At 68.5% G+C, this 52,819-nt stretch carries 61 protein-coding genes, 2 tRNA genes and 1 other RNA gene (2 of these 64 cut by a window edge); 29 read left to right on the forward strand and 35 right to left on the reverse strand.

The genetic code is table 11. The annotated features are described in order from the left end of the window. Together ACQUS8_RS07570 and ACQUS8_RS07575 are read right to left on the reverse strand one after the other, a co-directional pair. Positions 1-798, reverse strand: partial view of an ArsA family ATPase gene (locus ACQUS8_RS07570; RefSeq protein WP_435099097.1) — the 5' portion only. It extends 177 nt beyond the left edge of the window; 798 of the gene's 975 nt are visible here — the first part of the coding sequence; its start codon is at positions 796-798; the stop codon falls past the left edge of the window. Then, positions 798-1,091, reverse strand: a complete 294-nt coding sequence (locus ACQUS8_RS07575) for a hypothetical protein (RefSeq protein WP_435099098.1) — start codon at positions 1,089-1,091, stop codon at positions 798-800. Before ACQUS8_RS07575 ends, ACQUS8_RS07570 begins: the two co-directional genes overlap by 1 nt. A gap of 149 nt (positions 1,092-1,240) precedes the next feature. Between ACQUS8_RS07575 and upp the strand changes: the two genes are divergently transcribed. The 4 genes from upp to ACQUS8_RS07595 all read left to right on the forward strand — a co-directional run bounded on the left by upp (position 1,241) and on the right by ACQUS8_RS07595 (position 6,454). Beyond that, complete coding sequence (gene upp, locus ACQUS8_RS07580) at positions 1,241-1,918, forward strand: uracil phosphoribosyltransferase (RefSeq protein WP_435099100.1); 678 nt, start codon at positions 1,241-1,243, stop codon at positions 1,916-1,918. Positions 1,919-2,243: 325 nt separating this feature from the next. After that, positions 2,244-3,191 (forward strand): TAXI family TRAP transporter solute-binding subunit, encoded by a 948-nt coding sequence (locus ACQUS8_RS07585; RefSeq protein ID WP_435099102.1) that lies wholly within the window; start codon positions 2,244-2,246, stop codon positions 3,189-3,191. Positions 3,192-3,241: 50 nt separating this feature from the next. Further along, entirely contained in the window at positions 3,242-3,760 is a 519-nt protein-coding gene (locus tag ACQUS8_RS07590) for a DUF1850 domain-containing protein (protein WP_435099104.1), read from the forward strand. A 3-nt stretch (positions 3,761-3,763) separates the two neighbouring features. Further along, positions 3,764-6,454, forward strand: coding sequence for a TRAP transporter permease (locus ACQUS8_RS07595; protein WP_435099106.1), 2,691 nt, complete (start codon positions 3,764-3,766; stop codon positions 6,452-6,454). Between the two features lie 18 nt (positions 6,455-6,472). Here the strand turns inward: ACQUS8_RS07595 and ACQUS8_RS07600 are convergent, their stop codons facing one another. Both ACQUS8_RS07600 and ACQUS8_RS07605 read right to left on the reverse strand, forming a co-directional pair. Beyond that, complete coding sequence (locus tag ACQUS8_RS07600; RefSeq protein ID WP_435099108.1) at positions 6,473-7,147, reverse strand: IMPACT family protein; 675 nt, start codon at positions 7,145-7,147, stop codon at positions 6,473-6,475. Beyond that, positions 7,148-7,651 (reverse strand): amino acid-binding protein, encoded by a 504-nt coding sequence (locus ACQUS8_RS07605; RefSeq protein WP_435099110.1) that lies wholly within the window; start codon positions 7,649-7,651, stop codon positions 7,148-7,150. 107 nt (positions 7,652-7,758) lie between these two features. On the opposite strand from ACQUS8_RS07605, the gene ACQUS8_RS07610 reads away from it, so the two are divergent. After that, the gene (locus ACQUS8_RS07610) at positions 7,759-8,919 is read left to right on the forward strand and encodes a nicotinate phosphoribosyltransferase (RefSeq protein ID WP_435099112.1); all 1,161 of its coding nucleotides are present in this window, start codon (positions 7,759-7,761) and stop codon (positions 8,917-8,919) included. A 1-nt stretch (position 8,920) separates the two neighbouring features. Here the strand turns inward: ACQUS8_RS07610 and ACQUS8_RS07615 are convergent, their stop codons facing one another. After that, entirely contained in the window at positions 8,921-9,547 is a 627-nt protein-coding gene (locus ACQUS8_RS07615) for a TIGR00296 family protein (RefSeq protein ID WP_435099114.1), read from the reverse strand. A gap of 223 nt (positions 9,548-9,770) precedes the next feature. On the opposite strand from ACQUS8_RS07615, the gene rnpB reads away from it, so the two are divergent. Continuing rightward, positions 9,771-10,105: RNase P RNA component (rnpB, locus tag ACQUS8_RS07620), an RNA gene on the forward strand. A gap of 94 nt (positions 10,106-10,199) precedes the next feature. Here rnpB and ACQUS8_RS07625 read toward each other — a convergent pair. From ACQUS8_RS07625 to ACQUS8_RS07655, 7 genes are all read right to left on the reverse strand, one after another. Beyond that, a complete protein-coding gene (locus ACQUS8_RS07625; protein ID WP_435099116.1) occupies positions 10,200-10,415 on the reverse strand; it encodes a hypothetical protein in 216 nt (71 codons plus the stop codon). Continuing rightward, positions 10,412-11,506, reverse strand: coding sequence for an aminopeptidase (locus ACQUS8_RS07630; RefSeq protein ID WP_435099118.1), 1,095 nt, complete (start codon positions 11,504-11,506; stop codon positions 10,412-10,414). Before ACQUS8_RS07630 ends, ACQUS8_RS07625 begins: the two co-directional genes overlap by 4 nt. Positions 11,507-11,559: 53 nt before the next feature. Next, the gene (locus ACQUS8_RS07635; RefSeq protein ID WP_435099120.1) at positions 11,560-11,985 is read right to left on the reverse strand and encodes a CBS domain-containing protein; all 426 of its coding nucleotides are present in this window, start codon (positions 11,983-11,985) and stop codon (positions 11,560-11,562) included. 105 nt (positions 11,986-12,090) lie between these two features. Further along, positions 12,091-12,462, reverse strand: a complete 372-nt coding sequence (locus tag ACQUS8_RS07640; protein ID WP_435099122.1) for a YccF domain-containing protein — start codon at positions 12,460-12,462, stop codon at positions 12,091-12,093. Positions 12,463-12,688: 226 nt separating this feature from the next. After that, positions 12,689-12,886, reverse strand: coding sequence for a XapX domain-containing protein (locus ACQUS8_RS07645; RefSeq protein WP_435099124.1), 198 nt, complete (start codon positions 12,884-12,886; stop codon positions 12,689-12,691). A 166-nt stretch (positions 12,887-13,052) separates the two neighbouring features. Continuing rightward, a tRNA-Arg gene (locus ACQUS8_RS07650) sits at positions 13,053-13,127 on the reverse strand. 60 nt (positions 13,128-13,187) lie between these two features. Next, the gene (locus ACQUS8_RS07655) at positions 13,188-13,337 is read right to left on the reverse strand and encodes a hypothetical protein (protein ID WP_435099126.1); all 150 of its coding nucleotides are present in this window, start codon (positions 13,335-13,337) and stop codon (positions 13,188-13,190) included. Between the two features lie 159 nt (positions 13,338-13,496). On the opposite strand from ACQUS8_RS07655, the gene ACQUS8_RS07660 reads away from it, so the two are divergent. Further along, a complete protein-coding gene (locus ACQUS8_RS07660) occupies positions 13,497-14,417 on the forward strand; it encodes a DUF7139 domain-containing protein (protein WP_435099128.1) in 921 nt (306 codons plus the stop codon). 2 nt (positions 14,418-14,419) lie between these two features. Here ACQUS8_RS07660 and ACQUS8_RS07665 read toward each other — a convergent pair whose 3' ends face one another. Next, positions 14,420-14,992 (reverse strand): phosphoribosyltransferase family protein, encoded by a 573-nt coding sequence (locus ACQUS8_RS07665; protein WP_435099130.1) that lies wholly within the window; start codon positions 14,990-14,992, stop codon positions 14,420-14,422. A gap of 122 nt (positions 14,993-15,114) precedes the next feature. Here ACQUS8_RS07665 and ACQUS8_RS07670 point away from each other — a divergent pair, with 122 nt between their 5' ends. After that, a complete protein-coding gene (locus tag ACQUS8_RS07670) occupies positions 15,115-16,137 on the forward strand; it encodes a hypothetical protein (RefSeq protein WP_435099134.1) in 1,023 nt (340 codons plus the stop codon). Here ACQUS8_RS07670 and ACQUS8_RS07675 read toward each other — a convergent pair whose 3' ends face one another. The 4 genes from ACQUS8_RS07675 to ACQUS8_RS07690 all read right to left on the reverse strand — a co-directional run bounded on the left by ACQUS8_RS07675 (position 16,138) and on the right by ACQUS8_RS07690 (position 19,318). After that, entirely contained in the window at positions 16,138-16,335 is a 198-nt protein-coding gene (locus ACQUS8_RS07675) for a hypothetical protein (RefSeq protein ID WP_435099136.1), read from the reverse strand. An 8-nt stretch (positions 16,336-16,343) separates the two neighbouring features. Next, a complete protein-coding gene (locus ACQUS8_RS07680; protein ID WP_435099138.1) occupies positions 16,344-16,898 on the reverse strand; it encodes a hypothetical protein in 555 nt (184 codons plus the stop codon). A 109-nt stretch (positions 16,899-17,007) separates the two neighbouring features. Next, positions 17,008-18,087 carry an aminopeptidase gene (locus tag ACQUS8_RS07685; RefSeq protein WP_435099140.1) on the reverse strand — a complete coding sequence of 360 codons (1,080 nt, stop codon included), beginning with the start codon at positions 18,085-18,087 and terminating at the stop codon, positions 17,008-17,010. Between the two features lie 127 nt (positions 18,088-18,214). Beyond that, positions 18,215-19,318: an aminopeptidase gene (locus ACQUS8_RS07690; protein WP_435099142.1), complete on the reverse strand. Its 1,104-nt coding sequence runs from the start codon at positions 19,316-19,318 to the stop codon at positions 18,215-18,217. Positions 19,319-19,402: 84 nt separating this feature from the next. Here ACQUS8_RS07690 and ACQUS8_RS07695 point away from each other — a divergent pair, with 84 nt between their 5' ends. Then, positions 19,403-20,446: a threonine aldolase family protein gene (locus tag ACQUS8_RS07695; protein ID WP_435099144.1), complete on the forward strand. Its 1,044-nt coding sequence runs from the start codon at positions 19,403-19,405 to the stop codon at positions 20,444-20,446. Here ACQUS8_RS07695 and ACQUS8_RS07700 read toward each other — a convergent pair. Both ACQUS8_RS07700 and ACQUS8_RS07705 read right to left on the reverse strand, forming a co-directional pair. Continuing rightward, positions 20,443-20,571, reverse strand: coding sequence for a hypothetical protein (locus ACQUS8_RS07700; RefSeq protein WP_435099146.1), 129 nt, complete (start codon positions 20,569-20,571; stop codon positions 20,443-20,445). The genes ACQUS8_RS07695 and ACQUS8_RS07700 overlap by 4 nt on opposite strands. Before the next feature lie 154 nt (positions 20,572-20,725). Continuing rightward, positions 20,726-21,244: a metallophosphoesterase gene (locus ACQUS8_RS07705; protein ID WP_435099148.1), complete on the reverse strand. Its 519-nt coding sequence runs from the start codon at positions 21,242-21,244 to the stop codon at positions 20,726-20,728. A gap of 74 nt (positions 21,245-21,318) precedes the next feature. Here ACQUS8_RS07705 and ACQUS8_RS07710 point away from each other — a divergent pair, with 74 nt between their 5' ends. Together ACQUS8_RS07710 and ACQUS8_RS07715 are read left to right on the forward strand one after the other, a co-directional pair. Continuing rightward, positions 21,319-22,284, forward strand: coding sequence for a cation diffusion facilitator family transporter (locus ACQUS8_RS07710; RefSeq protein ID WP_435099150.1), 966 nt, complete (start codon positions 21,319-21,321; stop codon positions 22,282-22,284). Positions 22,285-22,339: 55 nt separating this feature from the next. After that, positions 22,340-24,823, forward strand: a complete 2,484-nt coding sequence (locus ACQUS8_RS07715) for a DEAD/DEAH box helicase (protein WP_435099152.1) — start codon at positions 22,340-22,342, stop codon at positions 24,821-24,823. On the opposite strand, the gene ACQUS8_RS07720 is transcribed toward ACQUS8_RS07715, so the two are convergent. Both ACQUS8_RS07720 and ACQUS8_RS07725 read right to left on the reverse strand, forming a co-directional pair. Further along, the gene (locus ACQUS8_RS07720) at positions 24,824-25,216 is read right to left on the reverse strand and encodes a universal stress protein (protein ID WP_435099154.1); all 393 of its coding nucleotides are present in this window, start codon (positions 25,214-25,216) and stop codon (positions 24,824-24,826) included. Between the two features lie 39 nt (positions 25,217-25,255). Next, a complete protein-coding gene (locus tag ACQUS8_RS07725) occupies positions 25,256-25,993 on the reverse strand; it encodes an Sjogren's syndrome/scleroderma autoantigen 1 family protein (protein WP_435099156.1) in 738 nt (245 codons plus the stop codon). A 108-nt stretch (positions 25,994-26,101) separates the two neighbouring features. On the opposite strand from ACQUS8_RS07725, the gene mdh reads away from it, so the two are divergent. After that, positions 26,102-27,016, forward strand: coding sequence for a malate dehydrogenase (gene mdh / locus ACQUS8_RS07730; protein ID WP_435099158.1), 915 nt, complete (start codon positions 26,102-26,104; stop codon positions 27,014-27,016). A 42-nt stretch (positions 27,017-27,058) separates the two neighbouring features. On the opposite strand, the gene ACQUS8_RS07735 is transcribed toward mdh, so the two are convergent. Both ACQUS8_RS07735 and ACQUS8_RS07740 read right to left on the reverse strand, forming a co-directional pair. Further along, positions 27,059-27,196 carry a hypothetical protein gene (locus ACQUS8_RS07735; RefSeq protein ID WP_435099160.1) on the reverse strand — a complete coding sequence of 46 codons (138 nt, stop codon included), beginning with the start codon at positions 27,194-27,196 and terminating at the stop codon, positions 27,059-27,061. A 68-nt stretch (positions 27,197-27,264) separates the two neighbouring features. Beyond that, positions 27,265-27,510 (reverse strand): ferredoxin, encoded by a 246-nt coding sequence (locus ACQUS8_RS07740; RefSeq protein ID WP_435099162.1) that lies wholly within the window; start codon positions 27,508-27,510, stop codon positions 27,265-27,267. A gap of 84 nt (positions 27,511-27,594) precedes the next feature. Here ACQUS8_RS07740 and ACQUS8_RS07745 point away from each other — a divergent pair, with 84 nt between their 5' ends. The 3 genes from ACQUS8_RS07745 (at position 27,595) to ACQUS8_RS07755 (ending at position 30,815) form a co-directional block, all read left to right on the forward strand. Further along, on the forward strand, positions 27,595-29,850 hold the full coding sequence (locus tag ACQUS8_RS07745) for an ATP-dependent DNA helicase (protein ID WP_435099164.1): 2,256 nt from the start codon (positions 27,595-27,597) through the stop codon (positions 29,848-29,850). Beyond that, positions 29,847-30,359 (forward strand): KEOPS complex subunit Cgi121, encoded by a 513-nt coding sequence (cgi121, locus tag ACQUS8_RS07750; protein WP_435099166.1) that lies wholly within the window; start codon positions 29,847-29,849, stop codon positions 30,357-30,359. The genes ACQUS8_RS07745 and cgi121 overlap by 4 nt, the downstream gene beginning before the upstream one ends. Positions 30,360-30,467: 108 nt before the next feature. After that, positions 30,468-30,815, forward strand: a complete 348-nt coding sequence (locus tag ACQUS8_RS07755; protein WP_435099168.1) for a DUF5789 family protein — start codon at positions 30,468-30,470, stop codon at positions 30,813-30,815. 45 nt (positions 30,816-30,860) lie between these two features. Here ACQUS8_RS07755 and ACQUS8_RS07760 read toward each other — a convergent pair whose 3' ends face one another. After that, positions 30,861-31,910, reverse strand: coding sequence for a YhjD/YihY/BrkB family envelope integrity protein (locus ACQUS8_RS07760; protein ID WP_435099170.1), 1,050 nt, complete (start codon positions 31,908-31,910; stop codon positions 30,861-30,863). Positions 31,911-31,995: 85 nt separating this feature from the next. Here ACQUS8_RS07760 and ACQUS8_RS07765 point away from each other — a divergent pair, with 85 nt between their 5' ends. Together ACQUS8_RS07765 and ACQUS8_RS07770 are read left to right on the forward strand one after the other, a co-directional pair. Continuing rightward, on the forward strand, positions 31,996-32,640 hold the full coding sequence (locus ACQUS8_RS07765) for a class I SAM-dependent methyltransferase (RefSeq protein ID WP_435099172.1): 645 nt from the start codon (positions 31,996-31,998) through the stop codon (positions 32,638-32,640). A gap of 36 nt (positions 32,641-32,676) precedes the next feature. Next, positions 32,677-32,952 carry an amphi-Trp domain-containing protein gene (locus ACQUS8_RS07770; RefSeq protein WP_435099174.1) on the forward strand — a complete coding sequence of 92 codons (276 nt, stop codon included), beginning with the start codon at positions 32,677-32,679 and terminating at the stop codon, positions 32,950-32,952. 226 nt (positions 32,953-33,178) lie between these two features. On the opposite strand, the gene ACQUS8_RS07775 is transcribed toward ACQUS8_RS07770, so the two are convergent. After that, positions 33,179-33,251 (reverse strand) — tRNA-Gln (locus tag ACQUS8_RS07775). A 171-nt stretch (positions 33,252-33,422) separates the two neighbouring features. On the opposite strand from ACQUS8_RS07775, the gene ACQUS8_RS07780 reads away from it, so the two are divergent. The 3 genes from ACQUS8_RS07780 (at position 33,423) to ACQUS8_RS07790 (ending at position 35,194) form a co-directional block, all read left to right on the forward strand. Then, positions 33,423-34,004 carry an IMP cyclohydrolase gene (locus ACQUS8_RS07780; protein ID WP_435099176.1) on the forward strand — a complete coding sequence of 194 codons (582 nt, stop codon included), beginning with the start codon at positions 33,423-33,425 and terminating at the stop codon, positions 34,002-34,004. An 86-nt stretch (positions 34,005-34,090) separates the two neighbouring features. Then, positions 34,091-34,750, forward strand: coding sequence for a metallophosphoesterase family protein (locus ACQUS8_RS07785; RefSeq protein ID WP_435099178.1), 660 nt, complete (start codon positions 34,091-34,093; stop codon positions 34,748-34,750). 219 nt (positions 34,751-34,969) lie between these two features. Further along, positions 34,970-35,194 (forward strand): hypothetical protein, encoded by a 225-nt coding sequence (locus tag ACQUS8_RS07790; RefSeq protein ID WP_435099180.1) that lies wholly within the window; start codon positions 34,970-34,972, stop codon positions 35,192-35,194. A 6-nt stretch (positions 35,195-35,200) separates the two neighbouring features. Here the strand turns inward: ACQUS8_RS07790 and ACQUS8_RS07795 are convergent, their stop codons facing one another. After that, positions 35,201-35,836, reverse strand: coding sequence for a rubrerythrin family protein (locus ACQUS8_RS07795; protein WP_435099182.1), 636 nt, complete (start codon positions 35,834-35,836; stop codon positions 35,201-35,203). A gap of 178 nt (positions 35,837-36,014) precedes the next feature. Then, positions 36,015-36,881 (reverse strand): sulfurtransferase, encoded by an 867-nt coding sequence (locus ACQUS8_RS07800; protein ID WP_435099184.1) that lies wholly within the window; start codon positions 36,879-36,881, stop codon positions 36,015-36,017. A gap of 253 nt (positions 36,882-37,134) precedes the next feature. Here ACQUS8_RS07800 and ACQUS8_RS07805 point away from each other — a divergent pair, with 253 nt between their 5' ends. Continuing rightward, on the forward strand, positions 37,135-37,914 hold the full coding sequence (locus ACQUS8_RS07805; protein ID WP_435099186.1) for a sulfurtransferase: 780 nt from the start codon (positions 37,135-37,137) through the stop codon (positions 37,912-37,914). On the opposite strand, the gene ACQUS8_RS07810 is transcribed toward ACQUS8_RS07805, so the two are convergent. Then, entirely contained in the window at positions 37,911-38,903 is a 993-nt protein-coding gene (locus ACQUS8_RS07810; protein ID WP_435099188.1) for an AI-2E family transporter, read from the reverse strand. The two genes, ACQUS8_RS07805 and ACQUS8_RS07810, sit on opposite strands and share 4 nt — an antisense overlap. Positions 38,904-39,011: 108 nt before the next feature. Here ACQUS8_RS07810 and ACQUS8_RS07815 point away from each other — a divergent pair, with 108 nt between their 5' ends. From ACQUS8_RS07815 to ACQUS8_RS07830, 4 genes are read left to right on the forward strand one after another with little or no spacing between them, the layout of a single operon-like run. Continuing rightward, positions 39,012-40,127 (forward strand): thiamine ABC transporter substrate-binding protein, encoded by a 1,116-nt coding sequence (locus ACQUS8_RS07815; protein ID WP_435099190.1) that lies wholly within the window; start codon positions 39,012-39,014, stop codon positions 40,125-40,127. Next, positions 40,100-41,902, forward strand: coding sequence for an ABC transporter permease (locus ACQUS8_RS07820; RefSeq protein ID WP_435099192.1), 1,803 nt, complete (start codon positions 40,100-40,102; stop codon positions 41,900-41,902). Before ACQUS8_RS07815 ends, ACQUS8_RS07820 begins: the two co-directional genes overlap by 28 nt. Then, positions 41,890-42,930, forward strand: coding sequence for an ABC transporter ATP-binding protein (locus ACQUS8_RS07825; protein WP_435099194.1), 1,041 nt, complete (start codon positions 41,890-41,892; stop codon positions 42,928-42,930). Before ACQUS8_RS07820 ends, ACQUS8_RS07825 begins: the two co-directional genes overlap by 13 nt. Positions 42,931-42,972: 42 nt before the next feature. Next, a complete protein-coding gene (locus ACQUS8_RS07830) occupies positions 42,973-43,800 on the forward strand; it encodes an SDR family NAD(P)-dependent oxidoreductase (protein WP_435099196.1) in 828 nt (275 codons plus the stop codon). On the opposite strand, the gene ACQUS8_RS07835 is transcribed toward ACQUS8_RS07830, so the two are convergent. Then, positions 43,801-44,481 carry a class I SAM-dependent methyltransferase gene (locus tag ACQUS8_RS07835; protein WP_435099198.1) on the reverse strand — a complete coding sequence of 227 codons (681 nt, stop codon included), beginning with the start codon at positions 44,479-44,481 and terminating at the stop codon, positions 43,801-43,803. It lies immediately after the preceding gene. A 127-nt stretch (positions 44,482-44,608) separates the two neighbouring features. On the opposite strand from ACQUS8_RS07835, the gene ACQUS8_RS07840 reads away from it, so the two are divergent. From ACQUS8_RS07840 to ACQUS8_RS07850, 3 genes are all read left to right on the forward strand, one after another. Beyond that, positions 44,609-45,898: a cytosine deaminase gene (locus ACQUS8_RS07840; protein WP_435099200.1), complete on the forward strand. Its 1,290-nt coding sequence runs from the start codon at positions 44,609-44,611 to the stop codon at positions 45,896-45,898. Between the two features lie 68 nt (positions 45,899-45,966). After that, the gene (locus tag ACQUS8_RS07845) at positions 45,967-46,404 is read left to right on the forward strand and encodes a DUF2391 family protein (RefSeq protein WP_435099202.1); all 438 of its coding nucleotides are present in this window, start codon (positions 45,967-45,969) and stop codon (positions 46,402-46,404) included. 88 nt (positions 46,405-46,492) lie between these two features. Then, entirely contained in the window at positions 46,493-47,071 is a 579-nt protein-coding gene (locus tag ACQUS8_RS07850) for a DUF7090 family protein (protein ID WP_435099204.1), read from the forward strand. Positions 47,072-47,074: 3 nt separating this feature from the next. Here the strand turns inward: ACQUS8_RS07850 and ACQUS8_RS07855 are convergent, their stop codons facing one another. The 6 genes from ACQUS8_RS07855 to ACQUS8_RS07880 all read right to left on the reverse strand — a co-directional run bounded on the left by ACQUS8_RS07855 (position 47,075) and on the right by ACQUS8_RS07880 (position 51,205). After that, complete coding sequence (locus ACQUS8_RS07855; RefSeq protein ID WP_435099206.1) at positions 47,075-47,845, reverse strand: DUF7089 family protein; 771 nt, start codon at positions 47,843-47,845, stop codon at positions 47,075-47,077. Further along, positions 47,845-47,931 (reverse strand): hypothetical protein, encoded by an 87-nt coding sequence (locus tag ACQUS8_RS07860; protein ID WP_435099262.1) that lies wholly within the window; start codon positions 47,929-47,931, stop codon positions 47,845-47,847. The genes ACQUS8_RS07855 and ACQUS8_RS07860 overlap by 1 nt, the downstream gene beginning before the upstream one ends. Before the next feature lie 51 nt (positions 47,932-47,982). Then, positions 47,983-48,972 (reverse strand): bile acid:sodium symporter family protein, encoded by a 990-nt coding sequence (locus ACQUS8_RS07865; RefSeq protein ID WP_435099208.1) that lies wholly within the window; start codon positions 48,970-48,972, stop codon positions 47,983-47,985. Between the two features lie 168 nt (positions 48,973-49,140). Continuing rightward, positions 49,141-50,169, reverse strand: a complete 1,029-nt coding sequence (locus tag ACQUS8_RS07870; protein ID WP_435099210.1) for an OapC/ArvC family zinc-ribbon domain-containing protein — start codon at positions 50,167-50,169, stop codon at positions 49,141-49,143. Next, on the reverse strand, positions 50,169-50,552 hold the full coding sequence (locus ACQUS8_RS07875) for a DUF2073 domain-containing protein (RefSeq protein ID WP_435099212.1): 384 nt from the start codon (positions 50,550-50,552) through the stop codon (positions 50,169-50,171). Before ACQUS8_RS07875 ends, ACQUS8_RS07870 begins: the two co-directional genes overlap by 1 nt. A gap of 5 nt (positions 50,553-50,557) precedes the next feature. Further along, entirely contained in the window at positions 50,558-51,205 is a 648-nt protein-coding gene (locus ACQUS8_RS07880; protein WP_435099214.1) for an Era-like GTP-binding protein, read from the reverse strand. Positions 51,206-52,256: 1,051 nt separating this feature from the next. On the opposite strand from ACQUS8_RS07880, the gene ACQUS8_RS07885 reads away from it, so the two are divergent. Continuing rightward, positions 52,257-52,819, forward strand: partial view of a Cdc6/Cdc18 family protein gene (locus ACQUS8_RS07885; RefSeq protein WP_435099216.1) — the 5' portion only. 913 nt of this gene lie beyond the right edge of the window; only the first 563 of its 1,476 coding nucleotides appear in the window; its start codon is at positions 52,257-52,259; its stop codon lies beyond the right edge, outside the window.

Raw genomic sequence — 52,819 nt, forward strand, 5'->3', positions numbered from 1 at the left:
GCGCGCGCCCCGGCCGTCCTCCTCGGGGTCGGGTTCCGGCGTCACCTTGTTCACGACGACGCCCCGAACGGCGAGGTCGTTCTCCGCGAGGCGCTCGAGCGTCCGGCGCGTCTCCGCGACGGAGAGCTCGTCCGGGTTCAGGACGAGGTAGAACTCGGCGTCCTCGCGCAGCGTCTCGCCCGCGAACTCGAACTTCTCCTTGCGCTCGCGCAGTCGCGCCACGATGGGGTCGTTCTCAGCGGACTTCCGTGGTTCCTCGCCACCGATGGCGGCCTTCTCATAGAGATCGAGGCTCTTCTCGCGTTTCTCGATGAGGCGGTCGACCCAGTCGCCGAGGAACTCGGGGAGCGAGAGCAGCCGGAGGGTGTTCCCGGTCGGCGCAGTGTCGACGACGACCCGGTCGTAGTCCGGGGCTTCCTCACGCATCACCCGAATCAGGCGGTCGAAGAGCGCGGCTTCGTGGGCGCCCGGGGTGTTGTGCGCCATCTCGATCTGGGCGTCGATCTCGTTGACGACGACCTGGCTCACCTGCTCGGCCATCTCGCGGCGGATGCTCATCAGGTGCTCCTCGACTTCGGCCTCGGGGTCGATCTCCATCGCGTCGAGGTTCGCGTAGCCCTCGACGGACTGCGGCGTGTCGTCGAATGACTGCTCGAAGAGGTCGGAGGTGCTGTGCGCGGGGTCGGTAGAGACGAGCAGGGTCTCCTGTCCGGCGTCCGCACACCGGAGGCCGAACGCCGCCGACACCGTCGTCTTCCCGACGCCGCCCTTCCCGCCGAAGAACGTGAAGCGCGCCATCAGAAGTGGAAGTGACCCTTCCAGTCGAGGACGCTCTGCCGGTCCCACATCCGGCGCTCCCACGACTCGAAGTCGTCTGCGAGGTACGGGAGGAGTTCGGCGGTGTAGTAGGAGACGGGACTCGGGATGCCGAAGGCGTCCGCGAAGCACGCGAAGAAGAACGCGTCCTCCTGGTCCATCGCCTCGTCCTCGATCTGCTCGAACGCCGGATGCTCGATCATCCCGTGATAGAGGCCGTGGAGCACCTCCTCGGCCTGCTCGCGGAGCCGCGCGAACTGCTCGTGTATCGTCATGTATGTCCCGTGGTACCGTACAGGTTTATGCTCGCCGGGACGGCAACCGGGCCGTCGTGTCGGGCGCGTTATCCGTGTCACGAGGGGCCGTACCCCGAAGCAGCGCCGTACCGATACGTTAACCCCGTCCGCGGCCCGCACTTACCCCTATGCCCATCGAGGACCGAGACGACGCGTACGTCATCACGCACGCGCTCGCGAAGGACACCCTCTCGAAGCTCCGAGACAAGCACACCGAACAGGTCGCCTTCCGGAAGGGTCTCGTCAAGCTCGGCCGCATCGCCGGCTACGAGGTCATCGACGGCGCGATGGACACCGAGTACGTCTCCATCGAGACGCCGCTCACCGAGACGACGGGCGAGCGCGTGAAGGGGCTCGACGACGTCGTCATCATCAACGTCCTGCGCGCCGCGACGCCGTTCGTGGAGGGCCTGCTGAAGGCGTTCCCGCGCGCAAAGCAGGGCGTCATCTCCGCGGGCCGCGACGAGGAAGCCGGGATGAACGAGGAGGGCGAGTTCCCCATCACCGTCGACTACGTCAAACTCCCCGACATCCGCGAGGACGACACCGTCATCGTCGCGGACCCGATGCTCGCCACCGGCTCGACGATGTGTACGGTCCTCGATGCCGTCCTCGACGACCAACCCGATCCGGAGAACCTCTTCGTCCTCTCCGCCGTCTCCGCGCCGGACGGCCTGCTGCGCGTCAGCGAGGAGTTCCCAGAGGCCGACCTGCTCACCGTCTCCATCGACGACCACCTCGACGAGAACGGCTACATCATCCCCGGTCTCGGCGACGCCGGCGACCGCGCGTTCCGCACGAACTAACGACGCCGACACACTAGCACCGTCCACCGGCACTCCGTGCAGGTAACCGGCCGCCAACGCCGTCTCCCGTTCTTCTCTTCGGAACTGTCGTCCGACGAGTCCGAACTCGTCGCAACCCCTGTTCTTCACCTCGAAACCGCACGACAGCGTGGCGTCGCGGACGCAAATCTCGTGTCGAAACCGACCTTCCGGCGATTGCCGCCTATTCCGTTAGTTGACACCGCGAATGGCGCATATCGGCCGAATTCGTTCGATACCAGCGCCGAAACCCTCGTTTCGGGTGGAACCAGCGAGTTTATACGACCGTCAAGTTCTATCTTACCCCATGGCATCATTCGACCGCCGAGATTTCCTGAAAGCGACAGGTGTTGCAGGTGTCGCCGCGTTGGCTGGTTGTTCCGGAAGCGGTAACGGGCAGACCCGACTCTCGTGGCACGCCGGCGGCACCGGCGGCACGTACTACCCGCTCTCCAACGAGCTCAAGAAGATCATCGAGGACAATACCGACTACAAGATTCAGGTGCAGTCCACCGGTGCGAGCGTCGAGAACGTCGGGAGCCTGAAGTCCGGCGACGCCGACTTCGCGCTCATCCAGAACGACGTCGCCTACTTCGCGAAGAACGGCACCGGCATCGAGGCGTTCAAGGGTAGTCCCGTGGAGAACCTCCGCGGCGTCGCCACCCTCTACCCGGAGACGATTCACCTCGTCACCCTCGAGGAGACGGGCATCGAGTCCCTCCAGGACCTGAAGGGCAAGCGCGTCAACACCGGTGACCTCGGCTCTGGCACGCAGGTCGACGCCCTCAAGATCCTCAACGCCGTCGGCATCACGACCGACGACTTCACCGAGCAGAACACGAGCTTCAGTCAGGCGTCGGAACAGCTGAAGAACGGCGACGTCGACGCGACGTTCACCGTCGGCGGCTGGCCCGTCGGCGCCATCAGCGACCTCGCGACAACCGAGAACATCCGCATCGTCCCCATCGAGGGCGAGGAACGACAGAAGATCAAGGAGGCCGCCTCCTTCTTCGCGGACGACGAGATTCCTGCCGGTACCTACGACGGCGTCGACCAGGCCGTCCCGACCGTCTCCGTGCAGGCGATGATCGCGACGAACGCCGAGGCGTCCGCCGACGTCGTCGAGAACGTCACGGCCGCCGTCTTCGACCACACGAGCGACCTCACCATCAAGAAGCAGTTCATCTCGAAGGAGAGCGCGCAGGACGGCATGTCCATCGAACTCCACGAAGGCGCCTCCGCGTACTTCGGCTGAACCGCGCCGGCTGACCCGCCACCGGCACTCGACCGCCCTCTCAGACACTCGTGTTCGACGCGCTTCCCGACCGACTCCGAGGCCGCACTGTCCGACGAACAGCCACCGCACTCGTCGCCACTCTGCTCGTCGTCACCGCGGCGTCGGTCGTGCCGGTCGGCCAGCAACTCGTCGTCGCCGACCAGCGGACCGGCGAGACGGTCATCGCAACGCCCGTCCACGAGAACTCGACCGTCGCCCTGAACTACACGCACAGCGTCCAGAAGACCCCCGTACTCGACCAGTACACGGTCCGCGACGGCGGTTTCGTCTACACCCGTATGGAGTTTCAGTCGTACGGCTGGGGGCTCCCCTCTCGCTCTGAGGTCCACGAGGTGAACGGGACGCTCGTCCTCGACGATCCCGACTGGCGCGGTGCGGAAATCCACGTCAAACCCGGCCGCGTCGCCGACCACGAACTCGTCGTCGACGGCCACACCTTCGACCTCGTGAACCGATCGAACGCCCGCGCGGTCACCCTCCGCGTGACCGACCGCTCCCTCCTCGACGCAACGCTCGACGCTATCTGACCCATGAGTGATACACCGACCGCCGACTCGGAGGCGCTCCCCGAGGAGGCAGACGAACTGGTCCAGGAACTCGAACGAAAACGCTCCCTCCGGGGAGTGGCCGCCATCGCCGTCGCCGTCATCGGCATCGCGTTCTCGGCGTTCCAGCTCTGGATCGCCGCTCGCGGCTTCTCCTCGACGATTACGCTTCCGATACCCGTCGTCGGCCCCGTCACGTTCGGCTCATTCCAGTCGCTGCAGGTGAACGCAATCCACGTGACGTTCGCACTCCTGCTCGCGTTCCTCATCTTCCCGCCGACAAAGGGGAACGGCTTCGTCGCCCGGCGACTCTCGGCCGCGCGTGAGCGTATCCACGAGCACAGTGAGGGCGCCGTCGCGCGCGTCACCGACGCCGTCGCCGGCGCGCTCGCGTGGTTCGCGCTCGACGACGAGAGCGAGCGCGTCACGCCCGCCGACCTGCTCTGTATGCTGTTCGCGCTGATGGCGGGTGGCTACGTCGTCACCGACTTCAAGGAGATCCAGCGCCTCCGCGTCTTCGGCCTGCAGGCGGGCCGCCCCATCCACGAGGTGTTCCCTTTCCTCTCGATGCCTGTCGAGGCACTCGGCGCGCTCGGCGTCCCGCTCGACACCACCTCCTACGCCCTCATCGTCGGCGCGCTCGGCGCGCTCCTCGCCCTCGAGGCGACGCGGCGCGCGCTCGGCTTCTACCTGATGATGCTCGTCGCGACGTTCATCATCTACGCCCGCCTCGGCTACCTCATCCCGGGCGGCGCGCCCCTCATCGGCGTCTTCGCGACGAACGAAATCCAGTGGGCGACCATCATCCAGAACCTCTGGTTCAACACCGAGAACGGCGTCTTCGGCATCCCCGTCTCCGTCAGCGTACAGTTCATCTACATCTTCGTGCTGTTCGGGGCGTTCCTCGAGATGTCCGGCGCCGGCCAGTGGTTCATCGATCTCGCCTACTCGCTCACCGGCTCTCGAAAGGGCGGCCCCGCGAAGGCGAGCATCCTCGCGAGCGGCTTCATGGGTATGATCAGCGGGTCGTCCATCGCGAACACCGTCACCACGGGCGCGTTCACGATTCCGCTGATGAAGCGCTCGGGCTACCGCGCCGAGTTCGCGGGCGCCGTCGAGGCGTCGGCGTCCTCCGGCGGCCAGATTCTCCCACCCGTCATGGGCGCCGCGGCGTTCCTCATTGTCTCCTACACGGGGACGCCGTACCCCGACGTCGTCGTCGCCGCCGCCATCCCCGCCATCGTCTTCTTCTTCGGCGTCTGGGTGATGGTCCACCTCGAGGCCTCCCGTACGAACATCGACAGCATCGACAGCGAGGACGTCGTCGACGTCCGCTCGCACCTCAAGACCGGGTGGTTCTACCTGCTGCCGCTCGGTCTCCTACTCTACTACCTGCTTGTCGTCCGCTACACCGTCGCGCGCTCCGCGTGGTTCACCATCGTCGCGCTCGCGGCGCTCATCGCGTTCACCGCCGCCTACAACGAGCGCACGCGACTCCCGCTCGTCGGCGGCATCGTCGCGCTCACCCTCGCGGACCTCGCGGCGTACGTCACGGCCGGCGTCGACCTCATCGCACTCGTCACGGGCGCGAGCGGCACCGCGCTGAGCGTCGCGGCCGCCGTCCCCTACCTCGCCGCGGACCTCGGGTGGATTCTGACGGCCGTGAGCGTCGTCGTCCTCCTGCTCCGCCCGCGTGGCGACAGCCCGCTGCTTGCCTACGACGACCAAGTGGAGGAGTCCGCGGAGACGGTGGCCGAAACCGTCGGGCGCCCCAGTCTGACCGGCAATCGCGCCTTCGAGTATCTCACGTTCGTCGGGTCGTCGATGGAGGCCGGCGCGCGCACCGCCACCACCGTCGTCGTCGCCGTCGCCGCCGCCGGCATCATTCCCGGTGTCGTCGCCTCCACCGGCCTCGGGCCGAACCTCACGAGCCTCATTCTCGACATCAGCGGCGGGTCGCTCGTCCTCCTCCTCGTCATCACCGCCATCGCCTCCATCATCCTCGGGATGGGGATGCCGACGACGGTCACCTACATCATCCTCGTCAGCCTCCTCGGGCCCGCCATCCAGAACATCGGCGGCATCCCGATTCTCGCCGCGCACCTCTTCATCCTCTACTTCGGCGTCATCGCGGACATCACGCCGCCGGTCGCCGTCGCCGCCTACGCGGCCTCCGGCATCGCGAAGTCCGACCAGTTCCAGACCGGCGTCGAGGCGTTCAGCCTCTCGCTGAACAAGGCCATCGTGCCGTTCGCGTTCATCTTCACGCCCGGCATTCTCCTCCTCCGCGGGACCGGCGGCCCCGAGTCGGTCCACACGCTCGGGATGGCCGACATCGCCGACCTCGGCTTCTTCGTCCCCGAGGTGCTGGTTCCCATCGTCGGCGTCTTCCTCGGCGTCTACGCGCTCGGGCCGACCGTCATCGGCTACCTCTACGCGCCGCTCTCGCGGCTCGAGCGCGCCGGGTTCGCCCTCTCCGGGTTGCTCCTCATCGCGCCCGGCCTCCTCGGGGTCGTGCGCGACACGCTCGGCATCGCGCCGCTGACCTTCGACCTCACGTTCCGCGCGCTCGGCCTCGCTCTCTTCGCCGCGCTCGTACTCAAGAACCGCCGCGTCCGTGACGGCGACGGCGGCGAGCGCGACGCGACGACGCCCGGCGCGCCAACCGACGCCTAACGCCCGTCCTCTCCGCTTTCAGGAGAGTTTGACGCGGCCGCTCGTCGCGTCACGGAGTCGCTCCCGGAGCGCGTCGGCGTCCTCGCGGTCACAGGTCACCGCGAAGGAGACGCGTTCCTCGTACTCGGCGTCGAACGTGCAGTCCGCGGACTCCAGAATGCCCCGGACGGTCCCCGAGTCGTCGTAGTCCACCGTCGCCGTGAGGCGCTCCTGGGGTTTCTGCGTCGTGAGCCCCGCGTCGTCGACGGCTTCCTTCACCGCCCGGGAGTACGCCCGCGCGAGGCCGCCGACGCCGAGTTCGACGCCGCCGAAGTAGCGCGTGACGACCACGACGGCGTTCTGGACGTCGCGCTGCTGGAGGACGTTCAGCGCCGGCTTGCCCGACGAGCCCGTCGGCTCGCCGTCGTCGCTCTGGTACTCGCGGAGCATGTAGCCACCGCCAGGTCCACCTCGCTCACGGCGGCGGCCGCTCGCCTCTTCGCGGTCCCCCCGGGGACCCCGGTGCTCGACGCGGACGCGGTAGCACGGGACGTTGTGCGTCGCGTCCGCGTAGGCGTCCTGTATCTCGTCGACGAACGCCTCGGCGGCCTCGACGGTAGCCGCGGGGCGAGCGCGGCCGATGAACTCGGACCCCCGAATCTCGAAGCGGGTCTCGCCCGGCCCCGCGAGCGTCTCGTAGGCGTCGTCGCTCATCTAGGAGAGTTCGACGGAGCGGACGAAGGGCAGTTCCATCAGCGCCGTCACGACCTCGCCGGGGAGGTCGTCGGCGACGACGAGGTAGAGGCGCGGTTCGTCCGTGAACTCGGGGTCCTCGCTGATGGTCTGCCGGATGCTGATGTCGTGCTCGGCGAGCAGGCCCGTGACCCTCGCGACGAGCCCGGGGTCGTCGGCGTCGTGGACCGCCACCGTCACTACCGTCAAGTCGAGGACGGGCGCGAGGTCCATCAGGCTCGGAATCTGGCTGATGTTCTGGAAGATGCGCCTGAGCTCCTCGTCTTCGAGGATGGCGTCCGTCGTCGAGTCGACGACGCGCCGGTCGACGCCGACTTCCTGAGCGAGCTGGGTGTTCGCGATCTCGATGTCCCCGGAGACCACCCGTCCCTCGTCGTTCACGGAGAACCCGCGTTCGAGGAGAAGCCGGATGACGGCCTGCTGGCCGGGGCTCCCCTCGAACTTCCGCATGATGTCCTCGAACATTCGCTGTCCCCGGCTACGTCACGCGGCGTAAAACGCTGTGGGGTCCGGGCGACGCCGCCTCCCGGATGGCGGCAGGCTTTTTCGCGCCGCCGCCAGTAGCGAGAAGCATGACACGAGACGCGACGGACGCCCCCTTCGACATCGTGCCCGTCGAGGCCATCGCCGAGGGCCGGGCGACGGACGCCTACTTCGACCGCACCGTCACCACCCTCGAACACGCCGGGAAGAATCCGCGCGTCGTCGCCGAAGTCACCGCCGACCAGTTCCCGACCGGCGAGTTCGAACTGCTCGCAGGCGTGAAGGACGCCGCCCACCTCCTCGAGGGCCTCCCCATCGACGTCGACGCGATGCGCGAGGGTCGGCTCTTCGACGGCGGCCCCGTCATGCGCATCGAGGGGAACTACCTCGACTTCGCGCGCTACGAGACGAGCCTCCTCGGCTTCCTCTCGCACGCGAGCGGCTGTGCAACCGGCGCGCTCGAAGCGCGTCGCGCCGCACCGAACAGCGAGGTGCTGAGTTTCGGCGCGCGCCACGTCCACCCGAGCATCGCGGCGATGGTCGAACGCGGCGCGCTCGTTGCCGGCCTCGACGGTATCAGCCACGTCGCGGCCGGGGACGTCCTCGGCGTCGAGGCGAGCGGGACGATGCCGCACGCGCTCATCATCGCGTTCGGCCGCGGCAACCAGGAGGAGGCGTGGCGGGCGTTCGACGAGAGCGTCGGCGCGGACGTCCCGCGGGTCGCGCTCGTCGACACCTACTCCGACGAGAAGGACGAGGCGCTACGCGCCGCGGACACGCTCGGCAACGCGCTCGACAGCATCCGCCTCGACACGACCGGGTCGCGCCGCGGGAACTTCCGGCATATCGTCGAGGAGGTGCGCTGGGAGCTCGACCTGCGAGGGTTCGAGGACGTCGGCATCTTCGTCAGCGGCGGCCTCGGCCCCGAAGAACTGCGGGAGCTCCGGGACGTCGTTGAGGGGTTTGGCGTCGGCGGCTACGTCTCGAACGCGGACCCGGTGGACTTCGCGCTCGACATCGTGGAGCGCGACGGCGAACCCTGCGCGAAACGCGGGAAGCTCTCCGGGAAGAAACAGGTGTATCGGACGGCGGACGGCGGCCACCACGTCGGCCTCGCGGACCGGACGGGGCCGGCGGACGGCGAGGAGCTGCTCGTGCCGCTGCTCCGCGACGGCGAACTGGTGCGGGAGTTCGACATCGACGACGCGGCGGCGCGGGCCGCAGAAGACGCGGACGCCGTCGGGTTCTAGGTCAGTTCAGGGATTCGATTTCGCCGTGGGGTTCGGTCTCCTCGAAGACCTGGCCCTCGAAGAGCGTCACCATGACGTCGTCGTCCTCCCACGCGCCGTTGGGGAGGCCGGCCTTCCGGCAGGTGCGGTCGAGGTACTCGAAGACGGACCAGTCGTTCTCGATGGGGAGCGTCGGATACATCCAGCCGTGCTTCCCGTGGCCGTCGACGGCGACGCCGTGCGTGCCGAGCTCGATGTCGGAGACGGGGTCGTCGGTGAGAACGAGGTTGGAGACGGTGCAGACGGAGACCCGGATAGTGTCGAGTTCCGCGGGCTCCACTTCGGAGCCACAGGAGGACTCGCTCGCCGCGTTGATGGCCGCCTCGACGATGGCGTGGCCTAGCTGTTTCGACCCGTTCCCAAGCTCGCGGACCGTCTCGTGTGCGCCGGCACAGCCGCGCAGTCGACCCCGCCCTCGTGTCGACTGCAGACGGACGAAGGCGCCCGTCCGGTTGTAGAACGCGTCACGCATGCTCCCCGGCTGCTCGCGCTGTCCGTTACGGACGAACGCCTCCACCGAGTCACGTGCGAGTTCGACGGCCCGAGCGCCGTCGTCGTCGGAAAGGTGTATCGACTGGGCCTCGGACATTACGCATACATATAGGGCCACTTCAAACTTCAATCCTTCCCTTGGTTCACAGATTCGTGATAGATGTCGAAAGTCGGCTCCGCGCGTGAATCGGTCGTTTTCGGGCGATTCGCCGTCTCGTCGCCGATTCCGGGGAGCCACAAGGTACTTACCCGATGTGTGGTAGTTGTTGTCACACTAATCACCGAACGTCTTAACCACGTCAGGGCGCTAGTGTACGGTGAGTAGCGGGAGCCCGGCCCCCGTGCGCGGCCCATCAGGCACGTGCATGAGGAAAGTCCCCCCACCAGTCGGGCAGGCGACCGGGCACAAGCCCGGGGCGGGAGACCGTCGGCCCTGGAACAGAGACGACACGTCTCCGTCGGACCGATGCGGTGTGCGAACCCGCGGCGACACGAAGTCGCGGGGAGTGAACCCACCGAGGAATGACGACGGAGGAGCGATGGAACGGCCACCCTCGCCGGTGCAAGTCCGCGCACAGGAAGGTAGCCCGACAGCCCGCGCGGACGCTCAGCCGAATGCCGGAACAGAACAGAAGGGGGCTTACTCCCCGCAGCTCCACTACGTACCGCGGAGCCGTGCCGCCGCGTTCGACGTCTCGTGTACCGACACCGACCAGCGATAGCGCTGTCTCCCGCGACGAGTAACGGTGCTACGCGCGCCCGTCGACCGTGTGGGCGTAGAGTTCGCCCGCGACGCCGACGACGAGGAGGAGCGGAATGACCCACAGCAGCACGAGCGCGACGAAGCTCGCCGCGAGCAGGAGCGGGTGCGACCCGCCCGACCCCGTCTGGATGAACGTCGCCGCGACGAACCACAGCACGAGCGCGCGGTAGAGTCCGGTCCGGTCGGGGAACCGGAGCGTCATTCCTCGAACCAGAACGTCCCGTTCTCCTGAATCGTCTCGCCGTCGACCTCGATGCGCGAGTCCTCGCTCATGTCCACGATCATGTCGACGTGGACCGCCGAGTCGTTCGCCTCGTCCTCGTGGCCCTCGGGGAAGTTCGAGGTGTAGGCGCGGCCGAGCGCGAGGTGGACGGTGTCGCCCATCTTCTCGTCGAAGAGGATGTTATCCGTCACGCGGTCGATACCGCGGTTCATCCCGATGCCGAGTTCGCCGAGACGACGCGCGCCGGCGTCGGTTTCGAGGACTTCCGTGATAGCGTCCTCGCCCTGCGCGGCGGCGTGGTCGACGACCTCGCCGTCCTCGAACTTCAGGTGGGCGTCGCGGACGCGCCGGCCGTTGATGGTCATTGGGACGTCGAAGACCACCTCGCCCTCGGTGGCGTACGGCGCGGTGAACACCTCGCCCGAGGGGAGGTTGTGCGAGTCGTAGTCGACGCTCGCCGCCGAGTTCACCGCGAGGCGGCCATCGACGCGCATCGTCAGGTCGGTGTCCGCCCCCGAGACGATGCGGACCTCGCTCGCGTCGTCGAGGACGTCCTTCACCTTCGCCTGCTTCTGGGCGAGTGCCTCCCAGTCGCGCAACACGGCGTCGTAGACGAAGTCCCGATAGGCCTCGTAGCTCATCCCGGCCTGCTGGGCGAGCGAGCGCGTCGGGTGGTCGGTGCTCACCCACTTCGTCTCCATGCGCGCCTCGCGGACGCCCTCGTTCGCGCGGTTGTACGCCTGTCGAGTCTCGCCCGGGACGTCCGCCGTCTCCGTCGTGTTCCGGCCGCCGCCGAGCGAGAGCACCGCGTCCGCGTTCGCGTAGAGCGCGCGCTTGAACTCGGGGTCCGCGTCGAAGTCACCGTCGTGGCCGAGCAGATAGGCGCGCGTCACCTCGCTAGAGGAATAGGTCGTCACGACGTTCGCACCGCGCTCGCCGAGTTCCTCCGCGACGGCCACCGCCAACTCGTGGGCGTCCGGACCGACGTCCACGACGACGTCGTCGCCCTCCTCAATGCGCGCGCTCCAGTCAACGAGTGTCCGTGCGTGCTCGCGAATGCGGTCGTCCATACGCTCGGGTCGCGCGGCGCGACGAAAAAAGGAGGCGTCTCGACCGACGTGCGCTAAATCTGTGCTTCGACGAGTGCCGCGACGTCGCCGAGTTCCTCGCCGAGAAGGACGAGGAGGTCGTCGAGCGAGACGACGCTCACGGGGTCGCCGTCGGCATCGACTTCGAGGACGCGCCGGACTTCCTCGTCCTTCATCGTCTGGAGGATGCGGAAGACGTCCGTCCCCTGTTCGACGCTCACGGGGTCGGGCGTCATGACCTCGTTCGCGGTGGTCGCCGTCGGGTCGGCCTCGTGACGGAGCGCGAGCGCGACCTGCCGGTCGGTCAGCGCGCCCGCGGGTTCGCCTTCGTTGGTGACGAGGAGGAAGCCGACGTCCTCGGAGTACATCGTTTCCGCGACCTGGTCGAGCGAGGCGTTCCCGGGGATGCTCACGACGCTGCGCGACACGTCCCGCACGGGAAGCGTCTGGCTCTGTGACATAGTTGAGGCGGGGAGCGCCGCCCACCTAAAAACGGTGGCCAATCAGGCCACCACGGCGCGGGCGGACGTCGCACGAAAAAGCGACGATTTCGAACCGCAAGGCGCTCAGAACCGGTAGAGTGACGTGACGTAGGGGAGTTTGCCGAACATCCAGATAGCGACGGGCAGGCCGACGATGGTGACGGCGAGGAGGGCGGCGAGGTTCGCCCAGAAGAGGCTCGCCCACCAGCCGACGAGGACGAAGTAGACGGCGCGCAGCAGGAGGTTGTGCTGGCTCCCGCCGTCCGCAGCGTCCATACTCCGCGGTTCCTTGAGGGTGAGCGCGGTCGGAACGAGGTTGATGAGTTTGATGCCGAGCGGGATGCCGACGACGGTGACGTTGAGGAACCACGCGACGTTCACGAGCACCGGCGTCGCCCACCAACCGATGACGACGAACCAGAGCGCGCGAACGAGCAGGGAGCGCTGTTCAGCCATACGTGCCCTTCGAACGGGCCAGTGAAAAACGCCGGTGGCGGTGGGTCACGTATTCGCCCTCTGTGGGTTTTTCCGGCCACCAGCGGTGGCCGGCTCTTTTTCAGCCGTATTTTTGCCGCGAGCGGTCGGCCGCGCCGACCCGAGCGGGAAAAAGATGGACGAGCAGGGAGCGCTGTTCAGCCATACGCGACCTTCGGGCGGCCCGCTGAAAACGCCGATGGCGGCTCTAGTGGAGGCCGAGCCACCGAAGGAGGTCGAAGCCGATGCCGGTGGCCTCGATGAGCTGATAGCCGAGGTAGATGCCGACGATGCCCATAACACCGGGGAGCGACGGCGGCGCGGGAATCGGGACGCGGAGGCCGGCGAACAGCGCGCCGGTGAGCAGTCCGACGAGCAGTGCGGCGACGACGAGCGTCGTGTTCATGGCCGACGTGAGGGTCGGCGCGAGCAAAAGACCGCCGGGCGACGCCGAGGTGAGGCGGCCGCGGTGTCCCTCCGTACCCACCGCGAGCCTTCGGCTCGCGGGAAGTTTTAGCGTAGCTTTTGCGAGGAGCGGGTCGCTTCGCGACCCCGACGACGTAAAAGGTACGCGGGCACGAAGGGATTTGAACCCTCGCGCTTCTGGTTAGAAGCCAGACGCTCTGTCCGAACTGAGCTACGTGCCCCACCGGTGCAGTATGTCGGAGGGGGCAAAAGCCGTTCGGGACGGCGCGGAGTGCGAGGCCCTAGAGGAGGTCGCCGACCTCGTCGAAGTCGCTCCGACAGAACGGACACCGGTAGTTCGTCTCGAACCCCGTCGTCTGGGCGACGGTTCGCGTCTGAAGTTCGTGCATGGCGATGCCGCGTTCGCACTCCGGGCAGTCGAGCTTGGGCACGTGTGAGACACACTCACGCTACCCACTTAAATAATTGGCTCGCGGACAGGAACGGCACCGCGCCGTCTGGTGGTCGTGCCCGCTGCGGCCACCACGGGCTTCAATGGTGAGCGGTGTGGGCTGGCGAACAGTCTTAACGGATGCTCCTAGAGTGAACGTATGGAGTCAGACATCGGGAGTCGGGCGGCGAGTGAGCTAGTCCGGACGTATCGGCGCTACATCGGCGAGCCGGAGCGCCTCGCAGACGTGTACGCGGGCTTCGGGTTGTTCTTCGGCGGGGTGACGCTCGGCGTCGTCGGCGTGCTGGTGTTCCTGTGGGGATCGACGGTTCCCGCGGAGTCGATGGCACACTGGCAGCTGCGCGAGATCGCGGGGGCGCTCGCACTCGTCGGCCTGCCGGCGTTCGTCCTGAGCATTCCCGTGCTCCTCCCGGTGGACCGGCGCGCGACGTACGCGGCGGCGGTCGGCGCGGTGGTCTGTCTCGCGGGCGTCGCCGTCTTCGTCACGAGCTACCCCTACCACTGGAACGTCGAGGGCGCGACGGACAACAGCACGCTCGGCGTTGTCGTCTACGCGGCGGGGCTCGTCCTCCTTGTCGGCGCGGGCGGCGCGGGCCTCGTGACGAACCGCGTAGAGCGCGCGCGACTCGCCGGCGAGAGCGACGGCGGAGCGGGCGGAGGGGACCCGAGCGCCGGCGCGGCGGCGAGCGACGAGCCCGAGGTGACGGACGCGGACGTCGAGCGCGACATCGAGGAGGCGATGTCGGAGTCGGACCTCTCGTGGGGTGGCGTCGAGAAGACGAACACGACGCGCCTCCAGATCGACACGGGCGACGACGACGTGGAGCGCTCGAACCTCTCGGCGGAGAACGCGAACGTCTCCCGCAGCGAGGGCGTCGACTCGGCGGTGAGCGGCCTGCAGAAGCTCCGTGGCGGCGAGTCGAAGGAAGAGACGGGCGAGGGCGCAGACGACCAGGTCGCGGCACTTCAAGAGCTCCGCGAGAAGCAGCGCGCGGAGGAGGTCGCGACGGCGGACGACGAGGGCGTCCTCGACCGGGTGCGCTCGATGTTCCGGCGCTGAGGCTACTCCGCGACGAACAGCGGGAGCGTCGCGAGCGTCTCGACGTCGGGGTGTTCGCGGCCCTCGGCGAAGACGGCGGCGCGGACATCGACATCCGCGTCTACGGCGTCGAGGAGGGAGGCGAGCGAATCCATCGTCCCGCCCGTGGAGACGGCGTCGTCGACCAGCGCGACGCGCGCGCCGGCGAGGCGGTCGGCGTCGCTCCCGTCGAGGACGAGCGACTGGTCTTCGTCGGTGGTGATGGAGTCGACGCTGATCGTCACGGGGTTGTGCATGTAGGCTTTGACGGACTTCCGGACGACGACGTACTCGACGTCGAGTTCGCGCGCGAGCGCCTGCGTCAGCGGGAGGGATTTCGCCTCCGGCGTCACAAGGTAGTCGACGTCGGGACCGGCGAGGCGGTCGGCGAGCGCCGACGCGGCGGCCTCGACGAACTCCGTCGTCCCGAGGACGAGATGGGCGTTCGACGCGATGTAGGTGTCCGCCGACACGTCGACGAGCGGAAGCGCCCACTGCCGGTCGAACAACTCGACAGTGTGGGCGTCCTGCCCGCGGTACGGCCGAGTGAACTCCATACGTGAGCGGGGACGCCGAAACGTATAGAGCTTGTTCGACTCGCGAGACAGGACAAAAGTCAGACAGTTGATGTGTTGATTCCAGCCATAATTTTAATATGGGTGGTTTCGAGGAACCGAGTATGGCCAAGGGACTCGACGTGGGGACGATGAACCTCATCTCGGCACGCCAAGAGGGCTCCGAGACGGTGTTCGTCCAGCAGCGAAACTCGTTCGTGGAACTCGACTACAGCGACATGGCGGACCAGATGCTCTCGCGGAGCGACGTCCTCCACATCAAGAAGGGCGAGAAGGTGTACGTCGTCGGCGACGACGCGCTGAACTTCGCGAACATCTTCAACCGCGAGACGCGGCGCCCGATGAAGGCGGGCATCCTCTCCTCCGACGAGAAGTCCGCCATCCCGATGATCAAACTCATCCTCCAGCAGGTCGTCGACGAACCACAGCGGCCCAACGAGCGGCTGTTCTTCTCGACGCCCGCGGACCCGACGGACTCGGAGCTCTCGACGCTCTACCACCAGAAGACGCTGGAGTCCATCCTCAGCGACATGGGCTACGACCCCGAACCCATCAACGAGGGGATGGCGGTCATCTACAGCGAACTCGCGGACAACGACTTCACTGGCCTCGGCATCAGCTTCGGCGCGGGGATGACGAACGTCTGTCTCTCCTACTACGCCGTCCCCGTGATGCGCTTCTCCATCGCGCGCGGTGGCGACTGGATCGACGAGCAGGCCGCGCGCGCCACCGGCACGCCCGTCGACAAGGTCACCTCGACGAAGGAGGAGGACTTCCGCCTCGACTTCACGAGCGACGTCGGCGGCGTCGAGGGCGCGCTCGGCATCTACTACGAGAACCTCCTCGACTACGTCGTCGAGAACGTCGTGAAGGAGGTCGACGAGGAGGACGTCGAGGAGGGCCTCGACGTGCCCGTCGTCGTCACCGGCGGAACCGCGAGTCCCGACGGCTTCGAGGCGCTCTTCCGCGAACGCCTCCGCGAGGCCGACCTCCCCTTCTCGGTGAGCGGCGTCCAGCGCGCCAGCGAACCCCTCTACAGCGTCGCGCGCGGCGCGCTCGTCGCCGCCCGCTCCGAGGAAGGCTCGCAGGCCGAATCCGAATCCGCGGAGACCGACACCGAGGAGTAACTACCGCTCAAGGAACCGCCGGAGTGCCGTCTCCCACGACTCCTCGTTCTCGCGTTCGGCGGGCGAGTGGTCCGCCGCGACGTCCGCGAACCCACACGACTCGCAGACGACGGCGCGTCGGCCCTCGAAGACGAGTTCTTCGAGCGTCCCGTCACAGCGCGGACAGTCCATGTCCGACTCCTCGCGCCCGAGTCCCATCAACCTAGCTAGCGATAGTGCTTGAAGAGGAGCGCGCGCACGTCGTCCTTCGTCCGCGCGTACTCCGTCGTGCCGTCCGGGAGCTCGACCGCGTACTTCCCGTCGTTCGAGTCGACTTCCTCCCAGACGTCGTCGTTCTCCTCCAGCAACTGCATCATCTGCTGGAGCGGGCTCCCGCCCGGCGACGGCGCGGCACTCTCGTCCGTCGCATTAGCGGCGTCCGCCTCCCCGGAACCGTCGTCCGCCTCGTCGGTGGCACCGATGTCGTCGGCGCCCGCCTCGTTGGCTTCCGTCTCCTCCACGGCGGCACGCTCGGTCACGGCGTCGCTACTCTCGAGCGCGACGTCCGCCGCGGCGTCGTCCACGTCGTCGGGCGAGTCGGCCGTCGCCGCGTCCCCGACGAGTGGGCCGTCGCCGCGCGCCGCCTCGTGCTGGTCGATGAGGTACTGCAGGGCGTCGCGCGTCCGCATCTCGCCGTATCCCTCCAGATACGTCTCCGCGAGCGCCTCGCGCAGTTCCTCCAGATAGTCCGCTTGGTCCGCCCCGATGTCGATAGACGGCATACCGAGACGCGGGCGAGCAGGGACCAAATAGCTAGGCGTCGTTCGCTCCACGCGACGGGACGCGGTGGTCGCGGTTCGTCGCTACGCGTCTCGCCACGCCCGAACCGCGTTACTGCTCGAAGACGAACGTCCCGTTCTGCTGGACGACCTCCCCGTCGATTTCGATGCGCGAGTCCTCGCTCATGTCCACGATCATATCGACGTGAATCGCGGACTCGTTCGCGGTGGTGCCCTCCGGGACGCAGTCGTCGATGGCGTCGCCGAGCGCGAGGTGGACGGTGTCGCCCATCTTCTCGTCGAAGAGCATGTTGTAGGTGAACCGGTCGATGTCGCGGTTCATCCCGATGCCCAACTCGCCGAGGGAGCGCGCCCCCTCGTCCGTGTCGAGAGTGGCCTCAAGCAGGTCGACGTGCTCGGCGGCGTCGTAGTCGACGACCCGGCCGTCCTCGAACGTCAGGGAGACGTCGGTGAGTTCGCGGCCCTGCCGGAGGAGCGGTTTGTCGAAGAGTACCTCGCCCTCGACGCTCTCCGGGCGCGGCACGGTGAACGCCTCGCCGGCGGGCATGTTCGCGGTGCCGGCGTCGTTCTCGCCGTGCATCCCCGCGATGCTCATCGTGAGGTCAGTGGTGTCGCCGGAGACGATGCGGACTTCCTCGCCCTCCTCGAGCAACTGCACCATCTGCGCCTGGAACTCGCGCTGGGCCTCCCAGTCCTTGTTGACGGCGTCGTAGACGAAGTCCGCGTAGGCGTCGGTGCTCATCTCGGCCTTCTGGGCGTTCCCGGGCGCGGGGTGTTGCGTGATGACCCACCGCTTCTCGACGCGCGTGTTGAAAACCGGCTCGCGGGCGCGACTGCGGGCCGACATCGTCTCGGGGGCGACGTCGCTCGTCTCCGCGACGTTCTCGCTCCCACCGATCATGATGACGACGTCCGCCGCCTCCATCGCCGCGAGTTCGTGCTCGGGGAGGCGGAAGTCCGCCGGGTCCATCGCGCGGAAGTACGCGCGCAGCGCCGTGCTGTCGTTCCACAGGGTGAGCGGGTGTGCACCGAGTTCGCCGAGGCGCTCGTGGAGGGCGACGACGAGGTCGTCAGCGACCGACGGCGCGATGACGATGACGTCGTCCTCAGCGGCGACGTCCATGCAGTCGTCCACCAGCACCGCGGCGTGTTCTCTGACGCGGGGGTCCATACCCGAAGGAGAGCCGAGACCCCGATAAAGGAGGCGGGTCAGGCCAGTCGCGGGTCGTCGCTACACTCGAGCCGCGTTCTCCTCACGCCGTCGGCGCTCGGTACTCGGCGATTCCGACGGAATCGCCCTATCTCTCGAAGCCGTCCTCGAACCGGAACGTCCCGTTCCGCTGGACGACCTCGCCGTCGACCTCGATGCGCGAGTCCTCGCTCATGTCCACGATCATGTCGACGTGGACCGCCGAGTCGTTCGGGTCGCGCTCAGCGGGGACACACTCGTCGTAGGCCATCCCGACGGCGAGGTGGACGGTGTCGCCCATCTTCTCGTCGAAGAGCATGTTGTAGGTGAACTGGTCGATGTCGCGGTTCATCCCGATGCCCAGCTCGCCGAGATAGCGCGCGCCCTCGTCCGTGTCGAGGACGTCGCCGAGGACGTCCGCGTTCCGGTCGGCGTCGTAGTCGACGACCCGGCCGTCCTCGAAGCGGAGGTAGGCGTTCTCGATCTCGCGGCTCTGGTGGTAGAGCGGCAGGTCGAAGCGCACCTCGCCCTCGACGCTGTCGGGGACGGGCGCGGTGAACACCTCGCCGCCCGGGAGGTTGTGCTCGCCGTGGTCGTTGATGGTCTTCATCCCCGCGACGCTCATCGTGAGGTCGGTCTCGTCACCGGAGACGATGCGGACCTCCTCGGCGGGGTCGAGAATCTCGACCATCTGCTGTTGGTGCTCGCGCTGGGCCGCCCAGTCCTTGTTGACGGCGTCGTAGACGAACTCCTCGTAGGCCTCGGTGCTCATGTTCGCGAGTTGGGCGTTCGCGGGCGCGGGATACTGGGTGAGACACCAGCGCGTCGAGAGCAGTTCCTTGCGGGCGGGCGCGTAGGCGCGCTGGAAGGCGGCCTGCGTCTCGCCGTCGACGTCGCTCATCTCGGTGACGTTCTCGTCGGCGCGGACGCGAATCGCGACATCCACCGACTCGTAGAGCGCCTCGAGGTGGTCGTGCTCGTCGATGTCCTCATCGTCGACAGTGCGGAGGTAGGCGCGCTCGGCGCGCGGACTGCCGAAGCGGCCGTTGTAGAGCATCAGCGGGTGTGCGCCGCGCTCGGCGAGTTCCTCGTAGACGGCGACGGCGAAGTCCTCGGCGACCGGCGGGGCGTTGACGACGACGCGGTCGCCCGCCTCGACGCTCGTGGAGTGCTCGACGACGGTCGCGGCGTGGTCTCTGACGCGGGGGTCCATACTGTCGGGGACGGCCAGCACGCCCAAACCGCTTGCGGGTCCGCGGAGCATCGGGGTTTTGGCGGCCGCGCCCCACGTGGACGTATGGCCGACTACACGGGGACGGACCCCATCGACCTGCGGAGCGACACGGTGACGACGCCGAGCGAGGAGATGCGCCGCGCGGCGGCGAACGCTCCGGTCGGCGACGACGTCTACGGCGAGGACCCGAGCGTGAACGACCTCGAGGCCACGGCCGCGACCACGCTCGGCTTCGAGGACGCCCTCTACGTGCCGTCGGGGACGATGGGCAACCAGATTGCCGCGCGCGTCCATACCGAGCGCGGACAGGAGGCCGTCGTGGAGGCCGAGAGCCACGTCGTAAAGTACGAACTCGGCGGGTTCGCCCAGCACAGCGAGCTCCAGGTTCGGCCGGTCGAAGCGGGCGAAACCGTCGTGCCGACGCCCGCACAGCTCCGCGAGGCGTACGTCGCCGAGGACCTCCACCGGCCCGGAACGGGGCTCGTCTCCATCGAGAACACGCACAACGCGAAGGGCGGCGTCGTCGCCGCCGTTGCGGACGTCGCGGCGCTCGGCGACGAGGCCGACGATTTGGGCGTGCCCGTCCACCTCGACGGTGCGCGCCTCTTCAACGCCGCCGTCGCCGCGGACGTGGACGTCACCGACTACACCGAGCACGTCGACTCGGCGAGCGTCTGCCTCTCGAAGGGCCTCGGCGCACCCGTCGGGTCGGTGCTTGCGGGCAGCGAGGCGTTCATCGAGGAGGCGCGCCGCGCCCGCAAACTGTTCGGCGGCGGGATGCGCCAGGCCGGGCTGATTGCGGCTCCGGGCCGCATCGCGCTCACGGAGAACGTCGACCGGCTCGCCGAGGACCACGCGAACGCCGAGCGCCTCGCGGAGGGCATCGCGAACGTCGAGGGACTCGGCGCCGCGGAGCCCGAGACGAACATCGTGCTCGTCGACACCGCGGGCGCGGACCTCACCGCCGAGGAGTTCCTCGAGCGCTGCGACGACGCGGGCGTCCTCGGGAGCGCGTTCGGCCGGCACACCGTCCGCTTCTGCACGCACCTCGACGTCGATTCGGCCGCCATCGAGGAAGCCGTCACGCGCATCGCGGGCGTCGTCTAGCGGCCCTGTTTGCCCTCGCGGAAGCTCAGAATCGTCTTGCGCAGGATGAGGTAGCAGAAGAAGACGAACCCGAGGACGAGCGCGAGGAGGACGTAGAACATCGGGTCCGACGGGAACAGCGACATGGGGCGTGCTACCCGGCGGAACGGCAAAGTGGTTTCGCCGAGCGCCGAGGGTGAAACGGTCGTTTGAGCCTACGCTACCCTATTGCTATAGGGGTGTCTATCCGGGAGTACAGGCGCGCGACGGACCCATGCCCCGGTCGTCCGCGCCTGCCCGCTAGACGTTTCGGCCCTCCACCCGGAACTCGCGCAACACCGTTCCGTCCCGTTCGACGATTTTTCCGTCCAGTCCCCCATCGACGGGCGTGAGTTCGGCGTGACTCGCCGGGTTCCCGCGCGGTTCGGCGTGACTCCCCGGATTCAACAACACGCAGTCTTCCGTCTCCGTGACGCTCGGGCTGTGCGTGTGCCCGGAGACGACGAGGTCCGCGCCGCGTTCGCGCCCGAACAGCGCGAGGCCGGTCGGCCCGCCACGCTGGCGGTGCGTGACCGCGACCCGGACGCCGTCGAGTTCGACGGTGCGCGCCGCCGGCAGGCGCTCGCGGACCGCGGGGCCGTCAGTGTTGCCGTGGACGGCGTAGAGCCGGTCGCTCACGTCCTGGAAGGCGTCGAGCGCGGCCTCGGTATTGAAGTCGCCGGCGTGAATCACGGCGTCCGCGCGCTCGACAGCGTCGCGGGCTCGGCCCGCGAGTTCGTGGCCGGTGGTGCTGTGCGTGTCGCTGAGGACGGCGAACATACACCCGGGTTCGCGCGGCGGGGAGAAAGATTCGGTGGATGGCTTTAGGTGGCGGCCGTCCGTCGTCGTCGCCAATGGCGAGTTCGAAGCGGGTCGTCGTCGCGGCGGGGATCGCGAACGGCGCCATCGCGATCATGAAGTTTCTCGGCTTTCTGCTGACCGGAAGCCCGGCGATGCTCTCGGAGACGTATCACTCCGTCTCAGACACGGCCAATCAGGTGTTCTTGCTCGTCGGTCTTCGGTACAGCGGCCGGGAGGCCGACCGCACCCATCCGTTCGGCTACGGGAAGGCGCAGTTCTTCTACAGCTTCCTCGTGAGCGTCCTCCTCTTCGGCATCGCGGGCTGGATGTCGCTCACGCACGGCTACGAGGCCATCGTGCACGGCCACGGGAGCGCGCTCCACGGGAAAGTCGAATTCCTCGGTGCGAGCTTCCGCGCGGTCTACGTGAACTACGTCGTGCTCGTCGGCGCGTTCGGCTTCGAGACCTACGCGCTCGTCACCGCCTATCGCGGGATGCGGATCGACATGGAGGCGCACGGCTGGACGGGCTTCGTCGAGGCGTTCAAGAAGACGAGCAACATCACGACGCTCACCGCGTTCACCGAGGACACCGTCGCGGTCAGCGGCATCGTCCTCGCGTTCTGTGGTGTCCTCCTCACCGACATCACCGGGAACCCCGTCTGGGACGGCCTCGCCGCGCTCTGCATCGGCCTCCTCCTGATGGGGTTCGCACTCGCGCTCGCCTGGGAGAACAAGCGCCTCCTGCTCGGCGAGTCGCTGCAGAAGAACGAGGAGGACGACCTCCGCAAGACGGTCGCCGGCTGGGAGGGCGTCACGGGCATCCGTGACTTCCGCACGGTCTACTTCGGGCCGAACCGCGTGCTCGTCGCCGCCGACGTCGCCTTCGACGAGGACCTCGACACCGGGGAGGTGGACGAACGCATCACCGCCATCGAGGACGCGCTCATCGAACAGAATCCGGGTGTCCGAAAGGTCTACATCGAGCCCGAGATCGCCACGAGCACGGGCGGCCACTAGCGCACCCGCGCCGCGCGGAACCCTTAACCGGCAGAAGGGCGAATTCCCGACGATAATGGCGGCCACTGACCCGGAGCAGTCGTACGTCGAGCACCCGCTGCTCGCCGAGGGCTTCCTCGAGGACCGACGCTACCAGAGCGAACTCGTCGAGCGCGCGCTCGGCGACCACACGCTCGTCTGCCTCCCGACCGGCCTCGGGAAGACGACGGTCAGCCTCCGCGTCACGGCCGACCGCTTGCAGGACGACGTCGGCGCGAAGAGCCTCCTCCTCGCACCGACGAAACCGCTCGTCGAACAGCACGCCGCGTTCTACCGCGAGGCGCTCGAAATCCCGGACGACGAAATCGTCGTCTTCACCGGGGACGTCCGGCCCGACGACCGCGCGGAGCTCTGGGGTTCCGCCAGAGTGGTCGTCGCCACCCCGCAGGTCGTCGAGAACGACCTCGTCGGCGGGCGCATCGACCTCCGGGACGTCGTCCACGTCACCTTCGACGAGTGTCACCGCGCCACCGGCGACTACGCCTACGTCTACATCGCCGAGCGCTACCACGCGGACGCCACCACCCCGCTCGTCACCGGGATGAGCGCCTCGCCCGGCGGCGACGAGGAGGAGATTCTCACCGTCTGTGCGAACCTCGGCGTCCGCGAGGTCGCGGTGATGACCGAGGACGACGCCGACGTCGCCGACTACACCTACGACACGGACGTCGAGTGGGAGCGCATCGAACTCCCCGAGGAGGTCCTCGAAGTCCGGGACGAGTTGAACGACGTCATCCGCGAGCGCCTCGAGCAGCTCAAAGAGCTCGGCGTCGTCAACACCACCCAGCCCGACCTCTCGCAGAAGGACCTGAACAAAGTACATGGAAAGCTTCGTGGCCTCATCGACAACGACAAATCGGAGGGCTACGAGGGGATGAGCCTCCACGCGGAGGTGATGAAGCTCCGGCGCGCGGTCGAGCTCGTCGAGACGCAGAGCGTCGAGTCGGTGCGCCGATACTTCGAGCGCCAGAAGAACGCCGCGCGCTCCTCCGGGGCCTCGAAGGCCTCCCAGCGGCTCGTGAGCGAGCCACGCGTGAAGGAGGCGATGCGGCGCGCGGAGGAGTTCGACGGCCTCCACCCGAAGTTCCGCCGCACCAGGATGCTCCTCGCCGAAACGCTCGGCATCGAGGGCGGCGACCGCGTCATCGTCTTCACGGAGTCCCGCGACACCGCCGAGGCGCTCACCGAGTTCCTCGGCAATCACTTCGAGGCGCGGCGTTTCGTCGGGCAGGGCGACAAGGAAGGGTCGGACGGGATGACCCAGAAAGAACAACAGGAGGTGCTCACGGACTTCAAGAGCGGCGAGTTCGAGGTGCTCGTGTCGACGAGCGTCGCCGAGGAGGGCCTCGACGTCCCCGAGGTCGACCTGGTGCTCTTCTTCGAGCCCGTCCCGACGGCGATTCGCTCCGTCCAGCGCAAGGGTCGGACGGGCCGACAGACGGAGGGCCGCGTCGTCGTCCTGATGGCCGAGGACACCCGCGACGAGGCCTACTTCTGGATTTCGCGCCGCCGCGAGCAGGAGATGGAGGACGAACTCCGCTCGCTCCAGTCGCTCGCGGACGACCTGGAGGCCGAACTCGGCGGCGGACAGGAGTCGCTCGCGGAGTACGCCGACGGCGACGCGCCCACTTCGAAGAGCGGCGGGACGGTGCCGAGTTCGGCGGACGGGCAGGCCGGCCTCGCGGACTTTAGCCCCGAGGACGGCGCAGCGGCGGACGAGGGCGCGGACGCCGGCGGGTCGGACGCGGACGAGGAAGGCGACACGGGTGGCGAGGCGAGCGACGACGCGGACGGCGAGGGCGAGGGGGCCGTCGTCGCCCGCGCCGACCCACCCGAAGAAGAGGAGCACGTCGAGGTCGTCGTCGACCAGCGCGAACTCGACTCGAACATCGCGCGCGACCTCTCGAAGCGCGAGCACGTCGAGACGCGCCTCGAAACGCTCGCCGTCGGCGACTACGTCGTCTCCGACAGGGTGGCCGTCGAGCGCAAGAGCATCGAGGACTTCCTCGACACGCTGCTCGGCGGGGACCGCGACCTCTTCGAGCAGGCGCGCGACCTCTCGCGCCACTACGACCGGCCCGTCCTCCTCCTGGAGGGCGGGGACCTCTACGGCGCGCGGAACGTCCACCCGAACGCGATTCGGGGTGCGCTCTCCTCGATCGCGGTGGACTACGGCATCAGCGTCCTCCGCACCGAGGACGAGGCGGACACGACGGACATGCTCGACGTGCTCGCCGGGCGCGAGCAACTGACACGGGACCGCGAGGTGTCCGTCCACGGCGAGAAGAGCGCGAAGACGAAGACCGAACAGCAGGAGTACGTCGTCTCCGCCATCGCTGACGTCGGGCCCGTGACGGCGCGCGCGCTCCTCGAGCACTTCGGGAGCGTCGAGGCGGTGATGACCGCCGACGAGGACGCGCTCATGGACGTCGAGGGCGTCGGCGAGGTGACGGCCGAGCGCGTCCGCGAGGTCGTCGCGAGCGACTACAAGCCGTCGTAGTCAGGGGATGACCGTGACGGGGACGCGCTCGGCGCTCATCACGGTCTCCGTGGCGCTCCCGACGATGGCGCGCTCGACGGCGCCGGCGCCGTGGTGGCCCATTACGACGTGGTCGTAGCCGTCCTCCTCGACGAGTTCGATGATGTCCTTCCCGATGCGGTTGGACGGCCGGAAGTCGAGGCTGATGTCCGTGTGGACGTCCGGGTCGTCGTCGATGTCGTGCGTGTCGAGGAGGTCGCGGGCACGTTCGAGGAGTTCCTCGGTGGCCTCGTTCTCGGTGTCCGTGATGTGGACGACGTGGAGGCTCCCGTCGTAGCGCGGCGCCATGTCCGCGGCGAACTCGAGCGCACGGAAACTGCAGTCGGAGCCGTCGATGGGCACGAGTATCTGCATACGTAGGCCGTCAGCGGCCACGGTGATAATTCCTGTCGCCTATCGGAGTTCGTCCAGCGCCTCGGCGGCCTCGCGGGCGGCCGCGGCGAGTTCGCGGGCGTTCCGCGGGTCGTCGGCGGCGGCGGCGCGCTCGGCGAGCGTGGAGACGGAGCGTGCGAGCGAGTCGCGGGCGGACGCGACGCCCGACGCCTCGCTCGCACGCTCCGTCTTGCCGCCGGACGCCTCCTTGCTGGCCGCGTCGGCGCTCGGCGTGCCCGCACTCGCCGTCGGTTCCACGTCGGTCTCCGTCGGCTCGGACGCGGGCGGGTGTGCCGCCGCGTGGGCGTCGCTCGGGCCGTGCGTGTGGTCCTCGGGCGCCTCCGTCTCGACGTCCTCGACGAGCGAGCGCGTCGGAGCACCCGTCGCGACGTCCGGCTCCTCCCGTTCGGTACCGGCGTCGGCCTCCGACGCGTCGGAACCCGAGTCCGCCGCCTCGACCTCGATGTCGGTGGCTTCCGCGTCGGCGCCCGCTCCGGTACCGGCCTCAGTGCCGGCCTCGGCCGCCTCGGCGGCCTCGCCCTCGGCCTGACAGGTCGGGCAAAACTCCCGGCCCTCGTAGCGGAAGAGGGGGTTGCCACACCGGTCGCAGTGCTTGTTCGTCATCGTCGCGCCCTGCAAGAGCAGTTCGCTCATCCGGCCGGTGCGCTCGCGGTCCTCCGCGTCCTTCGCGTACTTCTCGCGGAGTTCGCGCTTCTGCGCCTCTCGGTCGAACCCCTCGGGGTCCTCTCGGTCGCTCATACCCGAGTAGAGGGGGTACACGCCGAAAAATATGGTGACGGCGGTCCCACTCTCGCGGTGGGAACAGACGGTACGTTTAACGGTGGCGCACGACGTGTCCCAGACGAGATGACGAAAGTGAGCATCGTCGGTGCAGCCGGGACGGTCGGAGCGGCAGCAGGCTACAGCCTCGCGCTCCGAGACGTCGTCGACGAACTGGTCTTCGTCGACATCCCCGACCAGGAGGACACGACGGTCGGGCAGGCCGCGGACGCGAACCACGGTATCGCCTACGACTCCAACACCGAGGTCTATCAGGGCGACTACGCCGCGACCGAGGGGTCGGACGTCGTCGTCATCACGGCGGGCATCCCGCGCGAACCCGGACAGACTCGTCTCGACCTCGCAGGCGACAACGCGCCCATCATGGAGGACATCGGCGCGTCCGTCGCCGAGTACAACGACGATTTCGTCTCCATCACGACGTCGAACCCGGTGGACCTGCTGAACCGCCACCTCTACGAGACCGGCGACCGCGAGCGCCACAAGGTCATCGGCTTCGGCGGCCGCCTCGACTCCGCGCGCTTCCGCTACGTGCTCAGCCAGCGCTTCGACACGCCCGTCAAGAACGTCGAGGCGACCATCCTCGGCGAGCACGGCGACGCCCAGGTGCCGGTGTTCTCGAAGGTCCGCGTGGACGGCCGCGACCCGCAGTTCAGCGACGCGGAGAAGGAGGAGATTCTGGACGAACTCCAGCAGTCCGCGATGGACGTCATCGAGCGCAAGGGCGCGACCCAGTGGGGGCCGGCGACCGGCGTCGCGCACATGGTCGAGGCTGTCCTCCGGGACACCGGCGAGGTGCTTCCGGCGAGCATTCCGCTGGAGGGCGAGTTCGGCCACGAGGACACCGCGCTCGGCGTACCCGTAAAACTCGGCTCGGACGGCGTCGAGGAAGTCGTGGAGTGGGACCTCACCGAGTACGAGCGCGACCAGCTCGGCGAGGCTGCCGCGAAGCTCTCCGAGCAGTACGAACAGATCTCCTGACGGCGTCGCTCACGCGCCGGCTTTTTCGCGAGACGCGAGGAGCTACGGCGCCGTGACTTTGGAGTCCGCGGCCGTCGCTGCGGCGTCGGCGTCCTCGTCGGGCGCGCGCTCGGAGCGAGCGGCCGGCGTCTCCTCCCCGTCGGCGACCCAATCGAGCGCCTCCTCGTATGGGTGACACATGCTGTCGCGGTGTCCGTGGTAACTATACTCATTCGCAAAAGCCTTTCGCCGAGGGCGAACAGCCGCGCTCAGACGACCTGTTCGCCGTCGTCGTCGTAGACGCGGATAGCGTCGACGGGGCACGCGCGCGCCGCGAACTTCGCGTCCAACTCCGCGTCCTCGGGGACGTCGCGGACGAAGACGCCGTCCTCGGACTCCTCGCCGTCCACGAGCACGGCCTTCCCAGCGTCACGGTCCACCTCGAAACCGGCCTCCCACTCGGCGGCACACTGGAACATCCCGATGCAGGCGTCCCGATCGAACTCGACTCGCATACGGGAGCGTGCGCGCGGCGGGCGTTTAGCGGTGGCGGTCGCCCACACGACAGTTTAAACCCGAACGCTCGCCTAGACCGGTCAATGAGAGTCACGGACCTGACGGGGCTCCCCGCGGGCGTCCCCGAGCACCTCGAGGACGCGGGCATCGAGGAGCTCTACCCCCCGCAGGCCGAGGCCGTCGAGAAGGGCGTCACCGACGGGGAGAGCCTCGTCGCGAGCGTCCCGACGGCCAGCGGGAAGACGCTAATCGCCGAGCTCGCGATGCTCTCGGCCGTGGAGCGCGGCGGCAAAGCCCTCTACATCGTGCCGCTGCGCGCGCTCGCCGGCGAGAAGGCCCGCGAGTTCGAACAGTTCGAGCAGTACGGGCTCTCCGTGGGGGTCTCCACGGGGAACTACCAGAGCAACGGCGAGCGCCTCGCGAACAACGACGTCATCGTCGCCACCTCCGAGAAGGTGGACTCGCTCGTCCGGAACGGCGCGCGCTGGGTGGACGACCTCGCCTGCGTCGTCGCGGACGAAGTCCACCTCGTCGACGACAGCCACCGCGGGCCGACGCTGGAGGTGACGCTCGCGAAACTCCGCGCGCGCGTCCCCGACCTCCAGACCGTCGCACTCTCCGCGACCGTCGGGAACGCCGACGAACTCGCGGCGTGGCTCGACGCCGAGCTCGTCGACTCCGACTGGCGCCCCATCGACCTCCGCACCGGCGTCCACTACGGACAGGCCTTGCACCTCGACGACGGCACCACCCGCGAGTTGCCCGTCGAGCGCGGCGAAGCCCAGACGGCCGCCATCGTCCGGGACACCCTGCAGGACGACGGCTCGACGCTCGTCTTCGTGAACTCGCGGCGGAACGCCGAGGGCGCGGCGAAACGCCTCGCGAACGTCGTCGCGAAGGAACTCACCGACGGCCAGCGCGCCGAACTCGCCGAGGTGGCCGAGGAGATTCGCGCAGACAGCGACACCGAGACGGCCGACACGCTCGCGAGCGCCGTCGAGCGCGGCGCGGCCTTCCACCACGCCGGCCTCTCGCGCACCCAGCGCGAACTCGTCGAGGAGGCCTTCCGCGACCGGCTCGTCCGGACCGTCTGTGCGACGCCGACGCTCGCCGCCGGCGTCAACACGCCCGCGCGCCGCGTCGTCGTTCGGGACTGGCAGCGCTACGACGGCGACGCCGGCGGCATGAAGCCTCTTGACGTCCTCGAAGTCCACCAGATGTTCGGGCGCGCCGGCCGCCCCGGCCTCGACCCCTACGGCGAGGCGGTGCTCGTCACCGACAACCACGACGGCCTCGAAGAGCTCTTCGAGCGCTATATCTACGCGGACCCCGAGCCCGTCCGCTCGAAGCTCGCCGCCGAACCCGCGCTCCGCACGCACGTCCTCGCCACCGTCGCGACGCGCTTCGCGACGACGCGCGAGGAGTTGTTGGAGTTCCTCGACGGCACGCTCTACGCCGAGCAGACCGATGAGACCGGCCGACTCGAGCAGGTGACCGACGATGTGCTCGCCTACCTCGAGGCGAACGAGTTCATCGAGCGCGACGACGGCCTGCGCGCGACCGAGACGGGCGAACTCGTCTCCCGGCTCTACGTCGACCCGATGAGCGCCGCCGAAATCATCCACGGCCTCCGGCAGGCCGACGAGGAGACGAGCCCGCTCGGCTTCTACCACCTCGTCTCGCGGACGCCCGACATGTACGAACTCTACCTTCGCTCGGGCGACCGCGAGCAGTACACCGAACTCCTCTACGAGCGCGAGGCCGAAATACCCGGAAGTACGCCCTCCGAGTTCTCCGAGGGCGAGTTCGAGGACTGGCTTTCGGCGCTCAAGACGGCGAAACTGATGGAGGACTGGACGGAGGAGCTCGACGAGGACCGCATCGCCGAACGCTACGGCGTCGGCCCCGGCGACATCCGCGGGAAGACCGAGACAGCCGAGTGGCTGCTCGGCGCCGCCGAGCGCCTCGCGGGCGAACTCGACCTCGACTGCACGACCGCGGTTCGCGACGCTCGCAAGCGCGTCGACTACGGTGTTCGGGAGGAACTGCTCGACCTCGCGGGCGTGCGCGGCGTCGGGCGCAAGCGCGCCCGCAGGCTCTACCGGGCCGGCATCGAGGACCGCAGCGACCTGCGGAACGCCGAGAAGTCGACTGTGCTCGGCGCGCTCCGGGGCCGCCGGAAGACCGCGGAGTCCGTCCTCGCGGCCGCCGGCCACCCGAACCCCGAGATGGACGACGTGCGCGCGGACCCGGACGCCGCACCCGACGAGAGCGACGCGGACGGCGGAGCAGCCGACGCGAGCGAGCAGGGGCAGGCCAGCCTGGGTGATTTCGAATGAGGCTCGTCGAGGGCACCGCGGAGGTCGAGAACGTGGACGCGTTCGTCGGCGAGCTCGGCGACGTCGGCGAGACCCACGACTGCGCAGTGCAGGCGTTCGACGCGCGCTACGTCGCGGGCCGCGCACACCTCGAGAGCGCGCTCGAGCACGCCGAGCGGGCGTTCGAGCGCGGCGAGAACGTCGCGCGCGACCGGGCGGTCGAAGTCCTCCTCTACGCGGCGGGCCGCCGCCAGATTCGCCGCGCGCTCACGATGGGCGTCGACGAGGGCGAGACGCCGGCCGTCGTGCTCGTCGCCGCCGACCCGGGCGTTCGCGACCCCGACGCCGTGGAGGCCGCAGCGGCGAACGCCGTGAAAGAACGCCTCGCCCCCGGCGGTGGCTTAGAGGCCCGCGAGGACGAGCGAGTCTGCGAGTTCTTCGACGTCGGCACGGCCGAACGGGCCGCGACGGACGCGAGCCTGGAGGACCTCGTCCGCGAGCGCGTGGCGCTCCTCGACGTGGAGAAGTAACGTGGCGCGAGCGCCGGCGAGGAATCGCGGGAACACGAGCGCCAGCGGGGGACCGCGAAGACGCGAGTAGCCACTACGTTCTTCCGGGCGGCGTCGGTACGTCCCGATATGGCAGACCCGAGCGACACCGCGTCCGAGCGCAAGCACGAGCGGGCCGAGCACGTCGAGAACATCATCGACGAGACCGTCCAGGGCCTGGAGTACCCGACGAACGCCAGCGAACTGAAGGCGGCGTACAGCGACCGAGTGAACGAGCTACCGAACGAGACGGAGACGCTCGGCGACGTCTTCGACCGCCTCGCACCCGAGGAGTACGACACGCCGCAGGACGTCCGCGAGGCCGTCCTCGGCGAGCTCACGGGGAAGGCGGGCGAGGAGCACGGCGACGAGAACGAGTACAACCCGGAGCGCGAACTCGACGTGATGGACGAGGAGGAGCGCGAGGAATCCCCGTAGTTCCACCCGAAACGGCGCCCGCGTGCGACCGACGGGCGTCTGACGCTACTCCTCCGTCTCGTCGGGCACCCACCGGAGTTCGATGCGGACCGCACCCGAAACGAGCGGGAGCGACGTCGACTCGACGGAGACGTCCGCGGCGTCCGGGGGCGGGAGGTCGACCTCCTCGCCGTCCACCGTAATCGTCACTGCGTCCGCGGCCGGGAGGCGCTCGCGGAGGCCACGAACGTCCTCGGCGAGCGTTTCGCGGTCGGTGGACGTCGTCGTCACCTCATCGGAGCGCGCGGGGACGCCGCCGAGGAGCGGCGGGACGTCGACGTCCGCGCTCCGGTTGGACGCGACGGCGTTGACGGCGGCGCCGACGAGGACGACGAACCCGCTGAAGTAGAGCCACGTGAGGAAGACGAGGACGCTCGCGAGCACGCTGGAGGGACTGCGGTAGGCGACGTAGACGCGGAAGAGCGACTCGAAGACGGTGAGGCCGCCGGCGGCGAAGAGGACGCCCGGGAGGACTTCGAGGGGCGTCATGTCGTCCTGGTCGGGGAAGACGTAGTACATCGGATAGAAGGCGACGGCGAGGCCGACGACGAGGACGAAGCGGTGGCCGACCCACGCGAGCGTGCCCGCCACGGAGGCGGAGACGACGTGTTCGAGTACGCCGGCGAAGACGACGGCGAGCGCGACGGAGACGAGGACGACGACGCCGTCGCGGAGCTGGTCGAGGAAGGTGTTCTCCGCGGACGACTCGTAGATGTCGCTGAACGCGGTGTCGAGGCCGCGGAAGATACGTAGCGTCCCCCAGAGGAGGACGACCAGCCCGAGGACGGAGACGCTCGTCGACGTCTGTTCGAGTTGCCTGACGACGGCGTCGCCCGCACCCGTCGTGAGCGCGGCCCGGGTCATCGAGAGGAGCGCGGCCTCCAGGCTAGCGTCGCCGACGGCGGAAACGACAGCGAACGCGAGGAGGAGGAAGGGGAGCAGGGAGACGAAGGCGTGGTAGGCGACGCTCCCCGCGAGGAACGTGACGCGCTCGGCGCGCACCTCGTGGACGACGGCCCAGAGGAGCGTGCGCGCGTACGACAGTCGCGAAGCCATCGTGCGAGGAGACGACGGCGGCGTGGAAAAACTGGGTGGCCGACCCCACCACGTATTACCCGGCGGCGCGCGTCACCCCGACGCGATGTCCACACAGGCCGCCCGAACGCTCGCCTTCTACGACCGGTGGGCGCGCTGCTACGACGTGCTCGCGCGGAACGCGCCCGGCGTCTCGCGGGTGCGTGACGCCGCCGCCGACGCGCTCGCCCTCGACGCGGGCGACACCGCCGTCGAGATGGGCTGTGGGTCGGGCGCGAACCTCGCGCGCCTCCGCGAGCGCGTCGGCTCGACCGGCCGCGTCGTCGGCGTCGACGCCGTCCCAGGGATGCTCGCGCGCGCTCGCCGAACCGGCGTGGACGCGGCGCTCGTCCGTGCGGACGCCACGAACCCGCCGGTCGCGGCGCCCGTGGATGCCGTGCTCGCGTCGTTCGTCGTCGGCGTGCTCGACGACCCGGCGCGCGCCGTCGAAGCGTGGTGTGACCTGCTCGAGTCGGGCGGCCGGCTCGTCCTCCTCGAGGCGACGACGAGCACCGCGCCGGTGGGACGCCTCGCGAACCCGCTCTTCCGGGCGTTCGTCCGCACGGGCGCTCCGGGAACGCCCGCGGGTGCGGCGGACGCGCTCGATTCCGCCGTCGCTGACGCGCACGCCGCCGCGCGCGAGCGTGCCACGAACTGCCGGGAGACGCGGCTGTTCGGCGGGTTCTGCTCGGTCTTCGTCGCCGAGGTGTGAGGACGACTTATCCACGGGGCGCCCGTAGAGATAGGTATGCCCGAAGAGACGATATTCGCGGCCGAGAGCGAGCGGAGCCGCAGCGACGTCGCGGCGCTCCTCCGACAGGTGGCCGACAATCTCGACGCCGGTGAGGACGTCACTCTCAGCGCCGGCGGGGAGTCCGTGACGCTCTCCCCACCCGAGCGCGTGACGTTCGAGACGAAAGTCGAGGAGGAGACGGGGGCCGGCCCCGCCGAGACGAGCGTCGAGTTCGAACTCGAGTGGGAGGAAGGGAGTGGGACGTCTGACGGCGAACTCCGCGTCGAGTAACGCGACGGCCGCTCGCGCGACCGCCGTGAGCACTCGAGGAACGGCGTCGTTGGCGACCATCTCTCAGCCCGAGGTCACGGACTGTCCATTCTCAGAGGGGTTTCTCGAGCGGACACTCCCAACCCTGACGGACGTGAGAGAGGGAACAGAGGACGGCGGTGACGACGGGAAGCCCAAAAACGGACACTACGGGCGCTCTCGGCAGAAGCGTCGAGAGGAAATGTAGTAGTTCCACCAGGATTCGAACCTGGGTCGTTGCCCCCAGAAGGCAACAGGATTGGCCACTACCCCATGGAACTACGCGCGTCGTCGCTGCGCACCAGAGCGTAAACGGTGGCCGAATATGAGTCTTGCGGACTCCGACGATACGCCCGCGGTCGTCCCCGTCGCGACGAGGCCGGCGAGCCGATGCGCCCCATCCGTGCATACATCGCCACCTATATACCCGCGATAAACACACGAACGTGTGTATGTACGTCGGTCGTTTCGTCGTGGTGGGCCCCGGTCTCGGGGCGTACCGCGTCTCCTCTCGGTCGTTCCCGAATCGCCACGTCACCGCGCGCGACGACGCGCTCACGGTCGGTCCGACGCCGGACGCCCCGGAGACGGACAACCCCTACATCGCGTACAACTGCGTGCGTGAGGCGGGCGACGGCCTCGCGGTCGTCGGGAACGGCTCGCACGTCGACCCGATCGCGGAGAAACTCGATTTGGGCTATCCGCCGCGGGACGCGCTGGTGTCGGCGCTGTTCGCGCTCGACTACGAGAAGGACGACTACGACACCCCACGCATCGCGGGCGTCGTCGCCGAGGACGAGGCCTACATCGGGACGGTACGCGCGGACGCCCTACTGGTCGAGCGCGTGACGGAGCCGACACTCGTCGCGACCTACGAGAAGGACGACCCCGAGCCGTACACCCTCGACGCCACGGACGCGATGGCAGCGGCGCGCGAGGTGTACGAGGCGGACTTCGAGCACGCGGTCTGTGCGGCGGCCGCCGAGGTGGCGGACGGCGAGGTCGAGCCCGCGCTCTACAACGGTCCGGAGTAGGGCGAGTGTCGAAGCGGCAGTCGAGCGTCTGACGGTGGGCGAACGAGCGCCGCCAGCGTTTTTGAGGCGCCGGGTATACGGGACGTATGCGCGTCGGCCTTATCTCCGACGTCCACGCCAACCGGGTGGCACTGGAGGCAGTGCTAGACGACATGCCGGCCGTGGACGCATTGCTCTGTGCCGGTGACGTGGTCGGCTACAACCCGTGGCCGGCGGAGTGCGTCGGACTCCTCCGCGAGCGGGACGTCCCGACGGTAATGGGGAACCACGACCGGATGGTGGCGACGGGGCGAAACTTCGGGGGGAACGGGATGGCGAAGGCGGGTATCGAGCACGCGAAGCGGCGCCTCGGCCCGGACGAGCGCGCGTGGGTGGAGTCACTCCCGCGCGAGCGCGTCGTCCTCGACGGCCGGGTGAAGGTCGTCCACGACCACCCGAGACAGAAGGACCACTACACCTATCCGCGGGAGTTCTCGCCGTCGCTCCTCGAAGCGGAGGACGTCCTCGTCCTCGGGCACACGCACGTGCAGGGCCACGAGGTCTACGACGAGGGTGTCGTCGTGAACCCGGGCAGTGTCGGCCAGCCGCGCGACGGGGACGCGCGCGCGGCCTACGCGCTTCTCGACCTGGACGAGCTGTCGGTGACGGAGCGCCGCGTCGAGTACGACGTCGACGCGGTGGTCGCGGCCATCGAGTCGGCGAGCCTGCCGGAGCCGACGGGGAGTCGACTCCGCGACGGCCGCTAGCCCCTCAGCGCTCGGAACGACCCGGAAATATTTCTCGGTGAGCGGAGAAAATCCGCCGCCGGTGCCGGCCGCGACGCCCTGGTCACCTTGCACGTCCGCGATGTTGTGGTCACCTTGCGTCGTCGGCGTCGCGGCCGTAGCACGGCGATGCTCGAACGCGCGGTCGAGCGCGGGGCGTCGAGGCCCACGTTTTTGTCACTGAGCCGAATTGTCGTGGGTATGTCCACGGGCTACGCTGTCGGCGTCGCCGTCGCACTCGTCGTGAGCGGCGTCCTCGGGTTCCTCCTGCTCGGACCGCTCGGCGCGGTGTTGCTGGGAGTCGTCGGCGTCGTGGTGTTCGCCGTGACGGTGGGCGAGATAGGGGAGACGGACCCACCGGATGACCCGACGCTCCGTCCCGGGGAGCGCGACGCGGAGAGCGAGGCGGAGCAGACGGAGCGGTAGGCTCGCTCAGCAGACGGGCTTCGGGTTGACGCCCATCGACTCGAGTTGCTCGGTGTACTCCTCGTAGGCGGCCTGGATGGCGCCGTCGGCGGCTTCCTTCGCGCGCTCCCAGTCGTCCTCGTCCTCGCAGACGGTCTCGAGGAGGTCGCGCGCGGCCTCGAGTTGCCCCTCGAGGTCGCCCTTCAACTCGCGGAAGGTGGAGGCGGTCATCGGGTCGGCCTGCCCGGTGAAGAAGCCCGTATACTGCTCCTTGGACTTCTCGGTGGCGACGATGCGGCCGACGAAGCCGCCGGCGCGCTCGACGGTGTCGTCGAGGTCGCGGAGGTAGGACTGGATGGCGGAGAGGTCCTCGCTCGGGTCGTGTTCCTCGTCGAGTTTCGAGAGGACGGTCTCGTAGTGCTCGCGTTCCTCCTCGGCGGCGTCGGCGAACGTCTCGCCAGCGGGTGTGTCGGTTCCCTCGCCGGCGGCCCACTGCGCGAACGTCTCGGCGGCGGCGTGTTCGGCGTCCGCGGCGGCGTGCAGGACCTCCTCGGGCTCGAGGTCGCCACCGGTGGCGGCGTAGAGGGATTTCGAGGAGCCGAGGCGGCTGAGCGCGGTGTCGTTGTCGTCGCGGACTGCGTCCACGAACTCGTCGGGCGTCATGTCCGCGACTTGCACGCGGGAGGCCTAATACCCACCGTCACCGGCGACGGGGCGCGTACGGGCGTCGTGAGGACGGATGACGGAGCGGTCGCTACGCGGCGTGAAAGAACGAAGGAAGGTGTAAGCGCTACTCGCGCCGCAAGCGGCGCTCGTTTTTCGAGACTCCGCCGGAGTCTCGTTACTCGCCGCTGCCGGTCTCGATGGGGGCGTCGACGAGGTTACCCCACTCGGTCCACGAGCCGTCGTAGTTGGTGACGTCCTCGTAGCCGAGGAGTTCGCTGAGGGCGAACCAGGCGATGGAGGAGCGCTCGCCGATGCGGCAGTAGGTGACGACCTCCTGGTCGTCAGTGACGCCTTCGTCCTCGTAGAGCTCCTGGAGCTCCTCCTTGGACTTGAAGCGGCCGTCCTCCTGGACGGTCGCGGCCCACGAGACGTTCTGCGCGCCGGGGACGTGACCGCCGCGCTGCGCGGTCTCCTGCAGTCCGGGCGGGGCGAGGATTTCGCCGCTGAACTCCTCGGGGGAGCGGACGTCGACGAGCGGAATGCCGCGGTCGATGGCGTTCTCGACGTCGTCGCGGTAGGCGCGGATGGACTCGAAGGGGCCACGCGCCGTGTAGTTCACGGAGTCGAACTCGGGGACTTCGTCCGTGGTCGGGTAGCCCTCGTCGAGCCAGTAGTCACGGCCGCCGTCGAGGAGGTAGACCTCCTTGTGGCCGAAGTACTTGAACTGCCAGTAGGTGTAGGCGGCGAACCAGTTGGAGTTGTCGCCGTAGAGAACAACCGTGGAGTCCTCGCTGATGCCGTGCTCGCCGAGCAGCGTCGCGAAGTCCTCCTTGGAGAGAATGTCGCGCTGGGTCTGGTCCTGAAGCTGGGTCTCCCAGTTGAAGCCGATCGCGCCGGGCGCGTGCTCCTCCTCGTACGCTTCGGTGTCGACGTCGACCTCTACGAGTCGATATTCGGGGTCGTCGGATTCAAACTCGTCGAGGTGGTCTTCGACCCACCCTGCGCTGACGAGAACGTCGTTGGCGTAGTCGTCGTCTACCATACGCGTGGCTTCCCACCCCAGCCATATGATTCTTCTCCAGTTCGCAGGTTCCCCCGGTCGTTCCACCTCACGGCGTGTCTTGCCTCTATTCGGCGTGGTGCGGCGACGACGGTGTCGTGACCGTCACTGGTACAGGAGTATGTTGCCACTTTCTGGGATGTTGAGAGTATGACAACATCGGGCATGGAACGGGTCCGGAGCCGGACTGACGCGACCCGAAGCGGTATCCACGCGGGCGCTATAGAGGCGAGCGATGGACGAGGACGTCATCGTCTCCGCAGACTGGCTCGATGCGCATAGAGAGGACCCGGACGTCGTCGTCGTGGACGTTCGGGACGCCTGGGAGTACGACGGCATCGGCCACATCCCGGGCGCGGTGAACATCCCCTTCGACACCTTCCGCGGCGGCGGCGAGGAGGGCATGCTCCCGCCCGAGGACGAGTGGGCGACGTTGCTCGCCGAGCACGGCGTCTCGAACGACACGACGCTCGTCGCCTACGACGACACGCACGGCGTCTTCGCCGCGCGCTTCCTCGTCACCGCGCTGCTCTACGGCCACGAGGACCTCCACCTCCTCGACGGCGACTACTCGGCATGGATGCAGGGCCACGAGACGAGCACCGACTCCCCGGACGTCGAGGCCGGCGAGTACACCGTCGAGCGCCCCGACGACTCCCCACTCGTCACCATCGAGGAAGTCGAGGCGGCGCTGGACGACGAGGACGCGGTCATCGTGGACACGCGCGAACCCGAGGAGTACGCCGAGGGCCACATCCCGGGCGCGGTGAACCTCGACTGGAAGGAAGTCGTCGACGAGGAGACGCGCGGCCTCAAGCCCCGCGAGGAGGTGCAGGAACTCTTCGCGTCGAAGGGCGTAACGCCCGAGAAGCACGTCGTCCTCTACTGTAACACCGCGCGCCGCATCAGCCACACCTTCGTCGTGCTCCGGTGGCTGGGCTACGAGGACGTCGCGTTCTACGAGGGGAGCCTCACCGAGTGGAAGGCCGAGGGTCGGCCGCTCGAGGAGGCCTAGGCGCGGGTCTTCCGTTCTTCTTCTGCGAGCAGGGTGATGGCCTCGACGAGCAGCGCGACGACGAGCGGCCCGGCGATGATGCCGATGACGCCGACGGTGAGGAGCCCACCGGTGAAGCCGATGAAGTAGAGGCTGCCGGGGAGGCGGGCGGTGCGCCGGGAGAGGCGCGGGCGAACGAGCGGGTCGGGGAGCCACGCGACGAGGAACCCGGCGACGACGAGGACGAGGACAGCCGCAGGGACGTTTCCGACGCTGAGCTGGTAGAGCGCGAGCGCGCCGACGACGACGCTCGGGCCGACGATGGGGAGGAACTGGAGGACGCCGCAGAGGAGGGCGATCGTGACGGGGTAGGGATACCCGAGTATCCAGAAGACGGGGGCGGCGACGACGAACGTCGCGAGCGCGGTGGCGGCCTGCAGGACGTAGATGGCGTAGAGGGTGTCGCGGGCACGCTCGGCGAGCGCTTGGACGATGTCGTGATAGCGGAGGGGGACGGCGGCGAGCACGGCGGCTTCGGCCTCCTCGTGGGCGATGAGGAGCGCGAAGACGAGGATGGCGAAGAGCGTGAACTTCACGCCGAGGACTGGGAGCGCGCTGACGGCGGTGACGGCGAGGGTGCGCAGCGTCCCGGTGAGCGCCGTGGTGAGCGTGGAGACGTCGACGGTGTAGGAGAACGTCCCGAGCTGGAGGACGAAGCGCGACGGGAGGGACTGGACGAAGGCGAGGACGCCGCTGGAGCGGATATAGAGGAGGTAAGTGAAGGCGGCGATGGGGACGAGCACGCCGAGCGCGGCGGCGCTGGTGGTGGCGGCGGCCGCCCACCACGCGGGGACATCGCGCTCGCGGACGCGCCGATAGGCAGGGACGAGGAGGTAGGCGACAGTGGTGGCGAAGACCACAGTGCCGAGGACGTCAGAGAGGAGGAGCGCGGCGAGCGCCGCGAGGGCGGCGAACAGGGCGAGGAGGACAGTACGACGGGTGTACGGCACGGCCGCTGCTTCTCCGGGCGGGAGTAAAAAGGAGGTGGGTGGGTCAGGGGGCCGGCGAGTCGGGTCGAACCGACAGCTACGTGTATCACCGAGTGTGACCACCACGTAATGAAGCGGCGTGACTACCTGCGGGCGGCGGGCGTGGCGGGCGCGCTCGGCCTCGCGGGCTGTACGGGCAACGAGGGGACGACCACGACCGAGTCGACGACCACGACGGCGGGCACGACCGGCACGACGTCGGCATCGCGGACGCTCACCGTCGCGACCTATCCCTCGTACGTCGACGGGTCGGACTCGCCGGGCGCGTGGCTCAAAGAGCAGTTCGAGGCCGCCCACGACGGCGTCACCGTCGAGTGGTCGACGCCGACCTCCGGCTCCTCGAACATCAACGAGTACATCCAGCGCGCCCAGCGCGGCGCGACCATCGACGCGGACGTCTACGTCGGCCTGAACACGGACGAACTCGTCCGCGTCGACCAGGAGCTCGACCAGCAGTTGTTCGCGAAAGTCCGCAGCGAACTCTCGCACGCCGGCGACGTGAAGGAGGGGCTGACCGTCGACCCGAAGGGCCGCGCACTCCCCTTCGACACCGGCTACATCACGCCCGTCGTGGACGCGACGACGCTCGAGAAGGTCCCTCAGTCGTTCGACGACCTACTGCAGAGCCGCTATAAGGGCGACCTCCTCACCGAGAACGCCCAGAGTTCCGATACGGGAAAGGCGTTCCTCCTCCACACGATCCACCAGAAGGGCGCGGACGGCTACCTCGACTACTGGCGGAGCCTCCTCGACAACGACGTCCGCGTGCTCGACAGCTGGGACGCCGCCTACAGCGCCTACACGAAGGGCGAGGCGCCGATGGTCGTCTCCTACTCCACCGCGCAGGTGTACGCCGCGAACCAGGGCGAGGACCTCGACAAGTATCGGGTGGTGTTCCTGAACGGCGAAGGCTACGCGAACCCCGAGAGCACCGCCGTCTTCGCCGGGAGCGAGGAGCGCGACCTCGCGACGGCGTTCGTCGACTTCATGCTCTCCTCGAAGGCGCAGGACACCATCCCGCAGCTGAACTACCAGTCGCCCGCGACCACGACGGGGTCGCTCTCCGGGAACTTCGCGAAGTACAACAAGGAGCCCGAGAACCCCGTGACCTTCACGTACGACGAACTCGCAGGCAACGTCACAGGGTGGGTCGAGGAGTGGGCTCGTCTGGTCGCACAACACTGACCGTCACGGAGCGCCTCTACGGCGTCGCCGACCGCGTCGGCGCGCGCGGAGCGTTCCTCGCGACGCTCGCCGTCCTCGCCGTGGTGTTCTACTACCCGGTCGGGACGGTGTTGCTCACGGCGTTCACCGAGGAGGGCGCGTTCTCGCTCGCGCCGCTCTGGGCGACGCTCACCGACCCGTTCTACTTCGGCGTGCTCGCGGGCGCGCTCGCCGACCCGACGAGCGTTCCGGGCGCGCTCTACCGCTGGGTGCGGGCGGGCTTCCCAGCCGTCAAGACCGGCCTGTTCGGTTTCACGGCCTACCTCGCCGTCCTCGGCACCGCAAGCGCCGTCGTCGTCGGCCTCCCCGGGGCGTACGTGCTCGCGCGCTACGAGTTCAGAGGGAGAGAAACGATTCGCTCGCTCACCGTCGTCCCGTTCGTCCTCCCCGCCATCATGGTCGCCGTCGGCTTCACCACGATGTTCGGGACGCACGGCACCCTCAACGACGTCCTCGGCGTGGTCGGCCTCCATATCGACGTGGCGTTCAGCGTGCCGCTCGTCGTCGCCGCGCTCACCTTCTACAACGCGCCACTCGTCACGCGCTTCGTCGTCGCCGCCGCCGACACCGTGGACGCGCGCGCCGTCGAGACAGCCCGCACCCTCGGCGCGCCGCGCTGGCGGGCGTTCCTCGACGTCGTCGCCCCCCAGTTGCTCCCCTCCTTCCTCGCGTCCGTCCTGCTCGTCTTCGTCTTCGACTTCATGGCGTTCCCCATCGTCCTCGCGCTCGGCGGGTTGCGCCTCGCGACCGTCGAAGTCTGGATTTACTCGCTCGCATCCAACCTCGACCTCGCGGAGGCGGCGTCGCTCGCCGTCCTCGAGGCCGCGGTCACGCTCGGCGTCACCTACCTCTACCTGCGCTACGAGCGCCGCGGCGGGTCCGGCACCGCTGTCGCCACCGTCGAGCGCGTCCCCCTGCTCGGCCCGCCGAGCCTCGGACGCCTGCTCGCCGCCGCCTACGCGCTCGTCGCCGTCGTCCTCTACGTCGGGCCGCTCGCGAGCATGGTCACCGAGAGCCTCACCCGCGCCGGGTCGTTCTCGACGGCGAACTACGCCTTCCTCGTCGCCCAACAGCTCGGAACAGGCGGCGCACGACCCACGGTGGCCGTCCAGAACAGCCTCGTCTTCGCCGTCGGGGCCGTCGTGCTCGCCGTCCCGATGGGCGTCAGCATCGCCGTCGTCACCAACCGTGAGGGGCGCTGGGCGCGCGTCGCCGGCGCGCTCCTGATGGCGCCACTCGCCGTCAGCGGCGTCGTCACCGGCATCGGCCTCCTGCAGGGCCTCGTCTTCGGCGTCGACATTTTCGGCCACCACATCGCCGTCACGGGGCCGGTCGCCATCGTCGCCGCGCACGCTGTCGGCGGCTATCCATTCGTCGTGCGGAACGTCGCGCCCCTTCTCGCGCGCGTCGACCGCGACCTCGTCGCGGCCGCCCGGACGCTCGGGGCCGGCCCCGCACGGGCATTTCGGGACGTGACGCTCCCGCTCGTCGCGCCGGGCGTCGTCGCCGGCGCAGCGTTTGCGTTCGCCATCAGCGTCGGCGAGTTCAACGCGACTATCGTGCTCGCGCGCGACAGCGCCTCCTACACGATGCCGGTCGCCCTCGAACGATACCTCTCGAACCCCTCCGTCGGCCCGTATCTCGGCCCCGCCGCCGCGATGGGGACCGTCTTACTCTGTGTCACCGCGGCGAGTTTCGTCGTCGTCGAACGCCTCGGCGGGCGGTGGGAGCCGTGACCGTCACTCTCCACCTCGATGGTGTCACGAAGGACTACGGCGACGCGACGGCGCTGCGCGGCATCGACCTCGACGTCGAGGACGGCGAGTTCTTCACGCTCGTCGGGCCCTCGGGCTGCGGGAAGACGACGACGCTGCGCTGTATCGCCGGCCTCGAAGCCCCGGATTCGGGGACGATTCGCTTCGGTGAGCGGGACGTCTCGGGGCTCCCCCCGGAGGACCGGGACGTCGGCGTCGTCTTCCAGCACTACGCGCTCTTCCCGACGATGACCGTCCGGGAAAACGTCGCCTACGGCCTCCAGTTCGACCCGCCCGCCGGGAGCGTCGACGAGCGCGTCGACGAACTGCTCGCCCTCGTGGACCTCTCAGGGATGGGCGAGCGGATGCCGGATGAACTCTCGGGCGGCCAGCGCCAGCGGGTCGCGCTCGCCCGCGCGCTCGCTCCCGAGCCGGACGTCCTCCTCCTCGACGAACCGCTCTCCGCGCTCGACGCCCGCCTCCGCGAGCAGTTGCGACTGGAGGTGAAGCGCGTCCAACGCGAACTCGGCATCACCACCGTCTACGTGACCCACGACCAGTCGGAGGCGCTCGCGGTGAGCGACCGACTCGCCGTGATACACGACGGACGTGTCGAGCAGGTCGGCGACCCCGAATCCGTCTACGAATCGCCCGCGACGCGTTTCGTCGCGGAGTTCCTCGGGGAGAATAACTGCCTCGACGGCCGTGCGAGTCGGGGGGTTGGAGGGGAAACAGGGGGGTCCGTGGTGACGGTCGGCGAGCGAGAGTTCGAGGTCGCCGGCGACCACGCGGGCCCGGTGACGCTCTGCGTGCGGCCGGAATCGCTGGACGCGGACGCCTCGCACAATCAGTTCGCCGCGCGCGTCACCGACGTCGAGTTCCTCGGCGACGCCTACAGGGTGCACTTCGACTGGAACGGCCGGCCGATTCTCGCGCGCCTCGACGAGCCGCTGTCGGGGTCGGTGACGCTCGGCTTCGCTCCCGACGACGCCACCGTCCTCGAGCGCTAATCGGGCCGAAGCCCTATGTCGGCTCCGCGAGGAGTCTACCACATGCAGGGACTCTCCGGGAAGACGGCGCTCGTCACGGGCGCCGGGTCGGGAATCGGACGCGCGTCCGCCGAACGCCTCGCCGCCGAGGGCGCGAACGTCGTCGTCGCGGACATTACCGTGGACGCGGGCCGCGAGACGGTCGACCGAATCGAGGCCGCTGGGGGTGAGGCGACGTTCGTCGAGGTGGACGTCTCGGACACCGATTCGGTCGAGCGGATGGTGGACGTCGCCGTCGAGACGTACGGCGACCTCGACCTCGCGCACAACAACGCCGGCATCCTCACGGACTTCGTGGAGGTGACGGACGTCACCGAGGCCGACTGGGAGCGCATCATGCAGGTCAACCTGAAGGGCGTCTGGGCGTGCATGAAGGCCGAACTCCCCGTGCTGGAGGACGGCGGCGGCGCCATCGTCAACACCGCCTCGGAAGCCGGCCTCGTCGGGATGGGTGGCCTGTCGAGCTACTCGGCGAGCAAGCACGGCGTCGTCGGCCTCACGAAGTCCGCGGCGCTCGAATACGCGAACCGGGGCGTCCGCATCAACGCCATCGCGCCGGGGCCGACGAAGACGAACATCCAGTCGAGCATCACGGGCAGTCTCACCACAGGGTCGTTCCTCGAGCGCGCGAAGGCGGCGCTTCGACTAGTACGACTCGCCGTCCGGACGATGCGCGCGGACTTCGACACCTCGGCGATGCGCGACGTCCCGATGGACCGCATCGCCGACCCCGAGGAGATGGCGGGCGCGGTCGCGTTCCTCTGCTCGTCGGACGCCTCCTACATCACCGGCCACACCCTCCCCGTCGACGGCGGGCAGGCCGCCGACTGATTATTCGGGCGCGACGCCGACCGTCAGGAGCGTACCCCAGCGGCGATAGCGGTCGACCATCGCCTCGCGCGACGCGAAGCCCTCGTAGGGGAACTCCGAGGCGTCGGGAATCTCGACGTCGCGGTCCGCGACGTTGTCCTGCTCGGCGACGAAGAGGCCGGCCTCGCGGAAGGCCTCACGGTACTCCGCTTTCGACCAGCGCGTCATCTCCACCGAGATGTTCGCCTGCCAGTCGTGGGAGTGGACGTTCTCCTCGTAGTAGTTCACCGCGCAGTAGAAGGTGCCGCCGGGCCGGAGGACGCGCCGGACCTCCTCGAGCGTCTCGATTGGGTCGGCGGCGTAGTAGAAGGCTTCCATCGAGAAGACGTGGTCGAGACTGTCGTCCGCGAACGGGAGGTCGCCGAAGTCGCCGACGACGTAGCCGATTGCGGGGTCGTCGGTGTACGACCGGGCGTTGCGCGTCATCTCGGGGGAGCCGTCGAGGCCGTAGCCCCGCCCGATGCCGCGCTCGCGGAGCGCGCGGAGGGCGTAGCCCGACCCCGTACCGAGGTCAAGGACGCGGTCGTCCGCCTCGACCGGCATTCGCGCGAGGACGTGCTTCGCGGTGTGCCAGTGGCGCTCCTCCATGCCCTTGTCGCGGCCCGAGGCCGCCCAGTCGTCGAACTCCTCGCGTACGCTCATACCGGCGTGGAGAACTGGCGGCGGGAAAACGGATTCGGCTTCGCGCTCCTCGCGCGTGAGCGACGCGGCCGGCGCGACGGGTCGAACGGACGGCACGCTTTTGCGACGCACGCGCGACGCACGAGCCATGAGTCAGGACTACCTCGTGACGGACGCCACGACGCTCGACGGCGAACGTGTGGACGTCGAGATCCGCGACGGCACCGTCGAGGCCGTCCGGGAAGCGGGCGACGCCGACCCCGATGCGTTCGAGGAGTGCGACACCTTCGGCGCCGACGGGCGGCTCGTCACGCCGCCGCTCATCGAGCCGCACATCCACCTCGATGCGACGCTGACTGCGGGCGACCCGCAGTGGAACGAGTCCGGGACGCTCGCGGAGGGCATCGACGTCTGGGCCGACCGCAAGCAGGCCCTCACGAAGGAGGACGTCAAGGCGCGCGCGACCGAGACCATCGAGTGGCTGGTCAGCCACGGTATTACGCGGGTGCGGACGCACGCCGACACCACCGAGGCGTCGCTCGTCGGCGTCGAGGCCCTCCTCGAACTCCGCGAGGAACTCGACGTCGTCGACCTCCAGGTCGTCGCGTTCCCACAGGACGGGGTCTTCACCGCGCCCGAGCACGAGGACCTCCTCCGCGAGGCCGTCGAGATGGGCGTCGACGTTATCGGCGGCATCCCGCACAACGAGCACACCCGCGAGGACGGCGTGAAGGGTGTCACGACGGCGGTCGACCTCGCCGAGCGCCACGGCCGCCCGCTCGACCTCCACATCGACGAGACGGACGACCCCGGCTCGCGCTTCACCGAAGTGCTCGCGAGCGAGGCCCTGAAACGGGATATCGGTGAACGGACGACCGCGAGTCACACCACCGCGATGCACTCCTACCCGAACGCCTACGCGGGGAAGGTGGTGAGCCTGCTCGCGGAGAGCGGCGTCAGCGTCGTCACGAACCCGCCGGACAACTCCGTGCTGCAGGGGCGCTACGACGACTACCCGCGCCGGCGCGGCCACACTCGCATCGACCAACTGCGCGAGGCGGGCGTGACAGTCGGTATCGGCCACGATTCGGTCGTGGACCCGTGGTACCACTACGGCGTCGGCGACCAGCTCGACGCCGCGTTCGTCCTCCTGCACTACGCACACATGAGCGGCCGCGACGACGTCGGCGCGCTCTGGGAGATGCTCACCGAGGCGAACGCCGACGTCGTCGGGGTCGGCGACGAGTACGGCCTCGAGGAGGACACCGAGGGATCGCTCGTCGTCTACGACGCGCGCTCGCCGTTCGACGCCCTCCGGAAGCGCGCGCCCCGCCTCCGCGTCGTCAAAGGCGGGCAGGAGGTCGCGCGCACCGACCCCGCGACGCACACCGTCACGCGCGGTGGCGACGTGCGCGACGTCTCCTACGACCGGCCGTAGGACGTGACTAGTTCCGTGCCAGCGACCGGAGCGAGTGGGTTTATTCCGCGGGGGACCGACGAGCGAGTATGGTCGGACGCAAGAAACGCTACGCGCTCGCCGACACCGCCCAACAGGTCGTCGGCGGGTTCCTGCTCGCCGGGCCGTTCGTCGTCACCGAGGAGGTGTGGGCACTCGCCACCCAAATGGCGTGGTACCACGTGCTCATGACGGTCGGCATCGTCGCCGGCATCGGCTACGGCGCGCTCTACGAGGCGGACGACGGACGCGACCCCGAGAAGGAAGCCGACGTCGCCGGAGTCCCGGTGCGTTTCGTCTCGCTGATGCTCGTCGCCTACGGCGCCGTCCTCCTCCTCGCGCTCTCCTTCCGTGCGCCCCGGACGTTCGCCGCGAACCTCGAACTGCAGGTCGACACAATCGGCCTCGCCGTCTTCACACTCAAAGCGACGAGCGTCGGTGCCGTCTTCAGCGTCGTCGGCGCGGCGACCGCGGACAGCGTCTTCTGACGCCGACGTCCTCGACGGCGTCGCCCCGTCAACTATGTCACTCGCCAACATCACGTACCACTAAGTCAGTGCCCGACACCCACCGTGTATGGACTACCGGCTCGCCGTCGACGGGGCACCGGAGACGATTCCGGGTGGTACCGCCGTCCTCCTCCTGCATCCGAGCATCGGGGAGACAGACCGCATCGACACCGACTTCCTCAAGGCCGACACCGACGCCTTCCTCGTTATCTCGACCCGCACCACCGCACGCGAGGTGATGCAGAAACTCGACCACTACGATGTCGATGAGACGCGCGCACAAATCCTCGACACGCTCTCCGTCGACCGCGGGTACTCGCGCCGCAGCGGCGACAACATCCGCTACGTCTCCTCGCCCGACGACGTCAACGGCATCTGCACCGTCACCGAGGAGTTCCTCGCCGACCACGAGGGGAAACGCCGCGTCAGCTTCGACTCCATCACCGAACTCGCCTACTACGCCGACGACGGCCGCGCCGTCGACGCGCTCGAACGCATGTCGCGCCTGCTCAAAGCCTACGACGCCGTCGGCCTCTTCCACGTCTCCACGGAGGTCCACGACGCCGAGACCATCGAGCGCTTCGAGGAGTGCTGCGACGGCGTCCTCAGCCTCCACGAGGACGGCAGCGTCGACGCCGACTTCTGAGAACTAGTCGAAGAGCTTCTCCGCCCACGTGACGGCGTACGCCGCGCCGTGCTCGCGGTAGGCGAGCGTGTCGAGCGCGTCGAACGGCGCCGGGACGTCGAGGCCGTGCTTGATGCCGCCTGCCGCCAACTCGGCGGCGTCCGCGAACTCCGTCTTGCCGCGCGCGACGGCGCGCCCGAGCCCGTCGAGACGCGGCTGGAGGCGCTCGCCCGCGTCCGCCCACGCTTCGGCAAGCATCGCGTACTCGCCGGCCCACGTCTCGAAGACGTCGCGGGTGTGCAGGGCGACGTAGGCGTCGTAGCACGCGAGCGCGAGCTGGTAGGTCGTCGTCGGGTCCGTTGGCGTCGCCGCCGCGAACTCGCGATACGACTCCCCGAAGAATCCGAGGAACTGCTCGGGGAGGGCGAGACCCGCCTCGACGAGCGCCTCCGCGACGAGGAAGGAGACGAAGTCCTCGGGCGAGCCCTCGACGCGCGGCTTCACGAGGACGACCGGCGGCGTCGTCTGCGTCGTCCACGTGACGCTGCCGTCACCGGGCGCGCCGACGATAACGTCGTCGCCGACGAGGCGGTCGAGGATTTCGGGGTGGTCGTCGGGGAGCCACGCCGAACGATAGCCGCGCGGCTCGACATCGTCGACTACCATCATCAGGTCCGTGAGCGCCGAGGTGGGGAGCACCTCGAAGTCGCGCTCGGTGTCGTAGACGAGCGCGCCCGGTGCATGCTCGTCGCGGACCGCTGCAACGTCCGGGTGGAGGTCTCGTTGCTCGAACATCACCCCATCGAGCTCACGATGAGCGCGAGGGAGGCGATAGCCGACAGGCCGACGGTCGTGAGGACGATTTTCGTAGCCGTGCTCATACACGCCGGTCTGCGCCGAATACACTTAAAATCGGGCAGTTCGCGCTCGCGTCAGTCCGCGCTCTCGGGCGCCGGGGGTTCGCCGCCGGGCGTCGCGTCGCCCTGCGCGGAGAAGTAGGACGCGAGCGCCGGCCCCGTGACGTTGTGCCAGACGCTGAAGAGCGCGGGTGCGAGCGCCGCGAGCGGGCTGAAGTGCGCCGTCGCGAGCGCCACCGCGAGCCCCGAGTTCTGCAGGCCGACCTCGAACGTCACCGCGCGCACGCGGTCCTCGCTCATCTCCGTCGCGCGCCCGACGAGGTTGCCCGCCGTCAGGCCGATCCCGTTGTGGAGGACGACGGCCGCGACGGCCCCGACTGCCGCACCGAGGATGGTGCCCTTGTTCGCGGCGACGACGGCCGCGACGATGGCGACGATGGCCGCTACCGATACCGTCGGGAACACCGTCAGGCCGACCTCGGCGAGCCGCGGCGCGTACCGGTCGAGCAGGTAACGCAGCGCGAACCCGGCGAGCACCGGCACGAAGACGACTTTCACGATGTCCGTGAACAGCGACATGAAGGTCACGTCGATGGTCGCGCCCGCGAGTGTCACCACCCACGCCGGCATCAGAATCGGCGCCGTCAGCGTCGTCACCGTCGTTATCGAGACGGAGAGCGCGACGTCGCCCTTCCCGAGGTAGGTCATCACGTTCGACGCCGTCCCGCCGGGCGCCGCGCCGACGAGCACCACGCCGAGCGCGAGCTCCGGCGGCAGGCCGAGCACGAGCGTTAGCGCGTACGCCGCGACGGGCATCACGAGCCACTGCGTCAGCGCGCCGATGGCGACGTCGCGTGGCCGCTCGACGATGCGCCGGAAGTCCTCCGGCAGGAGCGTCAGCCCCATCCCGAGCATGATGAGGCCGAGCAGCGGCGTGATGTAGGGGAGGACGGGCGTGAAGACGCTCGGCGCGTAGAGCGCGAGCGCCGCCGCCGCGAGTACCCAGACGACGAAGAACTTGTTCGCGTACGACGCGAGCGTCTCGAGCGTGTCGAGCGCGCTCACGCGAGACACCTCCGGCGTCGAGAGTCGGTGGACCGGACGGCGTCTCCGGTGTTAGTCACACGCGCATGCGAGGGAATGGAGAGAGACATCGCTCTCCCTTGTGAGGTGGCGTACAAAAGGATGCGACTGCGGACAGGAATTGCCCCAGTCCGAACCGCCGTCGGGCAGTTATTCGTCGCGGGTAGTCGGGCCCGCGAACGTCTCCGGGACCTCGATGACGTAGCGGCCGTTCTCCTGTAAGGCGATGATATACTCCTCGCGGTCGTAGAGCTCCATCAGGTTCAGCTCGTACTGGCCGGGCGCGAGCACCTTGATGGACTCGAACTGGTCGTTCAGTTCCTCTCGGAGCGCCTCCATGTCCGGTTCCTCGGCGTCCTCGTCCGGCTCCTTGACGACCCGGCCGTCGCTCGGCGGTTCCTTCGGCAGGTCGTCGGAGGTAACCATCTCGGTGCGCGCGGACGCCTGCGCGGCGTCCTCTGCGTCGTCGGACACAGCGGCTGCGTCCGCGCCAGCCACGTCCGCGTCGGCCGCCTCGACATCGGCCGCCGTGTCAGCCTCGACAGTCGATGCGTCCGCGTCGGCCGCCTCGACATCGGCCGCCGTGTCAGCCTCGACAGTCGATGCGTCCGCGTCGGCCGCCTCGACATCGGCCGCCGTGTCAGCCTCGACAGTCGATGCGTCCGCGTCGGCCGCCTCGACATCGGCCGCCGTGTCAGCCTCGACAGTCGATGCGTCCGCGTCGGCGTCCGCGCTCACGGGTTCGGCAGCCGCGTCGGGCGACGCCCGTCCATCGCCGCTCGGCGAGTCGGCCTCGGGGGTGGCGTCGGGCGACGACTCGGTATCGGTACGTTCCGGGTCCGAGGCCGCCCCCTCCGTTTCGGCTGCACTCGACGCCGCACCGCCGGACTCCGCAGGGTTCGCGTCTGCGCCCGCGGAGGACTCCTCCGTTTCGGGTGCGCCGACGTCGGGACCGTCGCTCACGAAGTCCCGGACCGTCGCCGCCGCCTTCCCAACGGCCGACGAGACGCCGCCCGTGTCCGGGCGCTCCGGTGCCTCGTCACCGCCGACATCGGCGTCGTCGGGAATCTCGCCGGGGTGGAACTGGAACTTGTTCCCGCCACACTCCGGACAGCCCGAGAGCATCTCCTTCGACCCGTCCGCGAACGTGTGGCCGCAGTTCGTGCACTGGTGGGGCATTACTGCCTCTTGAGGAGCGCGCTGATGAGCGTCTCGTCCTTGTGGAGGGACTGAATCTGGTTCGCCGGCCCAATGACCGTGAGCTTCGCCGGATCCTCCTCCTTGCCCATGATGCGGCCGAGGAGGCCGGACTCCTGCGTCTCGCTACGCGGGAAGGACTCGATCTCGATACCCGTGAATCCGTCCGGGTTGATCTCGGTCATCGTGACCTCGATGAGCTTCGACTCCTCATCGGGCGTCAAGCCCTTCTCCAAGACGACGATGTCGCCGTCGTGGACGGAGTCGAGAATCATCCGAATCTTCTCCATGCTCGTCTTCCCCTCCATGCGCTCTGCGCTGATGAGGTCGAGTTGCACGCCGTCGTCCGTGTCCTGTCGTGCCATCTCTCTCACCCGAACTTTTCCGCGATTCGGTCGTAGACCTCGTCCATGTTCTCGCCCTCGAGCGCGGAGAGCTCGATGGTCTCGTGCTGCGGGAAGGCGTTCCGGATGCGCTGGACGTTCGAGTCCTCGAGGTCCGTCTTGTTCGCGAGGATGAGCACGGGGAGCTCACGGCTCTCGATGATACCGATAAGCATCGTGTTCACCTGCGTGAACGGGTCGGTCGTGGAGTCGAGGACGTAGATGACGCCGTCGACGTCCTCGCGGAGCCAGTGCATCGCCTCCGCGACGCCCTCGGTGGCCTCCCGGGAACGTCGGACGGCCTCCTCTTTCTCCATGTCGTGGTCGAGGAACTCCTCGTAGTCCACCTTCGTCGTGACACCCGGGGTGTCGACGATGTCGATGGAGACCGTCTGGCCGTTCCGTTCGATCTCGACGTTCTCTTTGCGCCGCGCGCGTCGTGTCTCGTGGGGGATGTGGCTCTCGGGCCCGACGGCGTCGCCGGTCCAGTCGCGAGCGATGCGGTTGGCCAGCGTCGTCTTGCCGGCGTTCGGAGGCCCGTAGATACCGATCCGCTTCGGGTCCTCGCCTTCGCCGGCGAAGAGTTTCGCCGTGACCGCCGAGATGCTGTCCCTGAGATCTGCAAACAGTCCCATCCTCTTGTCTCCTTTACGTTACGGGCGCCCACACGGGAAAACTTGACGCAGCTATCGGGTGTCGAGCCCCCGCGGCCGCCCGGTTAATCGTACGAACCCGGCCAGGCGACTTAAACTTACGTCAGACGACGAATGGCAGTTAGTATTGCCTGCGCGTGCGGGAATACTGCTCATATCGGTGCGCGGCTCACGGTGGGCGGGGGACAAGGAAGTCGAGGGGAAACGAAGGGGTCCGAGGAACGAGCGGTCGTCGAGATCGGGTGGTCCGGTCCGAGTGGGGACGAATACCGCATGGTACCGTAGGACACCGGAACCCCCCACCCCTTCGTTTCAGGTGGAGAGCGAATCGAGAGCGGGGGAGGGGGGCCGTGCGACGAAGATTCCGGGAGACGAGTGTGATACCCTAGACACGACTCGACTCGAAACGAAGGATGTTATCTGCAATACGGGTTTGGTTTTTCCACCATCCACTTAGTCCTTCCTTCTTCAAGACCTCTCGTCCGACCCCTCCCCACCACCTACCCTTAGTCTCGTTCCACTCGAAACGAAGGGGTGGGGGGTTTGCCCCGTCTGCCCGGTAACCCCCTCCGTTTCGGGTGGAAAACTGATCGATTACTACACCATCGGTGATGGCGAACCAATCCACCTCGTAACCGATACACCGACTGTCAGCGTCTATCCTGGCATCACGATCGGGCGTTCAGCTGCGTCGCCGTCCGTCGAGGGACCCTCGTTTCGTATCGAGAAACCGACTATTGGGGGACAACCCTATACGGGATCCAGAACCCTAGGACCCCCTAATATCTCTCTAGGGATCAGCGCGAATACCTAGAGTTCACCCGGTGGCTCTTCGTTTCGTCGCCGGCGCCGACGGTCGTCTCCCGACGACTGATGTCATCGAAACGTTTTTGATTCGTCGGGACCGTCTATTTCATCTGCATCAACTGGACGGGTCGGTTCTGCACGGACGGCGGCGACGTCGCCGATCCGGGCGGTTCCTGCTGCTGTGGCCGTCCCTCTCCAGGTGAAACGAAGGGGTGTACGTGACACGATGACGGACGACGAAACGAACGGACGGCGGACAGCAGACAGGGACTTCGACGTCGACCTCGACGACGTTCTCGACGATGACGACGACGAGAGCGACGGCGGGCTCTTCGACGACCTACTCAGCGGCGAGCCCATCTTCGAGAACAAGGAAGTCCTCCGTCCGTCCTACACGCCACACGAACTCCCCCACCGCAACGAGCAGATCAACAACATGGCGACCATCCTCGTCGCCGCGCTCCGCGGGGAGACGCCGTCGAACATCCTCATCTATGGGAAGACGGGGACCGGGAAGACGGCCTCCGCGAAGTACGTCAGCCAGGAACTGGAGAATACTTCGCGGAAATACGACGTCCCCTGTGAGGTCGAGTACATCAACTGCGAGGTGACCGACACCCAGTATCGCGTGCTCGCGCAACTCGCGAACACTTTCATCGAGCAGAACCGCGACTACGTTCGGGACCGCATCCGCGACGTCGAGGACTTGCTCGCGGACGCCGCGGACGACGAGGGCGCGCTCGCCGACTCGCAGTTTGACTCGGTGCGCGAGGCCGAACGCCGCCTCGA

The organism is Halarchaeum sp. P4 (assembly GCF_051195175.1).
Classification (GTDB): domain Archaea; phylum Halobacteriota; class Halobacteria; order Halobacteriales; family Halobacteriaceae; genus Halarchaeum.

Excerpts from the sequence above, each read along its gene's own strand:
- ACQUS8_RS07575 (WP_435099098.1), bottom strand. The coding sequence starts at position 1,091 with ATGACGATACACGAGCAGTTCGCGCGGCTCCGCGAGCAGGCCGAGGAG.
- upp (WP_435099100.1), top strand. The coding sequence starts at position 1,241 with ATGCCCATCGAGGACCGAGACGACGCGTACGTCATCACGCACGCGCTC.
- ACQUS8_RS07585 (WP_435099102.1), top strand. The coding sequence starts at position 2,244 with ATGGCATCATTCGACCGCCGAGATTTCCTGAAAGCGACAGGTGTTGCA.
- ACQUS8_RS07595 (WP_435099106.1), top strand. The coding sequence starts at position 3,764 with ATGAGTGATACACCGACCGCCGACTCGGAGGCGCTCCCCGAGGAGGCA.
- ACQUS8_RS07600 (WP_435099108.1), bottom strand. The coding sequence starts at position 7,147 with ATGAGCGACGACGCCTACGAGACGCTCGCGGGGCCGGGCGAGACCCGC.
- ACQUS8_RS07605 (WP_435099110.1), bottom strand. The coding sequence starts at position 7,651 with ATGTTCGAGGACATCATGCGGAAGTTCGAGGGGAGCCCCGGCCAGCAG.
- ACQUS8_RS07610 (WP_435099112.1), top strand. The coding sequence starts at position 7,759 with ATGACACGAGACGCGACGGACGCCCCCTTCGACATCGTGCCCGTCGAG.
- ACQUS8_RS07615 (WP_435099114.1), bottom strand. The coding sequence starts at position 9,547 with ATGTCCGAGGCCCAGTCGATACACCTTTCCGACGACGACGGCGCTCGG.
- ACQUS8_RS07625 (WP_435099116.1), bottom strand. The coding sequence starts at position 10,415 with ATGACGCTCCGGTTCCCCGACCGGACCGGACTCTACCGCGCGCTCGTG.
- ACQUS8_RS07630 (WP_435099118.1), bottom strand. The coding sequence starts at position 11,506 with ATGGACGACCGCATTCGCGAGCACGCACGGACACTCGTTGACTGGAGC.
- ACQUS8_RS07635 (WP_435099120.1), bottom strand. The coding sequence starts at position 11,985 with ATGTCACAGAGCCAGACGCTTCCCGTGCGGGACGTGTCGCGCAGCGTC.
- ACQUS8_RS07640 (WP_435099122.1), bottom strand. The coding sequence starts at position 12,462 with ATGGCTGAACAGCGCTCCCTGCTCGTTCGCGCGCTCTGGTTCGTCGTC.
- ACQUS8_RS07645 (WP_435099124.1), bottom strand. The coding sequence starts at position 12,886 with ATGAACACGACGCTCGTCGTCGCCGCACTGCTCGTCGGACTGCTCACC.
- ACQUS8_RS07660 (WP_435099128.1), top strand. The coding sequence starts at position 13,497 with ATGGAGTCAGACATCGGGAGTCGGGCGGCGAGTGAGCTAGTCCGGACG.
- ACQUS8_RS07665 (WP_435099130.1), bottom strand. The coding sequence starts at position 14,992 with ATGGAGTTCACTCGGCCGTACCGCGGGCAGGACGCCCACACTGTCGAG.
- ACQUS8_RS07670 (WP_435099134.1), top strand. The coding sequence starts at position 15,115 with ATGGCCAAGGGACTCGACGTGGGGACGATGAACCTCATCTCGGCACGC.
- ACQUS8_RS07675 (WP_435099136.1), bottom strand. The coding sequence starts at position 16,335 with ATGGGACTCGGGCGCGAGGAGTCGGACATGGACTGTCCGCGCTGTGAC.
- ACQUS8_RS07680 (WP_435099138.1), bottom strand. The coding sequence starts at position 16,898 with ATGCCGTCTATCGACATCGGGGCGGACCAAGCGGACTATCTGGAGGAA.
- ACQUS8_RS07685 (WP_435099140.1), bottom strand. The coding sequence starts at position 18,087 with ATGGACCCCCGCGTCAGAGAACACGCCGCGGTGCTGGTGGACGACTGC.
- ACQUS8_RS07690 (WP_435099142.1), bottom strand. The coding sequence starts at position 19,318 with ATGGACCCCCGCGTCAGAGACCACGCCGCGACCGTCGTCGAGCACTCC.
- ACQUS8_RS07695 (WP_435099144.1), top strand. The coding sequence starts at position 19,403 with ATGGCCGACTACACGGGGACGGACCCCATCGACCTGCGGAGCGACACG.
- ACQUS8_RS07700 (WP_435099146.1), bottom strand. The coding sequence starts at position 20,571 with ATGTCGCTGTTCCCGTCGGACCCGATGTTCTACGTCCTCCTCGCGCTC.
- ACQUS8_RS07705 (WP_435099148.1), bottom strand. The coding sequence starts at position 21,244 with ATGTTCGCCGTCCTCAGCGACACGCACAGCACCACCGGCCACGAACTC.
- ACQUS8_RS07710 (WP_435099150.1), top strand. The coding sequence starts at position 21,319 with ATGGCGAGTTCGAAGCGGGTCGTCGTCGCGGCGGGGATCGCGAACGGC.
- ACQUS8_RS07715 (WP_435099152.1), top strand. The coding sequence starts at position 22,340 with ATGGCGGCCACTGACCCGGAGCAGTCGTACGTCGAGCACCCGCTGCTC.
- ACQUS8_RS07720 (WP_435099154.1), bottom strand. The coding sequence starts at position 25,216 with ATGCAGATACTCGTGCCCATCGACGGCTCCGACTGCAGTTTCCGTGCG.
- ACQUS8_RS07725 (WP_435099156.1), bottom strand. The coding sequence starts at position 25,993 with ATGAGCGACCGAGAGGACCCCGAGGGGTTCGACCGAGAGGCGCAGAAG.
- mdh (WP_435099158.1), top strand. The coding sequence starts at position 26,102 with ATGACGAAAGTGAGCATCGTCGGTGCAGCCGGGACGGTCGGAGCGGCA.
- ACQUS8_RS07735 (WP_435099160.1), bottom strand. The coding sequence starts at position 27,196 with ATGTGTCACCCATACGAGGAGGCGCTCGATTGGGTCGCCGACGGGGAG.
- ACQUS8_RS07740 (WP_435099162.1), bottom strand. The coding sequence starts at position 27,510 with ATGCGAGTCGAGTTCGATCGGGACGCCTGCATCGGGATGTTCCAGTGT.
- ACQUS8_RS07745 (WP_435099164.1), top strand. The coding sequence starts at position 27,595 with ATGAGAGTCACGGACCTGACGGGGCTCCCCGCGGGCGTCCCCGAGCAC.
- cgi121 (WP_435099166.1), top strand. The coding sequence starts at position 29,847 with ATGAGGCTCGTCGAGGGCACCGCGGAGGTCGAGAACGTGGACGCGTTC.
- ACQUS8_RS07755 (WP_435099168.1), top strand. The coding sequence starts at position 30,468 with ATGGCAGACCCGAGCGACACCGCGTCCGAGCGCAAGCACGAGCGGGCC.
- ACQUS8_RS07760 (WP_435099170.1), bottom strand. The coding sequence starts at position 31,910 with ATGGCTTCGCGACTGTCGTACGCGCGCACGCTCCTCTGGGCCGTCGTC.
- ACQUS8_RS07765 (WP_435099172.1), top strand. The coding sequence starts at position 31,996 with ATGTCCACACAGGCCGCCCGAACGCTCGCCTTCTACGACCGGTGGGCG.
- ACQUS8_RS07770 (WP_435099174.1), top strand. The coding sequence starts at position 32,677 with ATGCCCGAAGAGACGATATTCGCGGCCGAGAGCGAGCGGAGCCGCAGC.
- ACQUS8_RS07780 (WP_435099176.1), top strand. The coding sequence starts at position 33,423 with ATGTACGTCGGTCGTTTCGTCGTGGTGGGCCCCGGTCTCGGGGCGTAC.
- ACQUS8_RS07785 (WP_435099178.1), top strand. The coding sequence starts at position 34,091 with ATGCGCGTCGGCCTTATCTCCGACGTCCACGCCAACCGGGTGGCACTG.
- ACQUS8_RS07790 (WP_435099180.1), top strand. The coding sequence starts at position 34,970 with ATGTCCACGGGCTACGCTGTCGGCGTCGCCGTCGCACTCGTCGTGAGC.
- ACQUS8_RS07795 (WP_435099182.1), bottom strand. The coding sequence starts at position 35,836 with ATGACGCCCGACGAGTTCGTGGACGCAGTCCGCGACGACAACGACACC.
- ACQUS8_RS07800 (WP_435099184.1), bottom strand. The coding sequence starts at position 36,881 with ATGGTAGACGACGACTACGCCAACGACGTTCTCGTCAGCGCAGGGTGG.
- ACQUS8_RS07805 (WP_435099186.1), top strand. The coding sequence starts at position 37,135 with ATGGACGAGGACGTCATCGTCTCCGCAGACTGGCTCGATGCGCATAGA.
- ACQUS8_RS07815 (WP_435099190.1), top strand. The coding sequence starts at position 39,012 with ATGAAGCGGCGTGACTACCTGCGGGCGGCGGGCGTGGCGGGCGCGCTC.
- ACQUS8_RS07830 (WP_435099196.1), top strand. The coding sequence starts at position 42,973 with ATGCAGGGACTCTCCGGGAAGACGGCGCTCGTCACGGGCGCCGGGTCG.
- ACQUS8_RS07835 (WP_435099198.1), bottom strand. The coding sequence starts at position 44,481 with ATGAGCGTACGCGAGGAGTTCGACGACTGGGCGGCCTCGGGCCGCGAC.
- ACQUS8_RS07840 (WP_435099200.1), top strand. The coding sequence starts at position 44,609 with ATGAGTCAGGACTACCTCGTGACGGACGCCACGACGCTCGACGGCGAA.
- ACQUS8_RS07845 (WP_435099202.1), top strand. The coding sequence starts at position 45,967 with ATGGTCGGACGCAAGAAACGCTACGCGCTCGCCGACACCGCCCAACAG.
- ACQUS8_RS07850 (WP_435099204.1), top strand. The coding sequence starts at position 46,493 with ATGGACTACCGGCTCGCCGTCGACGGGGCACCGGAGACGATTCCGGGT.
- ACQUS8_RS07855 (WP_435099206.1), bottom strand. The coding sequence starts at position 47,845 with ATGTTCGAGCAACGAGACCTCCACCCGGACGTTGCAGCGGTCCGCGAC.
- ACQUS8_RS07860 (WP_435099262.1), bottom strand. The coding sequence starts at position 47,931 with ATGAGCACGGCTACGAAAATCGTCCTCACGACCGTCGGCCTGTCGGCT.
- ACQUS8_RS07870 (WP_435099210.1), bottom strand. The coding sequence starts at position 50,169 with ATGCCCCACCAGTGCACGAACTGCGGCCACACGTTCGCGGACGGGTCG.
- ACQUS8_RS07875 (WP_435099212.1), bottom strand. The coding sequence starts at position 50,552 with ATGGCACGACAGGACACGGACGACGGCGTGCAACTCGACCTCATCAGC.
- ACQUS8_RS07880 (WP_435099214.1), bottom strand. The coding sequence starts at position 51,205 with ATGGGACTGTTTGCAGATCTCAGGGACAGCATCTCGGCGGTCACGGCG.